Below are 57,671 nucleotides of genomic sequence, written 5' to 3'. Positions count from 1 at the left end.
ACGCGAACCCTCCCATGAATCTAAACAATCCTGACAATGCCATTGGAATGCTCGATTATTACAACCGAGTACAGTACGGAGATTGGCCCATATTTAAAGGACAAAATTACACCCAGGCACTTGATTTTGATGGCATGGCCAAAAACGAAGACGGGTCTTATAAGCAAAACAAAACTGGAGACGTTTATGAAAAAGATGAATCCACAAATTCTTATAGAAAAGTAGGGGAACGTTTTAATTACGTGTATTCTCCAGATCACATCTCCCTTATGCCTCGTATGTTTAACGACGATAAGGATGTAATGGCGAACTATATCTCCATGTACGGAGCGCCAGACTTTACTTTTAATTTCGACAATCCGGATTACGCGGATTCTCAAGAAGCCCATCAGATTTTTGACGAGCTAAGAGCCAAGTACGATAGTGGCGAAATCACCGTTGACGACTATCTTCAAATTAAGCCTTACAATCTAATTAATGTTCAAAGACCTTCGTTTGCCCAAAATCTTGATTATTTTGTCACCTTTCAAAATGGATTCTATTTTGTTCGGTATTTGATGTGGAATTTTGTGGGTCGTCAGAACGATCTCGAAGGCCATATGGAGAACAACCGAGGCAACTGGATTTCTGGTATCTCCTTTATTGACAATGCACTTTGGGGAAGCCAAGACCAAGTTCCTGCGAAATACAAAAACGAAAGTACAGTGGCATTTTATTTCTTGCCCCTGCTTCTAGGGCTACTAGGGATGTATTTTCAATTGAATAAAGACTTTGGTCGCTTTTATGCCATTCTTGCGCTTTTCATTTTAACAAGTGTGGGAATTATCTTCTATACCGGTGTGAAACCTTTTGAACCCAGAGAAAGGGACTACGCCATGGTTGGGTCTTTCTTTGCCTTTGCCATTTGGATTGGTCTGGGGGCAGGAGCGATTCTTTTTGAATTGCAAAAGAGAGTTAAATCCAAAACAGCCTTGCTCGTAGGGGGCGTAGTGTTGTTAGGCGTTCCGGCTATGATGGGATTCCAGAACTACGCATCTCACGACCGTAGCGGTCGTTCCGCGGCGTATGACTATGCCTATTCGACCCTAAAGAGCCTCCCGGACAATGGACTCCTGTTTGTTTATGGGGACAACGATACGTATCCTGTTTGGGCGATTCAAGAAACCGAACGCTTTAGAGACGATGTGAAAGTGGTTAATTTTACCTTGCTTTCGACTCCATGGAATATTGACCAAGTGAAGAGAAGAACCTACAACTCTATGCCAATTCCCTCTACTCTGACCCATGCGGAGTACCGCGAAGGGGTGAACGATCAAATCTATGTCATGCGCAAAGACATGTGGCAAGATTTACTGAGTGATCCCGGAGCCAGAGGACTTTCGAGCGCTGAGATGCAAGAGTTTCAGAAATTCAAAGACATGGACTCTATGCCTATTAAAGAGGCGCTTGCCTTTTTAAAACAGAAATCTCGGGGAAAAGAGGCGATCTTGAAACTTCTTTTTGGAGAAAGCAAATACGAAAGATTTAATATCCTTCCAGTTTCTAAATTGGTGATTCCAGTGAACAAACAAAATGTACTGAAAAGTGGGATTGTAAAGCCGCAGGATCAGGACAAAATCGTGAGTGAGATTACAATCGATTATACACGAACCAATTTGTTTAAAAACAATTTGATGATGCTGGATATCCTTGCCAATTTTGATTGGAAGCGTCCTATCAATTTCTCCACAGGAGGCGTATATGACAATGAGAACATCTTCTATTTAAATGAGTATTTGCAATACGACGGATTCTCGTATCGATTGGTTCCAATTCATACCCCTGCAAGTGGAACGGGAGAGATGGGTAGAGTAGACGGTGAGTCCCTTTATTCCATTGTGAAGAATTACCGTTGGGGGAACTTCAAAGATCTCTCCGTGCATTTTGATGAGACCTGTACGCAGAATATCATCAGCTACAGAAATTCGGTAGGTCGCGCCTCAGAAGCCTTGGTGAATTCGGGACAAAAAACCAAAGCGGTTGAACTTCTCGATTTGGCTTCCGCGGAAATTCCGGTTCAAAAGTATAACGATCCACGCTCTTTAAGTACGCTTGTTTACGGATACATTCTTGCGGGACAAGACCAAAAGGGACTTGCCTTAGCGCAGGATTTAATCAAAGGAATTTTTGAAGAATACGATTACTATATAAGTCTTTCTAAAGAAGAGCAGCGCTACGCAGGCCGATCTTTGCGAACCAAGCCCCTCGAGTACTCGATGGTGGTAGGCGCGGTAAGCGAAGGTTACGAAGCGAGAGGCGAGAGCAAAAAAGCGTACGACTATTTGGTAAAGGGTCTAACCCCAATCGATAAGCGTTATTCGACCCTTATGAAAGATTTAGAAGCTATGGGCAAACAAAAAGCGTATAGTGAGGCGGATAAGCTTCAGAATATTATCCCTTTCTACCATTACTTATTTGAGGCCTTTAAGCCCTACGATTCGACCTATGGTCCTGAAAAATTGAAACAAATAGAAACGCAGCTTATGCAAGTAACCCAGTAATAGGCGCTGCAAATTCAAGGATCTTACTTAGGAAGTTGCCCAATTTGAAATGTGTTTTCAATTGGGCAATTTCTATTTTAGGCTCCTTAGCGTCACTTTCCAAAATTAGCCTTATTTTTGCAGGGTATAAACTGTGATGCCTAATTTTAAAACTTTCTGATGAAGTCTCTAGTCCCATACTGCGCCTTTCTTCGAGCCATTAATGTGAACGGCTCAAGGATTAAAATGCAAGCGCTAGTTCAGGCTTTTGAAGCAGAGCACGTTTTGAATGTAAAAGCCGTTTTGGCCTCAGGGAACCTTTTATTTTTAAGTTCTCTGCCTAGAGAAGAGCTAAAGAGCTATTTGGAAAACCGCCTTAAAGAAAATTTTGATTTTCAAACCGAGGTGTTTCTCTACACAAAGGAGGAAATTGATTCTCTCCTGGAAAGCAATCCGCTGGAATCAAATGATCAGCTCCATACCTATATGGTTTTAAGTGAAGAAAGTGGAGAGTGGCTTATGGAGCAGGTGCAGGACCCGGCCTTGTTACAAGGGGAAACCCTTCAGGTATCTCGGAATCAATTGTATTGGCAGGTTCCTAAGAATTCAACCGTGGATTCAAAAGTTTCCAAAGGTCTTGCAAAGCGCGCTATAAAGACTCTGGTTACGACAAGGAATCGCAGTACAATAGAGAAGATAAGTAAACAATTAATGAAAATGGAGTCCTAAGATAGACGCTCCAAAAATGAAATAAACAGCCCTATGATTCAATTTTTAGATACGATCAAGCATAAAGATTCAAAAAACTTTTTTCTCATCGCAGGTCCTTGTGCCATCGAAGGAGAAGAGATGGCCTTTGAAATCGCAGAGAGAGTCTTAGAACTCAGTGATAAGTACAAAATCCCTTATATTTTTAAAGGGAGTTTCAAGAAAGCAAACCGGAGCCGTATCGATTCTTTTACAGGAATCGGTGACGAAAAAGCGCTTGAAATCATCAAAAAAGTAGGAGATCATTATAAGATTCCTACCACCACGGATATTCATGAAATTGACCATGCGAGCCTTGCTGCGAAGTATGTAGATGTTTTACAGATCCCGGCCTTTCTAGTTAGGCAAACGGATCTTGTCGTGGCGGCCGCCAAAACAGGAAAATGTGTCACGCTTAAAAAGGGTCAATTCTTATCTCCTGAGAGCATGAAGTTTGCTGTGGACAAAGTAAAAGAGTCTGGAAATGAAAAAATGGCAATTATTGAAAGAGGAAACTCTTTTGGGTATTCAGATTTGGTGGTGGATTTCCGTGGAATTCCCGTGATGCAAAACTACGCACCCGTGATTTTGGATGTGACGCATTCCCTTCAACAACCCAACCAAAGTTCAGGGGTCACAGGAGGACGTCCCGAACTCATTGAAACCATTGCCAAAGCAGGAATTGCGGTGGGAGCAGACGGAATCTTTATTGAAACACATAAAAATCCAAGCGTAGCCAAATCGGATGGAGCCAACATGCTTCAATTGGATTTACTCGATGGACTTTTAGAAAGACTTACAAGAGTGAGAGAAGCGATTCTTTAAGCTTCTTTTTAAAAACATAAAATGAATCCAGAGTTCTTGGCTTACAAGGACTCTGGATTTTTAGTTAAATTCACTTGGTAGAGATCGTGTCTTCGATCGGTTAATGTGCGCACGGCTCCGTTGTGATGCAGTTCTTTTAAAAGATTTAGATCCACATCCACAATCAAGGTCATTTCTGTATTGGCAGTTGCTTCTCCTTTAAGCGCGTTCGAAGGGAACTGGAAATCGGAAGGGGTAAACACGGCCGCTTTTCCGTATTGGATGTCCATGTTGTTTACCTTCGGTAAATTTCCAACGCATCCCGCGATGGCCACATAGCATTCGTTTTCAATCGCCCTAGCGGCCGCGCAGTGCCTTACGCGGGTGTAGGCATTTTGCGTATCGGTAAGGTAAGGGACAAAAAGGATTTTCATTCCCATATCGGCTAAAAGCCTTGGAAGTTCTGGGAACTCTACGTCGTAGCAGAGGGCAAGTCCAATCTTTCCACAATCGGTATCAAAGACCTTAATTTCGTTTCCGCCTTTCATCCCGTAGCACCTTTTTTCGTTGGGTGTGATGTGGATCTTTCTATACTCATCCACCTTCCCATCGCGATGAAGCAAATAGGATACATTGTAGATCTCACCGTTTTCTTCTAAGGGCATACTCCCCGCAATAATATTTACATTATAACTAATGGCAAACTCGGAAATTCGTTTTTTGATTTCTTCCGTGAGTTTGGCAAGTTCAAGCATACTTTCTCTTTCTGAGAGATGGTTGAAAGGAGCGAGCAGAGGGGTGTTGAAAAGTTCAGGAAACAGCACGAAATCCGATTTGTAATCGCCCATGACATTAACAAAGAATTCCACTTGTTCGTAGAACGCTTCAATGGTAGGGAAATGGCGCATTTGCCACTGGACAAGGCCCAGTCTTACCACGCTGTCTTGCATGGTGTTCGGCCTTTTGCTGTAATAGATATTGCTCCATTCTAATAGGACTGCATTGTCTTGCGAGGAACTGTCTCCAGGCAAGTAATTCTTAAGAATGCGGATCGGCTGAAAACTATTGGAGAGCTGAAAGGTAAGAACAGGATCGTAGATTTCTTTCTTACGAACCTTTTGTATGTACTGTCTTGGAGTGAGCTCCTTCATGTGCTCATGGTAGTTCGGAATTCTTCCTCCAATGACGATGGATTTTAAGTTTAAATTTTCACACAGTTCTTTTCTAGCATCGTATAACCTTCTTCCGAGTCGCAAGGATCGGTACTCGGGATCCACAAACATTTCAATTCCATATAGGACATTTCCTGAATTGTAATGCGTGTTGAAGGTAGAGTTGCCTGTGATTTCCGCATAGGTATGGTCATCGCCATAGAGCTCGTATTGCACTATAATCGAAAGGCTGGCAGCAGCTACTTTACCATTGACCGTCACGCAGAGCTGACCGTCAGGAAAGATGGAGGTTAATTTTTGAATGTTTCGCTTGTCCCAAACATCGTCCCGCATTTCAGGATAGGACTTTTTCATTACCTCTATTAAACTATCGTAATCGTCTACATTTAATCTTCGAATGTCAACTTGCATGGTGAATTATTTGGCTGAAATTTACAAAAAATATGCCGCCTATTCTCTACGAACAAGCGAAGTGGAAATTAAGACCCGTTCTTTAGAAAAGTAGGGCTTAGTGAGAAATCCTATTTTGCGAGAGCTTTAAGAATCGGTACACTAAGAGAACGGCCGAGACGGTGAGACCAAACCCAAGAGCGATCCACATACCCCATGCGCCCATGTTAAGAGTCACACATAAAAAGTATCCCAGGGGAATGGTAAGAATCCAGTAAGCGAAGAAGGTAAGATAGCTTGGGATTTTCACATCCTGTATCCCTCTTAAAATACCAAGTGCCGTGACTTGAACTCCATCGGAGAGTTGGAAGAGAGCCGCAATTATCATTAGCTTAGAGGCAAGTTGGATAACTTCGACATCTTCCTTCTTTGTGAAAAAGGTAGGCAGGATGTCTCGTCCAACCACAAAGAAAAGTCCACAAAGGAGCATGAAAAGGAAAGAGAGTTTGAGATTGTTGATTCCTACGGCGCGTAGCTCTACAAATTTTCTCTCCCCAAACTTACGTCCTACGAGGACTGTAGAGGCGACCGAAAACCCAATACAAAGGTTGAAGGTAAAGGAAGCCATGCTTAAGGCAATTTGGTGGGAAGCAATGTCTTTTGCACTCACCAGCCCGCAAATAAACGCAGCACCCGCAAAGGCGGTGATTTCGAAAAACATTTGAAAAGCGGTCGGAAGACCGATTTTAAGCATTTTTTGAAACATCGTGGTTTTAAGTTCACTTAACTTAATTCTAAAATCCTTGATATAGCGTTTGGTGGTAGAATGTTTTAAGAGAACATAATATAAGAACACCATCATGAAAATCCTTGCAATTAGCGTGGCTAGTGCTGAGCCTTTTACGCCCATCTCTGGGAAGAAAAACATACCCTTGATAAAGACATAGTTCAAAGCAATGTTGATCACATTCGCAATAATCGTGGCCTTGGTGACCCCAATGGTGTATCCGAGCCCTTCTGAAACTTCACGAAGGGTTTGAAAGGCCATAAAAGGAAGGATACTAAAGGCCATCACCGAAAGAAAAGAAATGGTGTCCGGAATAATTTCCGGCGGTTGGTTCATATGATGGAGAAGAGGCGTAAAGGCTAAAAGTAAAATCATTAGCGCAAGACCTACGAGCATATTTAAAACAAACCCATGGCGAAAAACAGAATTAATCCGTTCGTGTCTTCCTCGGCTATGCGCCTGAGAGACCAGGGGAGGAATGGCAAAGGAAATTCCTAGACCAAAAATGAAAATCGAAATAAATAAGGCATTCCCAAGGGATACGGAGGCTAGGGCATTGGCACCTAGTAGTTTCCCCACAATGATATTGTCAAATAACTGGACCGATACTTGACCTAATTGAGTAACCATGACCGGAAGGGCAAGGGTAAGGGTTTCTTTGGTGTAATTTCGATTTAAAAAAGCCATGTGGATTTTTTTTTGCAAAAATAAGGATTCTCTTAGTACTTCAGTACGTTAATTTTAGTTCTTATTCGGAATTTGTTTCTCTCCAAAAAAAAGAAGAGAGTCACTTAGCGTTTAAGTGACTCTCTTTTAAGTTTTGAAGGCGCTCGTTTACTTTCGTACAAAAGCACTCACGTCCTCAGCAGTCACAGGATTGTTTCCTAAAATGATTAAACGCTCAACGACGTTCCTCAGTTCCCTAATGTTTCCAGTCCACGAGAAGGCTTCTAGGGCTTTGATCGCTTTGGAATCGAACTGATGAATCGGAACCCCGTTTTCATCTCCGATTAATTTAGAGAAATGCTCCACAAGAAGTTGAATGTCTTCTTTTCTCTCGTCAAGGGGTGGAACATAAATTTCAATCACAGAGAGACGGTGGTAGAGGTCTTCTCTAAAGCGTCCGGCTTCAATTTCTTTTTGCATGTCTTTGTTGGTAGCAGCAAGCACACGCACATCGACTTTCACTTCCTTATCACTTCCTACGGGGGATACTTTGCTTTCTTGCAAAGCGCGAAGCACTTTTGCCTGGGCAATTAAACTCATGTCCCCAATTTCATCTAAGAAGATGGTTCCGTTATTGGCTAATTCAAATTTTCCTTGTTTGTCTTTGATGGCTCCTGTAAAGGATCCTTTCACGTGACCAAAAAGTTCGCTTTCAATTAATTCGGAAGGAATTGCGGCGCAATTCACTTCAATCATTGGGCCTCTGCTGCGTTCACTTTGCGCATGAATCGCATGAGCGACTAATTCTTTCCCTGCTCCGTTTGGACCTGTAATGAGTACGCGCGCATCCGAAGTTGCGACTTTGTCGATCATGTCTTGGATCTTTTTTAATCCTTGGCTCTGACCGATCATTTGGTATTTTTTGTTAACCTTTTTCTTTAAGGTTACATTTTCTTTCTGAAGGGTTTTGTTCTCTTTGAAGAGTTTCTCCTTGTCTAATGCGTTTTTTACGCTCGTGATAAGGCGATTGATATCAATCGGCTTTGAGATGAAATCGTATGCACCGTCCTTTAAGCAATCCACTGCGACGTCAATATCCGCATGTCCTGAAATCATTACGAATGTAGATTCCGGCTTTAGGATTAAAGCCTGCTTTAAAAGCTCTGTACCCGAGAGCTTAGGCATTTTGATGTCAGAAATTACTAACGCATAATCGTCTTTTTCGATCAATTTATAGCCTTCGAGACCATCTTGCGCAACGGAAATCTCGAAATTGGGTAATTCGTCCGAAAGTATATTTTGAAGTACGCCTGCGATGGCTTTTTCGTCTTCGACTATGAGGATTTTTTGCATAAAGGCAAATTTACATTTATAATTTGAGGATATAAAATTTTGAACGAAGTTCTTACAAAAACCTTTCCCTTTGAACCCTTCTTTCAAAAGGGTTTTTTAAAGCAGCTAAAGCGAATAATCTCTCGCACCAAACAGGGCAGACCCCACTCTTACTAGGGTAGCACCGCATTCGATGGCTAAGGGATAATCTCCACTCATGCCCATGGAAAGCGTATTAAACGGATAATAGAGACTGAGGCTATCGTAAAGATGCTTTAAGAATTGAAATTCTTGCTTCACTTGGTTTTGATCTTCGACAAAAGAGGCCATGCCCATTAAGCCTTTTATCTCCACAAATGGAAACTCTCCATTTTTCCACTGGGCTAAAAGTTCTTTGGTTTCATTGACCTCGAGACCGTATTTGGTATCCTCTTGGGCAATTTTCACTTGAAGCAAAACCTTTATTTTTCGGTCTATTTTTTCGGCCTGCTTGTTTATTTCTCGAAGTACTTTTTCAGAATCAACACTCTGAATGGTGTCTACGAAAGGCACGACGAATTTTACTTTGTTCGTTTGCAAGTGTCCGATCAAATGCCACTGAATGTCTGAGGGCAAAAGAGGCTGTTTTTCGACAAGTTCTTGAACTTTGTTTTCTGCAAAGATCCGTTGTCCTAAAGAGTAAAGCTCTTTAATAGGCTCAATCGGATGGGTTTTCGAGACTGCCGCAAGAGTCACACCCTCTGGGATATTGCGTTTTACATTTTGAAAATTAGCTTCAATAGACATAGTGAAAAGATTAAGAAAAAGGAATTGCTTTTGGGAAAGGGCAAAAGGCCCTTTGCAACAAAAGCAAAAATACAAAATTATTATCCAATTCCTAAAGATAGAAAACTTAGGAGTGGCACCGTTAATACTGTCATGCTCCTGCTCTTTGAGGTCCTTGTCTTTTTTATGGTTCTTGTCACTGTTTGTTTCAAAAAGCAGAAGTGGCGCTCCGTTTTTTATCGGCTTTGAATCGATCAAAGGCGATTTTCACAATTATTAACTATATTTTTAGCAGTTTCTAAGTCCTTTAGTATATTTCCGTTTCCAATCAAATTGGTCGATTGAACCGAAATGTATTTTTGGGCTTTTTCTTTATTTACATATCGAATGGCGGTATTAATCCGTGATAATTCAGATTTCGCTTTGTCGTGGCGAGACTTCGCTTGATCGATTAATTCCCTTCCTGCTTCACCGTCCGCTCTCTCATCAAATAGCGGACTGTTATCCTGAGAAGGTCTAGCACCAAATAAGTCTTCCTGATCCGCTTGGAAGGACGCATTGGTCTTTGCTGAAAAACGGTCTAGGTTAGCCTTTGCAGCAGTCACAGCGGCTTTACGTTCTTCTCTAGGTTGAGCCTAGATTGTAGTAAGTACTTCTTGAAAATGAATCATCCCTTCGATAGCATCCTTCTCTATATGGATGTGGTTTCTTCCGATCGACTGTTTTTCTTGCGGATCAATTCGATAGAGTGGAGTTCTGTTTCGAAGTTCTAAAAGAAGGCCTGCTGCAGGATAGACCTGTAGCGAAGTGCCAATGATAAGACAAATGTCCGCATTTTGAACGAGTCGTATAGCCTCATCCATAGCAGGAACTTCTTCCCCAAACCAAACAATGTGAGGGCGAAGTTGGGAGCCAAATTCATCCGTGTCCCCAAGCTTTAAATCCTCCACCCAAGGGTAGAGTGGTAAAAGGTTGTCGGATGAACGTACTTTCGAGAGTTCACCATGCAAATGCAGAACGCTTGTGGATCCAGCGCGCTCGTGCAAATCGTCCACATTCTGAGTGATAATCTGAACCTCAAAAAAAGATTCTAGTTCAAAAAGGATTTCATGTGCCCGATTGGGCTTTGCGTTCTTTAATTGCGAGCGCCGCATATTGTAAAAATCAAGAACTTTCTGAGGATCTCTTGCAAAGGCCTCTGGCGTTGCAATTTCTTCAATCCGAAAGTTCTCCCAAAGCCCGTCAGAGTCTCGGAAAGTTTGAAGTCCGCTTTGCTGCGAGATGCCGGCGCCGCTTAATACCACTAGTTTTTTCACAACTCGATTTCTCCTCTGTTTTTTAAACGCTCTGCAATAAATTCAATCTGAGTTTTCCCATGCCTAGTGGGTTTTCCCTCCTGGTCCACACCCACAAAAATAAGTTTTTCAATGGTAATAATGGTCTGGCGAGTCATCATGTTTCTCACCTCGCAATGAAGCGTAATGGAAGTGTTTCCAAATTCCGTGGCTTCAATACCGATTTCAATAATATCCCCTTGTTTTGCGGAACTAATGAAATTGATCTCTGAAATGTATTTTGTGACGCAGCGAGGTGTTTCAAGTTGGACAATGGCATAAAGTGCGGCCTCCTCGTCAATCCACTGCAAGAGTCTTCCCCCGAAAAGCGTATGGTTAGGGTTTAAATCCTCCGGTTTAATCCATTTTCTAGTGTGGTAATTCATAAGTACTTTTTCACAAATTTAAGCGGAATAATTTGAACTTCCCTAGGCTTTACAAGGCAAAAGAGAATTATTTAAAAAGAAGTCGAAGTTAGCTTTGGGTTTTAGTGTAGGCACTTCTCTAAACTTTCCTAAATTTGGAAAAAATTTAAAATGAAGTTTTCACCACTTATTGTTGGCACGATGCGTTGGAGTTCTTGGGGAGTTAGCCACCCCAAGCCAGAGATTCAAACTTTGATCGAGTCGTGTCTAGATTTAGGATTGTATACTTTTGATTCCGCAGATATTTATGGGGGATATACTTGGGAAGAGTCTTTTGGCAAGGCGCTAGGGGAAATGAATTTGCCCCGTGAATCGTATCAGCTTATTTCCAAAGGAGGCATTAAATACAAGGGTGGGGCAAGACCCTATGAAGTGAAAGCATACGATCTTTCCAAAGACTATCTTATCCAGTGTGTAGAGCAGAGCTTAAAGGATTTGAAAACAGAATATTTGGATTTGTTCTTACTGCACAGACCCTCTCCCTTAATGGATCCTGAGGAAGTTGCAGCGGCCTTTTCTCTTCTTCGATCTAGTGGAAAAGTTCTTAATTTTGGAGTGAGTAATTTCTCAACCTTAGAATTTGATTTCTTATCGAAATGCTTCCCCGAACTTTGTACCAACCAAATAGAAATTTCTCTTACCCAGAGCGATGCCTTCTTTGATGGGCGCATCCTTCAGCAGCAAGCCCTAGGGCTACAGCCTACAGCATGGAGTCCACTGGGAAGTTATTTTTCGAATGACGATGAAAAATCGCAGCGCATTCGTGCCGTACTTATTTCTCTATCGGAAAAATACGTGGCTAGTGAGGCTGAGCTCTTACTTAGTTTTCTGAGAAAATCTCCAGCCGGAATTATCCCAATTGTAGGTAGCTCCAAAGTCGAGTCTATTCAAAAGCTAGCCAGTTCGCTGAATCTAACGCTCAGCGACGAGGATTGGTTTATTCTTTTAGAAGCCTCTCGGGGAAGAAGAGTTTTGTAGTCTAAAACAAAAATCCGGCTCTACCTTTTGGATAGAGCCGGACTCAAAAAAAATCATGAAAACTATTTTAGTGAATTCTAAAATTTTGTTTAGCAATTATCTCATTTATTAACTCGTGTAAGTACTAGCAAATCCTATGACAAACTCGTAGGAATTAGGGCCTTAGGAGCTGATTTAACACAAAATTAAAACTAAGTGCCCTGATTTAACGCTAATTAACACTCGCCTTTAGTAGGAGGAAAGGCCTAATCGTTATGATAGGGTTTGCCTTTTTGAATTTGGTCCGCTCGGTAGAGCTGTTCGATTAAAAACAGTCTTACCATTTGATGCGTAAAAGTCATTTTGGAGAGAGCCATTTTTTCATTGGCTCTGTCGTATAGACCTGGGGAGAAGCCGTAGGCGCCTCCAATGACCAGATGAATTTTCTTCACAGAGCTGCCCATCCAATCGTCAAGTTTTGTAGCAAACTCTCGCGAGGTGTACTGTTTGCCTTTCTCGTCAAGCAAAACGACTAAATCGCCAGGTTCCATGTGCTCGAGAAGTAGCTTTTCTTCTTGTTTCTTTAAAAGTTCGACACTTAAATTCTTCGTGTTTTTTACATCGGGAATTTCAATAAATTCTGTATTCCAATGCCTTGGCAATCGTTTCAGATAATAGGCTATTAAAGCTTCAATTTCTTTTTCTTGTGTCTTTCCAATGGAGAGAATATTAATTCGCATTTCTTATCTTTGTCGCACAAATATACCCTTAATGAGCGTAAAAATTCCGAAATTCATCAGAAAAATCCAGGATTTCTTTGAAGGAATTCATATTCCTTTTCTAGGAGTGTCGCTCTACAAAATGTTTGAGATTTACATTGAGGGAATCTTTAAAAACCAAATTGGAAGGAAGTCTGCAGCCATTTCTTGGAACTTCGTATTTTCCTTATTTCCCTTCATTTTGTTTTTGCTGTCCATACTTCCTTATTTGCCTCACTACGACAAATTGCAATTTTACATTTTTGAGATTTTGATGCAAAAGATTTTCCCTGGGCGTATTGAAGGGGATGTGGTGACTTACATCGAACAGAACATTATTCCCAATACCTCGAGTATCAGTAACATAACGATTCTTTTAGCGCTTGTCTTTGCCACCAACGGCACCTTTGCCCTGATTGACGGGTTTAACGAACAGACCAAGGAAAAGTTGAGCGACGTAAAGGAGTTTCTATTGGCCTTTGCCATTACCATTGGGTTTATCAGTGTGATGTTACTAGCCATTTTCGGAATCTATTACTCCGAGGTCGTCTTAAAGCTTTTTACGCCCGAATATGCGATTTCGTGGTTTGTGCAAAACCTATCAGCAATTATTGGTCTTATTTCGTTTCCGCTATTTTACTTTGTTCTTTTGGCCCTTTTTTACTGGCTCGGCACTGTGAAATTGACAAGGTTTCGTCAGGCCATTCCCGGGGCCATTCTAACCACCATTCTTTTTATTCTGACTACATACCTTTTTGCTATTTATGCAAGAAATTTCGCACGTTACAATGTGCTGTATGGGTCGATCGGGACTATGATTTTACTTATGGTGTGGGTGAATGTGAATGTTTATTTGCTTTTGTTTGGAAACGAATTAAACTTAGCCATTCGCCGCATTCGCTTAGAGAAATTAGTCTCTGACGAACTCCTAAAAGAAGCAGAGAACTTTTCCCCTCAAAATGAGCCTGAACTGGAAGCTTCAAGTGAACACCAAATTGACCTTATTTCCGATTCCAAAGAGAGTGAGGGGGAAAAAGACCCGCAGGGTCCTCGATCTGCCACCTGATTTTGTAAAGTGCTGCAATCAGATCGGCCCTTATATCAAACAAATTGGTTAGGAACTCAAATTCTCTTTTATTGGCTCGGTCATAGAAAACCACTTTTCGAAGCCTTAATTTCGAGGCTTTCCCTACTTTTTTAACGTCAACCTCTATAATCTCATCTTTTAAGACTCCATTATGGATGTGTTCTCCTATGTCCAATTCTTCTATCTTTATGTAGGAAGCATTGTCCTTGATCCGTGTTACAAACCCTGTTTTACGTTCATTGAAATGCTCGAAAGCCTTGTAATCATTGTATCCTTTATCAAAAACATAAATGGTGTTTTCATCACATTTTAGTTTTTCCAAAAATTGGTGATCATGTTTTTTCGATTCGCTAAACCAAACCAGACTTGGAACCGTTTCATCCGCATTGACCACCGTATGAACCTTGATCCCGCCTTTTCTTTTTCCGTTTTTAGGATTCCTGCCAACACCTTCCAAAATATCCTTGAATAGGCTGATAGTGGTGCTATCGAAGATTTTGACCTGTTTATTAATCACATTCCTGAGCCGGCTGTCCGACAAAAATCCACCATATTGCTTGAACAGCTGATGATAAATATTTTCAAAGACTTGAACATCTCTTTTCTTGTTTGCATCTGAAAGCGTGCTTCCTTTTGGAATATGATTTAGTTGAAAGCCACTCGTTTTGCCTGATAGTCCAAGCATTGCTCCCGATATTTCCCTAAGTGATGTACACTTTGAAAAAGAACAAAAAAGCATACTTATCAGATGGTCTTTGGTCTTAAATCGCTTTGTGTAGCGGTCAGAATCACATTTTTACTTCTTTTTTGATGATGGAATCATCAATTAAAGAAATCAGCTGTCCGAAAACGGATTTTATTGAAAAATGATTACTTTTACCCATAGTAGTTGATAGTGTGAGAACTTCAAACTTACTAAAAATTGAGTAGCCATTTTTTTGGCTACTCTTTTATCGGACAACAATGTATATGAAAATAGATTGAAGGTTAATTAGCTAACGAATCCTTCTTTTTACAATATATCTTAATCAATGGAAAATCAGAATACAGAATATAAAGAAAGCTGGCGCGATGAATATATCAAATGGATTTGCGGGTTTGCGAATGCAAGTGGCGGACAAATGTTTATCGGTATTGATGATCAAGGTAATATTACTGGAATTTCAGATATAAAAAAACTAGCAGAAGATTTGCCTAATAAGGTGAAAGATATTTTAGGAGTCTTGATAGATGTGAATATTAAAAATGATTCCGCTAAAGAATATTTAGAAATTATCACAGATGCTTATCCTTATCCTGTTAATTATAAAGGTAAATATTATTACCGTAGTGGTGCCACAAATCAAGAATTGAAAGGTGGTGCACTGGATAAATTTTTATTGGGAAAACAAGGTCTGAAATGGGATGGAACTCCAGAACCCTATAGTAAGGAAGTCGATCTTTCTGATCTTGCATTCAAGCTGTTTAAAGATCGTGCTTCTGAAACACAACGCTTTGACGAAGATGTTCAGGGAGATTCACCGCATGAATTAATTGAAAAACTAAATCTTGTCGATATAAACGGATACTTAAAAAAAGCGGCTGTTTTACTTTTTCATCGGAAACCCGAAAAAATATTTACCGGCGCAACAATAAAGATTGGATTTTTCAATACTGATGATGATTTGGCTTATCAAGACGAAGTAAGAGGTTCTCTTTTTGAGCAAGTGGATAAAGTGATGGATTTGCTGATTACAAAATATCTGAAAGCACAGATCACTTATGAAGGTGTTCAGAGAAAAGAAACTTTACCAATTCCAGTAGGAGCGTTAAGAGAGGCTGTTCTAAATGCTATTGTCCATAAAGATTATTCCAGTGGTATCCCTATTCAAATCAGCGTTTACGATAACAAACTTATTATCTGGAATGAGGGTGAATTACCAGAAAATTGGACGGTGGCAAAACTGAAGGTAAAGCATCCTTCTCGACCCTACAATCCTGACATTGCTAATGCTTTTTTCAGAAGCGGACTTATCGAATCCTGGGGAAGAGGAACAATTAAAATTTTTAACGAAGCTAAAGCCGCCAAAATACCTGTCCCAATTTTTAGATATGAGGATAATGGATTCTATGTGATTTTTAATTACATAGAAGTAAGTGTGCAGCAACAAGTTCTGGATTTGATTAAGGAAGATCCGAAAATTACTATTGTTGAAATGGGAAATAATCTTAGCACTTCCGTTCGAACAATGAACCGTATTCTTAATGAATTAAAAGATGAAAATGTTATAAAAAGATCGGGTAGTAAAAAAGAAGGGTTTTGGGAAATATTGTAATTTTTGGCACATAAGTGGCACAAAAGAATTCTTGAAAGGTGTTTAATAATAGGCAATGTACACCATATGATTTTTATTTAGGATAAAATGTGACACTAAAATGGCACATAAGAAATATGATTTTATTGGTAGGTCATTCCATATCTCAAACCCTTGAAAATTTTTTCTTGTGGATTTTGTCTTTCTCCTCACAAGTCTCTGGCTTGTTTTGAGATATATAAATATTCTACGCCATCCGTTTTTTCTTGTCGGAAATTGACCCTAGAAGTATCACCTTCATCACGAACTTCTTTCCAAATTAAAGAACTAATATCTGACCAGCGTAATCCTGATAAACACGAAAAAAGAAAAGTTTTCTTCAATACTGGATATTATATTCTGCTTTGGCTAAGCGTTGTAACTCATCAAAAATCAGATATTCTCTTTGACTTTCAGCCTGTTCAAATGACTTTATCTTTGAAGCATAATTTACTGTTAATATTGCTTGAGCAGCTTATGATAAATATTTTCAAAGACCTGAACATCTCTTTTCTTGTTTGCATCTGAAAGCGTGCTTCTTTTTGGAATATGGCTTAGTTGAAATCCTGATGTTTTCCCCGATAAACCAAGCATTGCTCCCGATATTTCACGAAGTGACGTACACTTTGAAAAAGAACAAAAAAGCATACTTATCAAGTGATCCTTTGTTTTGAAACGCTTTGTGTAGCGGTCGGCATTGCAATTTTTCACTTCTTTTCTAATAAGCGAGTCATCGATTAATGAAATCAGCTGTCCGAAAACGGATTTTGTTGAAAAATGATTACTTTTACCCATAGTAGTTGATAGTGTGAGAACTTCAAACTTACTAAAAATTGAGTAGCCATTTTTTTGGCTACTCTTTTATCGGACAACAATGATTCAGTAGGTATAGTAGACGAAAAGCAAAAAGTCATTCTAAATCTCGGTTCAGAATGACTTTTTGTCTGTTGTTAGTATTAGACTAGCTACTTAGGCGGATTCGAGTTCTTTTTTGGCCCGCTTCTTTCCAACGGATTTTAAGATCATATACCCCGTTAACCCCGAAATTGCAGAGGCAATAAGGATTGCGAATTTTGCTTCTTGTTGAAGTTCAGGATGCCCTTTGAAAGAGAGTAGGGCGATGAAGATGGACATGGTGAATCCAATTCCTGCGAGAAGCCCCGTCCCAATCATTTGAGACCAGGTGCTTTTATCAGGAAGGCTACTGAGTTTAAGTTTTATAGCAATATAGGAGAAGAGATTGATTCCAACCACCTTACCTACAAAGAGTCCAAGGACAATTCCATAGCCAAAGTTGGTGAACAGTCCATCGACCATGCCGGATTCAAGTGCGATGTTCACATTGGCCAGTGCGAACAAAGGCATAATGATAAAACTAACCGGCAAATGAAGTTTTCCTTCCAGTTTTTCCAAAGGCGATATTTCCGTTTCTGAAGCGTTCGTAGGAATGGTAAAGGCTAAAATAACCCCTGCGATAGTCGCATGGATACCCGAATGGTGCATGCAGTACCATAAGAAGATTCCAGGGATCAGATAGAAGACATGTTTTTTTACTTTGAAGTAGTTTAATAAGACAAGCAAGATTGTGATTCCAAGGCAAATCAAAAGGTAATTTAGGTGCAGTTGTTCCGTGTAGAAAAGAGCAATCACGACGATAGCCCCTAGGTCATCTACAATAGCGAGTGCAGCTAAGAATATTTTGATAGAAGTCGGTACGCTTTTTCCAAGTAGGGAGATAATCGCTAAAGAGAAGGCAATGTCCGTGGCCATCGGAATGGCCCATCCGTTCTGCGTGTCTGTACCTGCATTAAAGAGAAGGTAAATGAATGCCGGAACAATCATACCCCCTAAGGCGGCCACAATAGGAAGGGAGGCATTTTTGAAACTGGATAATTCTCCTTCCACAATCTCACGCTTGATCTCTAGCCCCACCACGAGAAAGAATACAGCCATAAGTCCGTCGTTAATCCACATGCTGATGGAATAGGGGCCCAATTGATAGTTGAGTAGGTCTTCAAAGGCAGGGCCTAGCGAGGAATTCGCAATCATGAGCGAGAGGAAGACGCAAAAGAGAAGAAGGATTCCAGAGGATTGATTGTGCTGGAGAAAGTTTTTAAAATACTGGGTAATTTTCATGAATATTTATTAAGTTAAAGCCGCTTCACACGACTGATTCCGTTTATGTTTTTTAATTGCTTAAAGGTTTCTTCTAGCTGACTTCGGTTCCTTACCTCGAGATTAATGGTTCCTGTAAAGAGCCCATTATTGGAAGATATGGTCATGCTTTTCATGTCCATGGCCATGGAGTTACTAATGACCTGTGTAATGTCATTAATCATTCCTAGGCGGTCCAGACCTTCAATTTCAATTTTGACTCGGTTCTTGAAGCTTTCTTCATTGACCCATTTGGCGGGCATGACGCGGTAATCGTATTGGGCTCGTAGGTTAATGGCATTGGGACAATTGTCGCTGTGAACCTTGATGCCTTCAGAGATGGTGATAAAACCAAAAATTTTATCCCCTGGAATGACGTTGCAGCATTTGGCAAAGCTATAGTTGAGTTTCTCTTCGTCTTTTCCAAAGACAATCAAATCTAAATTGCTATTGCCATGCTCCTCGAATTCTTCGTTTTTGGTCGGAGATTTCCGGAAGCGATTGATTAAGTTGTTAAATACGTTTTTACTCTCGATGTACTTGCGTAAATCTCCTGTATCGAGAGTGCCTTCTTGAAAGCCAAGGAAAAGTTCCTGAGAAGTCTTTAAGTTGAAGTACTTCTGCATTTTGTTAATTTCCTCGTCGTTGAATGGAAGTTTAGCATGCCGAAGCTTGCGTTGTAGCATTTCTTTTCCCTCGGTAACGGCGCTGCTTTTTTGAGAATTTAAATACGCTTTGATTTTGCTTTTCGCTTTCGAGGTGACTACGAACTCTAACCAGTCCAGTTTTGGTTTCTGGTTTTGGGAGGAAAGAATATCCACCTGATCCCCGTTTTGAAGCACATGGGAGATCGGAACTAATTTTCCATTGATTTTTGCACCCAGGCATTTGGTTCCCAAATCCGAGTGAACGGAAAATGCAAAATCTAAGGCCGTGGAACCGACCGGTAAAATCTTAATTTCCCCTTTTGGAGTAAAGACGAAAACTTCTTTTGAATAAAGATTTAGTTTGATGTTGTCTAGAAGTTCGGTCGTACTTAAGTTTTGTTGCTGTTCAAGGACTTCTCTAATTTCACTGACCCAACGTTCAAAATTCTGATCGTCTGAATTGTTCTTAAAGCCTTCCTTGTAGCGGTAATGCGCAGCGACGCCTTTCTCCGCAATCTCATCCATGCGCTCGCTTCGAATTTGAACTTCAATCCATTTTTTGTCTGGCCCTAGAACGGTGAGGTGTAAACTTTCATACCCTGTGGAACGTGGCCTTGTAATCCAATCTCGCATTCGAAGGGGATTGCTGTGGTAGAGGTCTGTGACGATCGAGTAGATTTTCCAAGCGAGGAATTTTTCGTTTTTCGCATCGGATTTGTAAATAATCCGAATGGCGTAATTGTCAAAAACTTCTTCAAAGGGAACGCCCTGCTTGAGCATCTTTCTGTAGATGGAAGAGATGGCTTTTGCTCGTCCTTTGATTGTGAAATTGAGTCCTTCTTCGCCAAGACGCTCAGAGACTTCTTTTTTAAATTCTTCAACGTACTTTTCCCGGTTTTCCTTTGCGAGTTCCAGTTTTTCTGTGATTTCGTTATAAACCTCGGGATTGTTGTATTTGAGGGAAAGATCTTCTAATTCTCCTTTCAAATTATAGAACCCTAAACGGTGGGCTAGAGGCGCATAAATATAGACGGTTTCGGAGGCAATCTTTTTTTGTTTGTCCGGCGCCATGCTCTCTAAGGTTCGCATGTTGTGAAGGCGGTCCGCAATCTTAATAAGAATTACTCGAAAGTCCTGCGAGAGGGTTAAAAGTAATTTTCTATAGTTCTCTGATTGAATCGAGATGTTCTGATGGTTCATCACAGAGATTTTGGTCAGACCGTTTACGATGTCCGCAATTTTCTTTCCAAATCTCTTTTCTAAATCTTCATACGTGTAATCTGAATCTTCTACCACATCATGAAGCAGGGCGCACGCAATGGAGGTGGCCCCAAGTCCGATTTCGTTGGCAACAATCTTTGCCACCTCAATCGGATGGTAGATATAGGGTTCTCCCGATTTTCTACGTTGGTCTTTGTGGGCATCCAGTGCGAGATCAAATGCACGACGAATTAGCTTGTTCTGCTCCTCGTCAAGAGTTCGGTATGTATTGGAAATTAAGTCCTTATAGCGGGCCAGAATTTCTTTGTTTTCTTGTTCTAGGTCGTATATCATCTGCGCAGTTCTTTAACCCTACGAATGTAGAAAAAAAACAGTAGAACTCCAACAAAATAAAGAGACTAGAGCCTCATTCGTATGTGAACCAAAAGAGCAGGACTAAGGAATCGCATTCGCCTAGAAACCCAACAGAAATCTGAGAATAGAAAAAAGCAAAAGAAGCTGGGGACTAAAAGCAAAAAAGTCCACTTGCACGCAAGTGGACCGTATTGAAAAAATTTAATTTGATAAGAAAAACACTGTTATTTGGATCTTTAACGTATGTTCTTTTAAATCGTTGCAAAACTACGGCCAAAAATGGAAAGTTTTAACAGTTTCTAATAGAATTAACAAATAATTAATAATATTCGGTATCTATAATAATGAAATCGTAATTTTAGTCCTGATCCTTTACAAGAAGTCCTATGGAAAGTGTTATTCTCTCAACGAAAGACAATTTATAGGGCTAAAATTGTCTTTTTTAAAGCTGCAACAATTTGTAAACATCTATAAAGAAGCGTAGTTAGCAAGGGTTTTAAAGGGTTTTTCTAAGGTATTTTTTCTTCACTCCAAACCATAGAGCTTAAGTCTACACTTTTTCGTTCTTAATCTCTTCGACCACTTCTGGATTTAGAAGAGTAGAAATATCCCCAAAGTTGCTTTGTTCTCCCTCCGCGATTTTGCGCAAAATACGCCGCATAATCTTTCCGGATCTTGTTTTGGGAAGCGAGGAGACAAATTGTATTTTATCAAGCTTCGCAATCGGTCCGACCGTGTCTGAGATGAGCATGTTGATTTCTTTTTTGAGATTTTCTCGGTCTCGGGATTCACCACTTTCTTTTAGAGTCACGAAGGCGTAAAGTCCGCTGCCTTTGATCTCATGAGGATAGCCTGCGATGGCTGATTCTGCCACGGCGGGGTGTTGGTTAATGCTAGCCTCAATTGGAGCGGTTCCTAAATTATGTCCAGAGACAATAATCACGTCGTCCACTCGCCCTGTAATTCGGTAGTAGCCTGTTTCGTCCCTTAGGGCGCCATCTCCTGTGAAATACTTGCCCGGAAAGGCAGAAAAGTAAGTTTCTACATACCTTTTATGGTCTTTCCAAATGGTGCGCGCAATGCCGGGCCATGGAAAACGTATGCAAAGGTTTCCATCTACTTGGTTGCCTGTAATTTCATTTCTTTTCTCATCCATTAACACTGGCTGTATCCCAGGAAGAGGTAAGGTCGCATAGGTAGGTTTGGTGGGCGTAACAAAAGGAATAGGAGAGATCATGATTCCTCCCGTTTCCGTTTGCCACCACGTATCGACAATAGGGCATTTTTTGTTTCCTACATGGTCGTTGTACCAATGCCATGCCTCATCGTTAATCGGTTCTCCAACCGATCCAATCACACGCAGTGAGCTTAGGTCATGTTTTTCCACCCAGTCCGTGCTTTCCTTCGCTAGCGAACGAATGGCCGTAGGCGCCGTATAGAACTGAGTTACTTTATGCTTTTCAATGACTTCCCAGAAACGGTCTGGCTCAGGGTACGTAGGGACTCCTTCGAACAGTACTGTGGTGGCTCCACAAGAAAGGGGACCGTAGAGTATGTAGGAATGTCCAGTAATCCAACCGATATCCGCCGTACACCAATACACGTCATTTTCCTTGTAGTTGAACACATTTTTGAACGTGTATCCCGTGTAAACCATATAGCCCGCGGTCGTGTGAAGCATTCCTTTAGGTTTGCCGGTGGAACCGGAGGTGTATAAAATGAAGAGCGGATCCTCCGCATCCATAATTCTAGAAACAAAATCGCTAGAGGCCTCCGTGTACAGCGGCTCGAGCCATAAATCTCGTCCTTCTTTCATATTCACTTCTGTGCCGGTTCTTTTTACGACGAGCACTTTATGGACTCCCGGGGACTTTTCGAGCGCTTTGTCCACGATTCCTTTCAAATCAATGGATTTGGACCCTCGAAAACTGCCGTCGGAACAAACCAGTAGTTTCGCTTCGCAGTCGTTCATTCGCGAGGACAGTGCTGAATCCGAAAATCCTGCAAAAATAACGGAATGAACAGCACCCAGTCTCGCGCAGGCAAGCATGGTCACGGCAAGTTCAGGAATCATAGGAAGGTAAATGCAAACTCGGTCTCCTTTTTCGACCCCTTGCTCCTTTAGAACATTCGCCATTTTGCAGACCCGCTGATGCAGTTCCTTATAGGAAATATGCTGAGCTTCTTCGCTAGGGTCATTGGGTTCAAATAAAATCGCCGTTTTATCCCCTCTTTCTTGCAAGTGCCTATCAATGCAATTTTTCGTGATGTTTAATTTCGCATTTTTAAACCACTTGATTTTTGCTTTTTCCATGTCAAATTCAAGAACCTTGGTCCAACGCTGGTACCAAACAAAGCCTTCGTCTGCAACTTGATCCCAGAATTTTTTCGGATTTTTAATGGATTTCTTGTACTGTTTGAAATAATCGGGGAGATCGTCGATATAAAAATTCTTCATTTTATTATTTTAAAGTTTGAATACAATTTCATTTGATTTTTAAAATTACCATTATTTTTAGTTCGAGCGAAGTTTCAAATGGAAAATTTGATAAAAAAAGAGAAGTGGGAAAAGACCTTGGGGAGAAAATAGAGGGAGTTTCCTTTGGGCGGCATGGGTCATTGCCTAGAATCCTTAGAAGGAAATTTCCGAATCGGAAAAGATAGTTGTACTTTTGCTACTTGTCTAGACCCCTTTCTTATGGCTCAGATTTTTATTAAAAACATGGTATGCGATCGCTGCATCTTAGTGGTGCAAAGCGAACTGGATAAACTTGGGCTAAAAGCTAGGCAGGTAAAACTAGGCGAGGCCGAGCTAGAGAAAGACTTAAGCAAAGAGCAGAAGTTGGCTCTGGAGGCCTCTTTAAAGCCTTTAGGCTTTGAACTTATTGATGATAAAAAGAAGCAACTTGTAGAAAGCATTAAGACTCTTATAATAAAGCTAGTGCATAGGGAGCAAACGGAGTTAAAAACCAACTTGTCCAATCACTTAAGCGATCTGCTGCACCATGAGTATAGCTACCTTTCTAATTTGTTTTCTGAACTAGAGAAAACCACGATTGAAAAGTATTTTATTGCGCAAAAGATTGAAAGAGCAAAAGAGTTACTGGTCTACGATCAGCTAACCTTAAGTGAGATTGCAGATCAACTGAATTATTCGAGTGTCGCTTATTTAAGCAATCAATTTAAGAAAATCACAGGGCTCTCTCCCAGTGATTTTAAAAAGCAGACCACAAACCAAAGGAAATCACTTGATTCTCTTTAGGGCCTAAGCGCGCGGGACTGTGCATAGGAATTAGAGGGTTAAAACGCTTGTTTTTAAAAGATTTATGCCTTCCTATTTCAAAAATCTTACAATTCAATTCCACAAAACTACAACCTTTCCTAGCTAGGGAAGTCGCAACTTTGTAGTGTAATAAAAACCTAGAATAGAAATGGCAACGAATAAAGACTTAATTTATCTTCCCCTTGAAGACGTAGATAGTGAACACTGCGCTCTTATAGTGGACAAGGGACTCTCCCAAGTAAAAGGAGTGGAGAGTCATAAAGTGGAACTCAATAACCGCCGAGCGGTATTGACGACAGAAAATAACGAGGTGGTCATAAGAGCGGTGCAAGCGATCAAAGACCTAGGATACGGCGTGACTACGGTAAAGGCCACGGTTCCCGTCCTAGAGATGACCTGCGCTTCGTGCGCCAGCAGTGCGCAAAACATTATAAAAATGCAACCTGGAGTGGTGGATGCTTCCGTGAATTATGGCACCGGAAATTTGGTGTTAGAGTATTTGCCAGGCACGACCGATCTTCTAAAGCTTAAAAAAGCACTTCAAAACGGAGGATACGATCTTCTCATCGAAGAGGAATCCTCAGTAAATGAAACCTTAGAGAAGATTCAGGAGAAAAAGTACAAAACCCTGAAGCAAAAAACGCTTTGGGCGGTCCTCTTGTCTTTACCGGTGGTTTTCATTGGGATGTTTTATATGGACATGCCCTATGGAAACGAAATTATGTGGCTTTTTTCCACCCCGGTGGTTCTATGGCTCGGTAGAGATTTTTTTATCGGAGCTTGGAAACAATTAAAGCACAAATCCGCCAATATGGATACACTTGTGGCACTCAGTACAGGGATTGCCTACCTGTTTAGTGTATTCACTCTGCTCTTCCCTGAGTTTTGGACCAGTCGTGGGCTTGAGGCGCACGTCTATTTTGAAGCGGCTGCAGTTATTATAGCCTTTATCCTGCTTGGGAAGCTACTAGAGGAAAGAGCAAAAGGCAATACCTCTAGTGCAATTAAGAACCTGATGGGACTACAACCTAAATCTGTAATTGTGATTTCCCCAGACAAAACGCAGAGAGAAATACCGATTGAAGAGGTGCAAGTGGGCGATGAAATTTTAGTAAAGCCCGGAGAAAAAATTGCAGTGGATGGAATCGTGTCCGTAGGCAATTCCTATGTGGACGAAAGCATGCTCAGTGGAGAGCCTGTTCCGGTTCAAAAGAGTGAGAATGAATCGGTCTACGCAGGAACCATCAACCAAAAAGGAAGTTTTCAATTCAAAGCCCAAAAAGTAGGGAAAGATACGATGCTTGCTCATATTATTAAGACCGTACAAGATGCCCAGGGAAGCAAAGCTCCGGTGCAGAAGTTGGTTGACAAAATCGCAAGTGTCTTTGTGCCTGTGGTGATCGGGATTGCGCTTGTAACCTTTGGACTCTGGCTCGTACTCGGAGGAGAAAACGGTGTGGTACAAGGGCTGCTTGCGGCCATTACCGTACTTGTGATTGCCTGTCCTTGCGCACTTGGACTTGCCACTCCGACAGCCATTATGGTGGGCGTAGGAAAAGGTGCTGAAAATGGAATTTTAATTAAAGATGCACAAAGTCTTGAGCTTGCCAAAAAAGTGAATGCCATCATCCTTGACAAAACCGGAACCATTACCGAGGGGAGACCTCAGGTAACCGCCTCAGAGTGGCTTGAAGGGCAAAAGGACAAGAAAGCCGTTTTGCTTAGTCTTGAAAAGCAGTCTGAGCATCCGCTCGCGGACGCCGTAGTGAAGTATTTGCAGGGCTCTCCACAGATAGAAATCTCCAATTTTGAAAGTATTACTGGACAGGGTGCAAAAGCGCTTTATGAGAAGGAGAGTTATTTCGTGGGCAATTTAAAATTGCTTACTGATCATAAGATTGAAATAAGCCCAAGTTTAAAGCAGTATGCGCAGAATTGGGCTGAGCAGTCACAAAGCGTAATTTGGTTTGCAAATGAGCATCAGGCGCTTGCTGTGCTAGCCATTTCAGATAAAATCAAAGAAACCTCGGTGCAAGCCATCGAGCAAATAAATAAAATGGGCATCGAGCTCTACATGCTGACAGGAGATAACGAGGCAACGGCGAAGGCCATTGCAAAGCAAACCGGCATTGCAAACTACAAAGCTCAGGTGATGCCTCAGGACAAAGCGGACTTTGTGAAAAAACTCCAAAGCGAAGGGAAAATCGTGGCCATGGTCGGGGATGGAATTAATGACAGTACTGCTCTTGCCACGGCAGACGTAAGTATTGCCATGGGGAAAGGATCTGACATTGCAATGGATGTGGCTAAAATGACCATTATCTCTTCTGATCTACTCAAAATTCCTCAGGCGATAAAACTCTCTAAACAAACCGTGGCTACCATTAAGCAAAACTTATTCTGGGCGTTTATCTACAACTTAATTGGCATTCCAATTGCAGCAGGAATCTTGTATCCTATCAATGGTTTTCTTCTGAATCCAATGCTTGCTGGAGCGGCCATGGCGCTAAGTAGCGTAAGTGTCGTAAGCAATAGTTTGCGCCTAAAGTGGAAAAAGTAAATACCTGTAGAATTAAACAATAATAATTTTAAAATAATCAATAGAACAATGGAAAACAAAGAATTTAAATTTAAAACCACCTTAGATTGTGGAGGGTGCGTCTCTAAAGTGCAAGGCGATTTAGACTCTGCCTCTGGGATTGAAAAATGGAATGTAGATACCTCGAATCCAGACAAGATTCTTACAGTAGAATCGAGTGGGATTACTGAGAAGGAGGTGATGGATATTGTAAAAGCAAAAGGATTCGAAGTAGAATCGATTGCTTAAAAGATAAGGGCCTCCTCGGAGTGCATGTTTCCCATAACCGCCGAGGTTTTTTCAGACTCAATAGAGAGAAAAATAGAAAATAGTGTGGCGAAAAGAAAATTTATTGGGTCACAATTTTTTACTTTTCAAATTAATTTCTATCTTTGCACTCAATGTGTAAAACGCTACATTTTGATCGCAAATCAAGAGGCATGGATGCCTCAGGAAACATATTTTTTATAACGAACGAAGTCTTTTTGGCTTCGTTTTTTTTTGTAATTTTAAGGAGAAATTTTAATTCAAAATGATAAAACTATCAAAACTCAGCAAAGAATCCATTGAGAGGATCCTTGAAGACAGCTTAGCATTTGCTAAGGGAACGAAGATACGTGCAACACAGCCCATTTATGTGGCCAACTTGTTTTTTGAAAACAGCACTCGAACCGTCGTGAGTTTTGAAATGGCCGAGCGTAAACTAGGACTCGAAGTGATTCCGTTTGCGGTTCAATCCAGCTCACTGAATAAAGGAGAAACGCTATACGATACGGTGAAGACTCTAAAAGCTTTAGGGCTTGATTTGCTTGTGATCCGACATCCAGCCGATAATTATTACGAAGATTTAAAGTCCATTGAAATTGGGATTGTGAACGCAGGAGACGGAACCGGCCATCATCCAAGCCAAGGACTATTGGATTTGGTCACGATCAAACAAGAGTTTGGAAGTTTTGAAGGACTCACCGTAGGAATTGTTGGAGATGTAAAGCACTCTAGAGTGGCAAACTCAGATGCTGAAGCGCTTAGACGATTGGGAGCAAAGGTGCATTTTTCGGGACCGGAAGACTGGTTTGACCAAGGAGCCATGATGAACGGAACGTACCGAAATTTTGATCACTTAATTCCAGAAGTGGATGTCTTAATAATGCTGCGTATTCAACACGAGAGACATACGACGAAACATCCCATTTCAAATGCAGAGTACTTATCTAAATACGGACTTACCAAAGCCCGCATGGAGGCGATGAAACCAAATGCAATCGTGATGCACCCTGGACCTGTGAATAGAGGAGTGGAGATGGAAAGCGAACTCGTGGAAGGCGAAAAATCAAGAATTTTCAAACAAATTGAAAACGGAGTTTTTGCGCGCATGGCAATTTTAAAGCATGAGCTTGAATTGCAAGGATTTGAATTTGAAACGTACAGCTAAAAAAGCGGGAGGCAAAGCTTTTAGGAGAAGAGCGGACTAAAGCGATAGAAAGGAAAAATAATCATACAATAAAGAAAGTAAGTCTTGGCAAAGACGCGCTAAAAAAAGAGAATGAAAAAGAAATTAATATTAGAATCGGGCGAGGTTTTTCACGGCATTGGATTTGGTGCGGATTTATTGAGCGAGGGTGAAGTGGTGTTTAACACAGGAATGACGGGGTATCAGGAATTAATTTCCGATCCTTCGTATTGCGGTCAGATTGTGACCATGACGTATCCCCTGATTGGGAATTACGGAATCAACCGTGACGATTTTGAAAGCATTGAACCGGGAATCAAAGGCTTAGTGGTTAAAGAGCTTTGCGATTATCCTTCTAATTTTAGAAGTCAAATGTCGCTCGATGAGCTCTTAAAATCGAAAAACATTTCTGGAATCCAAGGCATTGACACCCGACAATTGACAAGACTCATCCGAGACAAAGGAACCGTAAAAGGACGAATTGCAAACTTTGATGCCAATGAAAGTGAGGTAGTAGCGGAATTAAAGTCACTTGAAATTGAAAAGAAATTAGTGGAGCAGGTTTCCACAAAAACCCCTTATGCGGCTCCAGGTAGAGGTTTTAGAGTTGTGGTCGTTGACTTTGGAGCGAAACTTGGCATCATTCGAGAACTCTCCCATAGAGACTGCGATATTATTGTAGTGAATCAAAACGCGTCCGCTTCTGAAATTTTAGCTTTGCATCCCGATGGGGTAATGCTAACCAATGGACCTGGCGATCCCCAGGACGTAGTGGGGGCGCAGGAGATGATTCAAGGACTCTTAGGCAAGGTGCCTATCTTTGGAATCTGTCTAGGGCATCAGCTCATTTCTTTAGCTTGTGGAGCCAAAACCTTTAAGCTGAAATTCGGACACAGAGGAGCAAACCATCCTGTACTGGATTTAGAACGAAACACCGTAGCAATTACTTCTCAAAACCACGGATACGCAGTGGATTCTGCGAGTTTGGAAGGAACCGGCCTTGTGGAAACGCACGTGGCCTTAAACGACCGAACAAACGAAGGAGTACGTCACACGGAATATCCTTGTTTCTCGGTACAGTATCACCCAGAGGCCAGTCCAGGTCCAGAAGATGCAAATTATTTATTTGATGAATTTATCAGCCTAATGGAGGCGTTTACAACGAAAAGAGCTTAAGACAAGAAAATGAAGAGAACGGATATAAAAACGATTTTAGTAATTGGCTCAGGTCCGATTATTATTGGACAAGCGGCAGAATTTGATTACGCAGGAACCCAGGCCTGTTTGGCCCTAAGGGAAGAGGGATACCGCGTAATTTTAATTAATTCCAATCCCGCTACGATTATGACCGATGTGGAAATTGCGGACAAAGTATACATTGAACCTATTTCCCTTCCTTTTGTAAGTCACATTATTCGCAAAGAAAGACCGGACGCCTTACTTCCTACCTTAGGAGGGCAAATTGGTCTGAATATGGCGATTGAATTAGAAAAATCAGGAATCTTAGAAGAGTGTGAAGTGGAGGTTCTTGGAACCAAACTTTCTGCCATCAACAAAGCAGAGGATAGAGATCTTTTCCGAGAATTAATGAACGAGTTAAACGAGCCGGTTCCAGAGAGTGACATTGTCACCACCGTAGAAGGAGCCATTTCGTTTGCAAATAAAATAGGGTATCCTGTAATTGTTCGTCCTGCCTTTACGATGGGAGGAACCGGGGGAGGAATTGCAGATACAGAAGCCCAATTAAAAGAAATCACAGAATTAGGACTTAAATATTCGCCAGTAACTCAATGTTTAATTGAGCGTTCGATTGCGGGATTTAAAGAAATTGAATACGAGGTGATGAGAGATGCAAACGACAATGCAATTGTGGTTTGTAACATGGAAAACATTGATCCTGTAGGAGTCCATACAGGCGATAGTATCGTAGTGGCTCCTTCACAAACGCTATCCGACAGAGAGTATCAACTGCTTCGAAATGCTTCTTTAAAAATCATTCGTGCCCTTGGCATCGAAGGAGGCTGTAACGTGCAATTGGCCTTAGATCCCCATTCCTTCAACTATTATATCATTGAGGTGAATCCGAGGGTATCGCGTTCTTCTGCTTTAGCCAGCAAAGCGACCGGGTATCCGATTGCGAAATTAGCAGCGAAGATTGCCGTGGGGTTAACCTTAGATGAAATGATGAACCCTGTCACTGGAAAAACCTATGCCTGTTTTGAACCTGCACTGGATTACGTGGTGACCAAAATTCCTAGGTTCCCATTTGATAAATTCGAAACGGCAGACCGTCGTCTCTCTACTCAAATGAAGGCTACAGGGGAGGTTATGGCAATCGGAAGAACCTTTGAAGAAAGTATTCAAAAAGCGATTCGTTCTCTTGAGACGGGTATTCGCCACTTAGGACTTAAGCAAAAACAAGCACAGGAGTTAACGCCGGAAGATATTGAAAGACGCATTCGAGTATGTGATGATGAAAGACTCTTTGTCATCGGTGAAGCGCTAAGACGTGGATACGACTGGATGCAAATTGTAGAATGGAGTAAAATTGATCCGTTCTTCATTTGGAAGCTAAAAAAATTAGTGGATTTTGAAAAGACCATTTCCAGCAGCAAAATGGATCTTGAGGTTTTAACCGATGCAAAAAAATTAGGGTTTTCGGATAAAAACATTGCGTTTCTCTGGGGAATCACCCAAAGAGAAGTTTTCGAGTTTAGAAAAAGAAGTGGACTTATGCCGGTCTACAAAATGGTGGATACTTGCGCAGCTGAATTTGAAAGCGAAACTCCGTATTTCTACGGAACCTACGAACAAGAAAACGAAAGTGTACGAAGCGGCAAAGAAAAAATCATTGTACTGGGTTCTGGACCTATCCGTATTGGGCAAGGAGTTGAGTTTGATTACGCGACCGTACACAGTGTATGGGCCATTAAGCAAATGGGGTACGAATCCATCATTATCAATAACAATCCGGAAACGGTTTCCACCGATTTTTCGATCTCAGACAAACTCTACTTTGAGCCTTTGACCGAAGAAGACGTGATGAATATTATTGAGCTAGAAAAACCCAAAGGGGTCATTGTTCAATTTGGTGGACAAACCGCCATCAACCTTGCGGACAAACTAGCAAGTCATGGCGTTCAGATTCTAGGAACCAGTTTAGAAGACTTAGACCGTTCTGAGAACCGGGATAAATTTGAAAAGGCACTGCAGGAAATGGGCATTCCGATGCCCAAAGGAAGAACCTCCTTTTCGAAAGAAGGAGCCATTGAAATCGCAGATTCGATTGGATATCCTGTTTTAGTGCGTCCAAGTTACGTTTTAGGTGGGCGCGCGATGGAAATTGTATACAACGAAACGGAACTAGCGCACTATATGGAAAATGCGGTAGAAGCCAGTCCTGAACATCCCGTTTTGGTCGATAAATACATGACCGGAAAAGAAGTTGAGGTAGACGCCATTTGCGACGGAGAAACGGTCGTGATTCCAGGAATTATGGAGCATATTGAGCGCGCAGGAGTTCACTCTGGGGATTCCATTGCGGTGTATCCTCCGCAGAATATCAACGAAAAGTGCATGGCACAATTGATTGATTACACTGAGCGTTTAGCGAAAGGTCTTGGCGTCATTGGATTAATGAATGTTCAGTACGTCTTATTTGAAGATCAGGTTTACGTCATCGAAGTAAATCCAAGATCGTCTCGAACCGTACCATTTTTGTCAAAAATCACAGAGGTACCTATGGCGAATTTAGCCACCAAAGTGATTCTTGGAGAGAGCTTAAAATCACTGGGCTACGAAAGTGGACTGATAGAGGCAAAAGAGGGAGTGTATGTAAAAGTTCCTGTCTTCTCCTTTTCTAAGTTAACCAAGGTTGATACTTCATTAGGCCCTGAAATGAAATCCACTGGGGAGGTCATGGGGAAAGACACGACTTTAGAAAAAGCACTTTACAAAGGCTTTATCGCAGCAGGTCGACGTGTTCCGCTTCACGGCGCGATTCTCTTTACAGTAGCTGACAAACACAAGGAAGAAGCGGCCGTTTTTGCACGTCGTTTCCACGAAGTAGGCTTTAGAATTTGGGCCACTCAGGGGACTGCAAAATACTTTCAGGAAGTCGGTATCCCGGTAAAAATAGGCTATAAAATTGGACAGGAAGATGTCAACCTAATTGACCTTATTCAAAAAGGAAAAGTTCAATACGTAGTGAATACGACCACGAAAGGAAAACAAGCCGAACGAGATGGATTCCAAATCCGCCGTATGAGTGTGGAGAATGGAGTGCCTTGTCTTACATCCATGGACACGGTAGAGGCAATACTCAAAGTGATTGAGAGTATGAGTTTCAAGATGCAACCTATGTAAAAAGTATCCTCATAATAAATAGCACATCCTTCGCATTCGCGAGGGATGTGTCGTTTAAAGGCAAAAGTATTTCAAACTGAACTAGAAATTAGGGTCATTGAAGACCGAATTTATAAAGTTCAGAAATTACGATCATATTTAGTTTTTGCCAATTTTGGATTAAGGGAATTATTTATTTCTTTCGGACAAGACACCTTCTATTTCTTCCAAGGAAAGATCTTTAGCTTTCAATAAAATCAAAAAATGATACAATAAATCTGCTGCTTCGTTTTTAAATAATTTCTCATTATCGTCTTTTGCTTCGATCACTAGTTCTACAGCTTCTTCACCCACTTTTTGAGCTACCTTATTCATACCTCTTTTGTATAATGTGTTGGTATAAGAAGTTTCTACGTTATTATCAATTCTTTTGTGAATAGTTTGTTCCAGTTCGTACAAAAAACCTTTTGAAGATCCTGAGTGGAAACAAGACGTATTGCCTGTATGACAAGTAGGTCCCATTGGATTTACCTTAATAAGTAAGGTATCCTTGTCACAATCCAAACTGATGGTTTCCACATCAAGAAAATTTCCGGAAGTTTCTCCTTTCGTCCATAAGCGGTTTTTACTTCGGCTGAAAAAGGTTACTTTTCGTTTTTCAACCGTTTGATTGTATGCTTCTTGATTCATAAAACCAAGCATCAATACTTCTAAGTTAATGGCATTTTGAATAATCACAGGGATCAGTCCGTTGCCTTTGCTAAAATCTATGTTCATAATTTGACAGGAATATTTTGTGAGTTTAAAAATTGTTTGAGTTCAGGAATAGAAATTTGTCCGTAATGAAAAACACTTGCGGCTAAAGCTCCTGTGACTTTTGTGTGGTTTAAAACATTAGCAAAATCTTCCATACATCCTGCTCCTCCTGAAGCGATAACGGGTACAGAAACGCTTTCGGAGATTTGTTTTGTAATGTTTAATGCAAAACCCGATTTTGTACCGTCATTGTTCATAGAAGTAAGCAGGATTTCTCCTGCTCCTAGTGTAACACCTTCTTGAGCCCATTGCACTGCATTCCATCCGGTTTCAATTTTCCCACCGCTTCGGAAAACATTCCATTTTCCATCAATAAATTTTGTATCGATAGCCAAAACCACACATTGATTTCCGAGTTCATTGGCAATTTCCGTGATAAGTTCAGGATTCAGTATCGCAGCCGAATTCACACTTATTTTATCGGCACCTGCATCAATAATCATTTTTGCATCTTCTATACTGTTAATACCTCCTCCAACGGTAAACGGAATGTTTATTTTCGAAGCTATGCGATTGACTAGCTTTACAAGTGTCTTACGCTTTTCCAATGTAGCCGTGATATCTAAAAACACCAGTTCGTCAGCCCCTTCTGCAACATACCGCCTAGCCAGTTCTATCGGGTCACCAGCATCCCGAATCGCTTCAAAGTTGATACCTTTTACGGTTCGGCCGCCTTTGATGTCCAAACAAGGAATGATTCTTTTCTTCAGCATAATTTGGATATTTCTTTTAATTGAATAGTTTGTTCATATATAGCTTTTCCTATAATCGCTCCTTCACAACCCATTTCTTTGAGTTGTATTAGGTCTTGAATTGTGGTAATGCCACCACTCGCAATAAGTTGTATTTTAGTTTCAGATAAAATTTCTTCGTACAATCCAGAAGCAGGACCGGAAAGCATCCCGTCTTTGTCAATATCCGTTACAATGCTATATTTTACCCCTTTCTCCGTATATTTTGTAATGAAGGACAAAACATCTAATTCGCTATATTTTAACCAGCCATTGATCGCTATTTTTCGATTTTTACAATCCGCTCCCAGGATGATTTTATCGGCCCCAAAGCGGCCTAGCCAGTCTATCATCCATTCAGGTTTTTGAACGGCAATACTTCCCACAGTAATTTGTTTAGCTCCTGCATTAAAAGCGGTTTCAACATCATTCAGAGATTTTATTCCACCACCGAAATCAATGTTCAGTTTGGTTTTTGCAGCCAGCAATTCCAAAGTTTTGTAATTGACAATCTGCCCAGATTTTGCTCCATTCAAATCGACCAGATGTAAATAGTTGATTCCAAAATCTTCAAACATTTTGGCCACTTCCAATGGATTTTCATTGTATATTTTTTTCTGATTGTAATCGCCTCTTGTCAGTCGAACACATTTACCGTCAATAATGTCTATAGCGAGAATAATTCTCATAATTCAAGAAAGTTTTTTAAGATTTGTAAGCCTGTTGAGGCCGATTTTTCGGGGTGAAATTGAGTAGCATAAAAATTATCCTTTTGTAAAGCAGCACTGAAGGGTAAAATATAGTGAGTTGTAGCCACTGTGTCTGAACATAATTCGGCATAAAAACGATGGACAAAATAGCAATCGTTTTCTGACGAGATATTTTTAAACAATTCTTTTTTTACAGCGGTGAAATTATTCCACCCCATATGAGGGACTCTATCTTCAGGAGGAAATTTTCGAACCTTTGTTTTGAAAATTCCCAATCCGTAGGTATTTCCTTCTTCTGAAAACTCGCACAACAATTGCATGCCCAGGCAAATTCCCAAAACGGGTTGTTTTAGATTTTTTATTCCTTCCTCTAAACCTTTTTCCCGTAAATATTTCATTGCAGAACCCGCTTCTCCAACGCCCGGGAAAATCACTTTTTCGGCGGATTGTAATAATACAATATTATCGGTTACAAGGGGTTTATAACCCAAACTTTTTATGGCGTTTTCTACTGAAGTGGTATTGCCTGCATTGTATCTTAAAATAGCGATCATAGGGTTCCTTTTGTGCTTGGGATGTTGTAATTTTCTGTTTTACTTACTGCCATTTTTATTGCTTTCGCAAAGGCTTTGAAAATGGATTCTATCTTGTGGTGTTCGTTGGTTCCCTCCGCTTTTATATTCAGATTGCAACGAGCCTGGTCACTGAACGATTTGAAAAAATGAAAAAACATTTCTGTGGGCAAATCTCCTATTTTTTCACGTTTGAATTCCGTCTCCCACACTAGCCAGGGACGACCACCAAAATCAAGTGCTACTTGAGCCAAACAATCATCCATAGGCAGTAAAAATCCGTAGCGTTCTATTGCTTTCTTATTCCCTAATGCCTGCAAAAATGCATCTCCCAAAGCAAGGGCTGTATCTTCTATTGTGTGGTGTTCGTCTATTTCCAAATCTCCTTTTACCTGTATATTCAAATCCAAATTACCGTGTTTGGAGAGCTGCTCCAACATATGGTCGAAAAAGGGCAATCCTGTTTGTATAGCGGATTTTCCTGTTCCGTCCAGATTTACTTCAACCGAAATGTCCGTTTCAGAAGTTTTGCGTTGAGTTTTTCCGGTTCGGGGTTGATTTTTTAAAAAATTATAAATTTTATTCCAATCGGTAGTCGTGAAGGTGGCATCTACCTCAGTATTTTTACTGACAAAGATGGACTGTGTTCCCAGATTTTCTGCAAGTTGCACATCGGTTTTTCTATCACCGATTACAAATGAATTTCTTAGGTCGTAGTTGCCGTAAATATACTTGCTAAGCATACCCGTTTGAGGTTTTCGGGTTGCCTTGTTTTCGTTTTCAAACGTAGCGTCAATATAGATTTCCTTAAAGGTGACACCCTCCTCTTTTAAAGTTTGAAGGATGAAATTCTGGACAGGGTAGAACGTTCTTTCGGGAAAAGAATCCGTTCCCAAACCGTCTTGATTACTCACCATTACTAGTTCGAAATCCAATTCCCGGGCTATTTTTGATAAACAACTAATAGCAAACGGTAAAAATTTCAATTTCTCAAAACTGTCAATCTGAAAATCTGCCGGCTCTTCGATGAGGGTGCCATCTCGGTCTATAAATAATACTTTTTTAGCCATTGCTGATTTGTTTTAAAGCGGTTATTAATTTTTGATTCTCCTCCTGGGCTCCAACCGTTATTCGAAGACAGTTTGGAATTGTGATATTTCTGTTTCGGGTAATTATTTGTTTTTTTATCAATTGAGTATACACGTCATTTGCATCGTTTACTTCAACCAATAGAAAATTGGCCTCGGAGGGATAAATTTTAGAGATGATTTTTATTCCTTGTAATTCCGTTAGAAGGTTAGATTTTGCTTTAAGAATTTCGCTTCTGTTTTTCTCGTATTCTTCCAATTTAGTCAACGCATCTAGCGCTATTTTCTGATTGATGGCACTGACATTGTATGGTGCTTTCACTTTATTGAAATAGGACAATACAGGTTCGTTCATATAAGCAATCCCAAGGCGGATTCCTGCCAGTCCCCATGCCTTGCTTAGTGTTTGGCTGATAATTAAATTAGGATATTGAGTCAATTTTTCCAGAAACGAAACTTGATCGCAAAAATCGATATAAGCTTCATCAAGGATGACAATTCCATTGAATTGTTGTAAAATAAATTCAATGTCCGTTGGATTGATGAGATTTCCTGTGGGGTTGTTAGGCGAGCAGATAAAAATTAATTTCAAATTTGGATCTGATAACCAAGGTTCAATCGTTTTTCTGTCTATCTGGAATTCTTCGTTCAAGGGAAGCTTGATGAGCTGCACCGCATTGATATTTGCCGAAACTTCATACATGCCATAAGTAGGTGTAAATGTCAAGGCTTTGTCCTGGTTGGGTTCGCAAAAAATACGCAAAGCAATATCAATTATTTCATCGCTTCCGTTTCCGATAAAGATTCGCTTGGACGGAATGTTTTTAATCTCTGACAATCGCTCTTTTAATGCTTTTTGGTAAGGATCTGGATAGCGGTTGTAAATGCCGAATGGATGTTCATTTGCATCCAGAAAAACGCCTTGCTTTTCGGAGTAATCCTCTCTCGCACTTGAATAGGGAGCAAGAGTACGGATGTTTTTTCTGATTAAATTTTCCATAGTCTACTTGTTTAATTTCTTAAGTCGGATGCTCACAGCGTTTTTATGTGCGGTTAATTGTTCTGCCTCTGCCATAATTTCTACGGTAGCCCCAATGTTTTGAAGACCTTTTGGGGTGATATTTTGAAACGTGATTTTCTTTATGAAGCTATCGTACGAAACACCGCTATAACTCTTGGCATATCCATTGGTTGGCAATGTGTGATTGGTTCCACTTGCATAATCTCCGGCACTTTCACAGGAGTAATTTCCAAGAAAAACGGACCCTGCATTTTGAATTTTATCACCATATTCTTCTGCGTTTTCAAGGGCCAAAATTAAATGTTCAGGAGCATAATTGTTGCTAAAATCGATACATTCCTCCACTGAATTGAACCATACGGAAAAGCTGTTTTCCAATGTTTTTCTTGCGAGATCAGCTCTTGATAAAGTACTCAATTGCTTTTCCAAAGCAAGATTTACTTGCTCGATAAGGGGTTTATAATTCGTTGCAAAAACTACCTGGCTGTCCGTTCCGTGTTCTGCCTGTGAAAGTAAATCTGCCGCAATAAATTCTGGGTCTGCATTTTCATCTGCAATAACCAAAACTTCACTGGGTCCTGCAGGCAAATCGATCGCAATGCCGTTCTTTTGAACAAGTTCTTTTGCTTTGGTTACATATTGGTTACCGGGTCCAAAAATTTTATCTACTTTAGGAATGCTCTCGGTTCCATAAGCCAAGGCAGCGATGGCCTGGGCACCGCCGATTTTATAAATTTGGTTAATACCCAAAAAGGAAGCGGTGTACAAAATGGCTGGATTAATCGTTCCCTTTTGATCACAAGGCGTACACAAAACAATGTTTTTGCAACCTGCAATTTGTGCAGGAATTGCCAACATCAGCAGGGTTGAAAATAGGGGAGCAGAACCGCCAGGTATATAAAGTCCTACATTTTCTATAGCCACGTTTTTTCTCCAGCAAGTCACACCTTCCATGGTTTCCACAGGTATTTCTGCAACTTTCTGAGAAGCGTGAAATTTGTAGATGTTGTTATAGGCAATAGAAATCGCCTGTTTCAGTTCGTTTGAAACCTGAGAGTTTGCTTGCTCGATTTCGGAGGAACTTATTTTAAGATTGCCTAAGTTGAATTTATCGAATTCTAAGGTAAATTCCCGAAGGGCAGCATCGCCCATGGTCCGTACTTTGTCAATGATATTGGCTACGGTGTCATCTAAGTTTCTCTTTTCAATCAAAGGTCTTTTGGCTAAATTTTGCCATGTAGATCTTGAGGGATTATTCAAGTATTTCATTATGTTTTTTTTTGAGTTCGTTTACACAATCATTTTTTCGATAGGAATGACGAGAATTCCTTCAGCTCCGGCTTCTTTTAATTCGTCTATGATCTCCCAGAATTTGTCTTCTCTGATAACAGAATGTAAGCTGCTCCAACCTTCCCTTGCCAGGGGTAGAATGGTCGGGCTGTTCATTCCTGGAAGAATTGTTTTGATTTTTTCCAGTTTAGAATCGAGGGTATTCAATAAAATGTATTTGTTTTCTTTGGCTTTCTGAACGGACTGGATTCGGAACAACAGTTTTTCTAAAATCTGTTTTTTGGATTCTTCTAAATTAGGATTTGCCACCAAAACCGCCTGACTTACCAGGACTTTCTCTACTTCTTTTAACCCATTCGAAAGCAGGGTGCTACCGCTGCTTACAATATCGCAGATACCGTCTGCTAAACCGATTCCCGGTGCAATTTCCACACTTCCTGATATAACTTCTATCGTTACTTCGATATTCTGTTTCTGAAAGTATTCCAATAAAATATTGGGATAGGAGGTTGCGATGCGTTTGTTTCTGAAAAATTCCAAGCTGTCGTATTGTGTTTCTTTAGGAACTGCCAGACTCAAGCGGCAGGAAGAAAAACCAAGCTTTTCAACGAGATTGATAATCTTTTTACTTTCAACCAGAACATTTTCTCCTATGATGCCTATATCAGCAACTTGTTGTTCGACGTATTGGGGAATGTCATCATCTCTTAAAAACAAAATTTCAATTGGAAAATTAGTAGCTTCCGTGATTAGTTTTCCACCGCCATTTGGAAATTTAATTCCGCATTGTTGCAGTAGATCGATTGATTTTTCGTTAAGTCTGCCACTTTTTTGAATGGCAATTCTAAGTTTACTCATTTTTCACTAGTATTAAATGTTTGAGTAAATCTTAAATGGGGGATGACCTGTAAAAAAGAAAAATCCCGTTTGATTTACTCAAACGGGATTAGATTTAGATATTTTGAATTTACAGCATATCATTCTCAGCTCGCTTGAGTGCAAGGATGAAAATGATGATGTAATTGATTAAACATTCTTTGTGTTTTAAATTAGGGGGCGAAGATAAATATTTTTTTGTTATTCAAACAATTATTTTTTTTGTTTTCTAATAAAACTATAAAATTCACTACCTTTAAATCCTAAATCAATTCTATGAAAAAGATTCTTATAACCAGCTTTCTTTGCGGTTTTTTATTTTCTCAGGCGCAGTACACGCTTCCAGCGCAAAGCCCTAGGCAGAAAATTGAACAACAATTTTCTCTAACCAGTATTTCTGTAGACTATGGTCGTCCGGCGGTGAAAGACCGGGTGGTTTTTGGAGACTTAGTTCCTTATGATGCTGTATGGCGCGCGGGAGCGAATTCCTCGACAAAAATTACCTTTGGTGAAAAAGTGAACTTTGGTGGCGTGGATGTCCCTGCGGGAACGTATGGTCTTTACATTGAGCCCTCCAAATCGCAGTGGCGAGTCATCTTAAATAAGGACTCTCAAAGTTGGGGAACCCAATACAACAAAGAGCTTGATCTTTACAGTGTAAAAGTTCCTAAGGTGGACTTAGCTCAGAAAGTGGAGTGGTTTACCATTTCGATTGAGCCTGTGGATACAACGCATGCAAATCTAACCTTTGCATGGGATAAATCTTCCGCTACGGTACCCGTCAGTGTACAAAACGCGGATAAGACAAAAGCCATTGTAGAGAAGCTCGGGGAGATTAGATCGATTGAGCGTGCAAAATAAGGTAAGGGTATAGGTAAGACGAGCATCGCAAAAAAAATAGTTGCTTAATTTTCGGTTGCACCTGTAGGCTCAGCCTTTTACCTTTGTGACTAGTTAATCGCAAATGTCAATGAAAAACTTAAGTTCTCAAATCATGTACCAGGCCAGTTTGGACAAAAATTCAGATTTTGAAGGGGTATTTTGGATGGGTGTGAAGACCACAGGAATCTTCTGTCGCCCCACATGCAGCGCCCGAAAACCTAAAGCCGAAAACGTGGAGTTTTTTCAAAACACAAAGGATGCAATTTTAAAAGGATACCGCCCCTGCAAAGTTTGTAAGCCCCTAGAGAATCCAGATGAAACTCCCCAGTACATTCAACAAATTTTGAAGGAACTAAGGGAAAACCCTGCCTTAAAATTTAAAGATTACGATTTGGTAAAACGGGGGATTGACCCCTCTACGATGCGAAGATGGTTTCAGAAGAACCACGGAATGACCTTTCAGGCATTTCAAAGAATGTTTCGTTTGAATACGGCTTTCAAAAAATTGCAACAAGGAGAAAATGTGATGGAAACAGCTTATGATAGTGGTTTTGAAAGTTTAAGTGGATTTAGTGAAAGTTTCAAAAATATTTTCGGGGTTTCTCCGAAAAATTCAAAAGCGCAAAGAATTATTGATTTAAAAAGAATCGAAACCCCGATAGGAACCATGTATGCAGCGGCAACCGAAGAGGGCATTTGTATGCTCGAATTTACCGATCGAAGAATGCTGGAAACTGAATTTAAAGATTTAGCAAAATCCCTCAATGCCACCATTATTCAAGGGGATAATCCCCATTTTGATACCTTAGAAAAAGAACTTTCAGAATATTTTGAAGGAATTCGTAAAGAATTTACCGTTCCACTTTCCCCTGTAGGAACCGACTTTCAGAAAAGTGTTTGGGAAATTTTAATGAAGATCCCTTACGGTGAAACATGGAATTATCGCAAACAATCGGAAGTTTTGGGCGATGTAAAGAAAGTCCGCGCCGTGGCCAATGCAAATGGCATGAATAAAATTTCCATTTTAATACCTTGCCATCGCGTTATCGGAAGTGATGGGACTTTAACGGGGTATGGGGGTGGAATTTGGCGCAAACAAAAATTACTCGAGTTGGAAAAATCAATTCTTTTTTAATCTCCTTGAACTCCCTTTATTTCTAATAAAGATAAATCCTCCTTCTCATGACTCCCAATCTACAACCTACTTTAGAGACCGAAAACTACCAACTAGTTCCTCTTGCCCAATCCGATTTTGAGGCCTTGTATGCAAGTGCAAAGGATCCCGAAACCTGGAGTCAACATCCCAATCCGGACCGCTACAAACGAGAGGTTTTTCTGAATTTCTTTCAAGGTGCTCTCCAAAGTGGAGGCGCCTTTAAGGTGGTTCGAAAAAAGGATGGTGTGGTACTAGGTTCTACGCGGTTTTACGATTACAATCCACTGAGTAGCGAGATCTTAATTGGATATACCTTTTACAATCCCAAGTATTGGGGACAAGGGGTAAATCGCGAAGTAAAGGAGGCTATGCTCAACTATATTTTTGATTACATAGACACCGTCGTGTTTCACGTAGGGCGAGAAAATGAGAGATCCAAACGGGCAATGGAAAAATTGGGAGCCCTAAAGCGTCGAGAGTTGGAAGTAGCGTACCACGGAGAGTCGCCCAAAATCAATATAGAGTATGAAATCTCTAAATCCAGTTGGACAAAGCGCAAAAGCGAAAGCTGATTTGCGCTTCTCTCTTTTGAGTAAAACGGTCTAAAGTCTTTTTAATGCTAAAAAATTTGTTCATTCCTTGGATAGTTTTTATATTTAGAACCATAGAATTGAAAAATTATGGCAAAAAAAGAATCAAAATTTTCGATTGATAAATCACTAGAACGTTTAGGGATTTCCAAAGAAAATAATGGAGTGAATATGGGGGGCAAATCCTTTGCGAAAGGCGATGTGATTGAAAGCTATTCCCCGGCAGATGGTAAACTGATCGCAAAGATTAAAACCGGTAGCCTTAGCGATTTTGAGAAAGTAATTTCCAAGGCGAAAGAAGCCTTCAAAGAATTTTCCCGTATCCCAGCTCCCAAAAGAGGAGAGCTAATCCGCCAATTTGGAGAAAAGCTTCGTGAAAACAAACAAGATTTGGGTAAACTCGTGTCTTACGAGATGGGGAAATCCCTCCAAGAAGGTCTAGGAGAAGTGCAAGAGATGATTGACATCTGTGATTTTGCCCTAGGGCTTTCTCGTCAACTTTACGGATACACGATGCATTCTGAAAGACCCTCTCACCGTATGTACGAACAGTACCATCCGTTAGGGATTGTAGGGGTGATTTCCGCTTTTAATTTCCCAGTAGCGGTATGGAGTTGGAATACAGCGCTTGCCTTAGTCTGTGGAAACGTGGTGGTTTGGAAGCCGTCCGAAAAAGTAGGACTTTGTGCTTTGGCCTGTCAGAACCTATTAAACGAAGTTTTAAAAGAAAACAAAATGCCACAGGGCGTTTGTAGTGTTATTGTAGCGGACCATACTGTGGGCGCAGCGCTCGTAGAAGAAACAAGCATTCCACTTGTGTCCTTTACGGGATCTACCAAAGTAGGAAGAGAAGTAGGGGTAAAGGTTCAACAAAGGTTTGGGAAGTCCATCTTAGAATTAGGTGGGAACAATGCCATCATTATTTCAGAGCATGCCGACATCGACATGTCCGTGATTGGAGCGGTGTTTGGAGCTGTAGGAACTGCAGGACAGCGCTGTACCTCTACCCGAAGACTCATTATTCATGAGAGCCTATACGACCAAGTGAAAGAGCGACTTGTAAAAGCCTACGCCCAACTTAAGATTGGAAACCCTTTGGATGTAAACAACCACGTAGGACCGCTTATTGATCTTTCCGCAGTGAAAAATTACCAGAGCTCCATCAAAAAATGCGAGGAGCAAGGTGGAAAATTCATTGTAAAAGGAGGCGTGTTAAAAGGAAAAGAATACGCTTCAGGATGCTACGTAAAACCATGTGTTGCGGAAGTCGAAAACCATTTTGAAATCGTACAGCACGAAACGTTTGCTCCGATATTGTACCTAATCAAATATAAGACGTTAGAAGAGGCCATTGAACTGCAAAATAGCGTTCCTCAAGGTCTATCCTCAGCCATCATGACTCAAAATCTTCGCGAAGCGGAACTTTTCCTTTCTGCTCAAGGTTCGGATTGTGGGATTGCGAACGTAAACATTGGAACCTCAGGTGCTGAAATTGGCGGTGCCTTTGGTGGAGAAAAAGAAACGGGAGGAGGTCGCGAGAGTGGCTCCGATGTGTGGAAATACTACATGAGAAGACAAACCAATACAATCAACTACGGTCTGGATCTACCTTTGGCCCAGGGCATCACGTTCGATTTATAAATTCAAATCCTAATTAAGCACCAAATACAAATTTATTATGCATACAGAAATTCACCAAGATTCCATCGCCCCTAAAGACGTACAAAGCGTACTAGCCAGACACTTACTTGTGGACGGTTTTGATTTTGTAATGGATATTGAAAAATCCCATGGATCGTGGATTCATGACAGTCTTTCGGGTGAGGATTACTTGGATATGTTTTCGATGTTTGCTTCTGCATCCATCGGATACAACCATCCTTATCTTTTAGAGCATGTGGGTTGGCTTGGAAAAATGGCCGTGAATAAGCCTACCTTGGCAGACGTATACAGTGTAGAATACGCTGAGTTTATGGAAGTCTTTGAAAGAGTCGTAGTTCCAAAGGAACTTCAATACGCTTTTTTCGTCTCGGGTGGAACGCTGGCCGTGGAAAATGCGATGAAAGCAGCCTTTGACTGGAAGACAAGACTCAATATGGAGAAGGGACAGGATTTAGAGGCAGATATCTGCATCCATTTCCGTCAAGCTTTTCATGGAAGAAGTGGATATACTCTAAGTCTTACCAATACGTCCGACCCAAGGAAACATCAGTATTTCCCTAAATTCGATTGGCCAAGGATTTTAAATCCTCATTTGAGTTTTCCAATCACTGAGGAAAACTTACAAGAGACCATCAAAAATGAACAGCTTGCCATTTTGAACATTGAGGAAGCCATTTTAGCAAGTCCCGGTCGTGTTGCCTGCATTATCATAGAACCCATCCAAGCGGAAGGGGGAGATCATCATTTCCGAGATGAGTTCTTTCAAGCGCTACGCAAAATTTGTGATGAGCACGAAATTTTGCTCATTTTTGACGAAGTACAAACGGGCATTGGCATGACAGGGAAAATGTGGGCATTTGAGCATTTTTCCGTGAGACCCGATCTTATTGCCTTTGGAAAGAAAACCCAAGTTTGTGGCGTTCTCGCGAACAAAGAGAAGATGGACCGTATCCCAAACAATGTATTTAGAGAAAGTTCAAGAATCAATTCTACGTTTGGAGGAAACTTCATTGATATGATGCGACTCAAACTTATTCTGGAAGTGATTGAAAAGGATAACCTAGTGGAAAATTCACGTTTGGTAGGGGAGAGCCTGTTGAAAGGACTCGAAAATCTTGCTCATAAATACCCAGAGCAGGTTTCAAACCCTAGAGGTCGTGGACTCATGTGCGCGATTGATTTGAAAGATCCTGAAACCAGAGACCGCTTCCGTGTTAAGCTTTACGAAGAAAAAGTAATACTACTCGCTTGTGGAGAGCAGTCGCTTCGTTTCAGACCGCATTTAACGGTATCGAAGGAGGAGATTCAAATGGCAATTGACAAAATGGATCAGATTTTAGCCGCAGGATTTTAAGAACCTCGTTAAATTTTATTAAAAACTTGAGTACCGCACAAAATTGTGCGGTATTTTTTGTGAATCCACGGGACTCTTTTAATAATAATGTCTACTTTTGATACTTTGATTTTTTAAATCCCTCTTAAAACTATGAAAAAACGAATCCTATCCAGCTTGGCACTGCTACTGGCCGTGCACACTTGGGCGCAAGTAGGCTACTGGCCAAACGACACGAAAGGCAAGGACAAAAGTCTTTATGCCTTGAAGAACATTACCCTTTACCAAGATTCAAAAACAGTGATCCCTGAGGCTGTTTTGGTCTTTCAAGAAGGAAAAGTCGTGGCCTCAGGCAAAGCCTCCATTCCTAAAGGAGCGGTTGTTATTGATGGCAAGGGCGCTTTTGTGTATCCCTCTTTTATCGATCCCTACGCGAGTGTAGGAGTGGAGAAAAAACAAAGAAAGCAGTACGATCCAGGTAGCAGCTACCTTCCTACCGATGCGACGTCTGCCGCCTATAACGATGCGGTGAAAGCCGACACGAGAGCGGTAGAGACCTTTACAAACCAATCCAAGGACTTTAATGCGTACTTAAGCCAAGGGTTTGGATCGGTTCTTAGTTTTAATGAGGACGGGCTGGTTCGTGGATCCGCCGTTTTGATTGGACTAGGAGAAGGGACCAGTGCTGAGAAAATAATTAAAAGCGATGCCGCTTTAATGCTCTCCTTTTCAAAAGGGAGTTCCAGACAGGCGTATCCTTCCTCTCTTGTAGGTTCCATTGCTTTACTTCGTCAATTGTACTTAGATGCAAAATGGTATGAGACCTCTAAAGATTCAAAAGCTCTAAACGCAAATCTAGAAGCCTTTAATCAACTAAAAGACCTTCCTACCATTATAGAAACCTCAGAAAAATGGGACGTTCTTAGAGCGGACAAAATTGGAGATGAAACAAGTCGTCAGTTTGTGTTTTTAGGTTCGGGGAACGAATACCAACGCGCAAAAGAAATTAAAGCCACTGGCGGTACTCTTATCTTACCCCTGAATTATCCAAAACCTTACCAAATAAAAGATGCGCTGGATGTCGAAGTTCTTGATGTAGCAGCCCTTAAACATTGGGAGCTCGCTCCATACAATGCAGTCTATCTTGCGAAAGAAAATGTTCCTATTGCCTTTACAATGAACGGTCTTTCAGACAAAAGCAAGTTTTTAACCGAACTTAGAGCTTTGCATGAAAAAGGAATGAGCAAAGAGCAGTTGTTAGAATCGCTAACAAAGGTTCCTGCAAAGCTTTTAAAGGAGGAGAGACTAGGGAGCCTAAAAGCAGGCTCACTTGCGAATTTCTTTGTAAGCTCCGGAGACCTGTTTGAAAAAGAAACGGAGATTTATGACAATTATGTGATGGGAACCCGCTACCAAGTTACCCAGCGTCCAACGCAGGACATTCGAGGAACCTATAAGTTAACCTTGAATGGACAGACTTACGATTTAAAAGTAAAAGGGAAGTTGACAAGTCCACAAGCTGAAATCTCCCAAGGAACCAAGAAAGGCAAAGTGAAACTTGCTTTTGCAGAGTATAAACTGGCGATGGAACTTAAACTTCCAAACGATTCCCTAGAGAACTATCGTTTAATGTACGAGCTGGATCGATACAAAAATGCAAGCGGTCGCGCTTTAAATAAAAACGGACAGCCCGTACAGTATTCTCTTGTACAAACTCAAGGATATTCACCGGAGCCTCAGAAGCCCAAATCTCCTTTAGACCAGAAAGTCGGAGAGATATGGTATCCGTTCTCTGCATTTGGATCTCCCGAGCTTCCAAAGGCTGAAGATTACTTAATTCAAGGAGCCACGGTCTGGACCAACACAGAGAAAGGCATTGTTGAGAATTACGATGTGAAAGTATCCAAAGGAAAAATTGTAGCCGTAGGACAAGGACTTTCAGCAGGGGGAGCCAAAGTGATTTCAGGAAAATCCATGCACCTTACAAGCGGTATTATTGATGAGCATACCCACGTGGGAATTGCTCGCGGTGTGAACGAAGGGGGAACCAACAATTCTGCGGAAGTAAGAATGAGCGATGCCATCAATCCGGATGATGTGAACTTATACCGCCAACTCTCAGGAGGAGTAACCATTGCTCAGCAGCTTCACGGAAGTGCAAACCCTGTGGGAGGGCAGTCTTCACTTATTAAATTTAGATGGGGAGAGGATCCAACTGACATGCAGTACGAAGGAGCCAAGCCATTTATCAAGTTTGCCTTAGGGGAAAACGTGAAGCAGGCTAACTGGGGAGGAAATCCGAATCGATTTCCTCAAAGTAGAGCCGGTGTAGAGCAGGCCTTTGATTTCTGGTTCACCCGTGCAAAAGAATACGGCGAGGAAAAAAGAACAAACAAAAATTACCGTAAAGATCTTCGATTGGAATCCATGTTAGAGATCTTAAACAAGGAGCGTTTTATCACCTCGCACTCGTATGTGCAAAGTGAAATTAATATGCTGATGGAGGTAGCGAATCGTTTTAATTTTAGAGTGCAAACCTTTACCCATATCTTAGAAGGGTATAAGGTCGCAGACCTTATGAAAGCGCACGGAGCCAATGCTTCCACCTTCTCCGATTGGTGGGCTTATAAAGAAGAAGTGAGAGACGCGATTCCGCAAAATGCGGCCCTATTACTAGAGGCGGGCGTAAACACAGCTATTAATTCGGACGATGCAGAAATGGCTCGCCGACTCAATCAAGAGGCTGCTAAATCCGTTAAATACGGAGGGGTATCTCAAGAAGCTGCCTGGAAAATGGTTACTTTAAACCCAGCGAAGATGCTTATGATCGACGATCGAGTAGGTTCTGTAGCGGTGGGGAAAGATGCGGATTTAGTCCTTTGGACAGCCAATCCTTTAAGTATCTATGCCACTGTGGACAAAACCTTCGTAGATGGAACTTTGTATTTTGATGGCCAAACCCAAGCCTTGAAAGACCAAAAAGTGAGAAACGAAAAAAATAGAATTGTGCAAAAGATGCTTTTCTCAGACGATCAAAAGTCTGGCAATACGAAAGCGGTGAGTAAAACGGAGCCAGTTCTTTATCACTGCGACACCTTGGAGGAGCATTTGCTATCGGAAACTCATTCTCATTAATTAATACAGAACCTATGAACTCATCAAAACGTACTCTATATAGTTTATTTGCCTTTTTCATTAGCGTAAGTAGCTTTGCGCAAAGGCCAAAACCTGCTCCTGCGCAAAATGCGCCCATCGCCATTACGGGGGCAACCTTGCATACAGCCACCGGGCAAGTGCTTCCCAGCACGACCCTTGTGTTTGACAAGGGAATCATTACCTCCATTGGAGGCGCAGTTCCACAAGGAGCACAAGTCATTGAAGCCAGTGGAAAGCATGTCTATCCCGGGTTTATCCTTGTGAACAATTCCTTAGGACTCGTGGAAATATCGGCCACAAAAGCCACCGTGGATTTTAGAGAGTCCAACGGTCTTGTGCCGGAAGTAAGAACTTTAATTGCCTTTAATACGGACAGTCACGTAATCCCGACGGTGCGTAGCAACGGAGTTCTTCTTGCTCAGCCTGTAATGGAAAGAGGACTTCTTTCGGGAACTTCTTCGATTATGCAGCTAGACGGGTGGAACTGGCAAGATGCGGTGGTCAGCGAGGACAATGTGCTTCACATGAACTGGCCGACCATTTATCGACTAAGTGACGCGAAAAGAAGCAAGCAGCTAAACGATCGAAGAGAAGAAGATCTCTTAGAGCTTAAGAGTCTTTTCCAACGTGCAAAATCCTACGACAAGAACTCGGGGTATAAAGAATTTAAATTGCAAAGTATAGCGCCTCTTTTTACAGGGGAGAAGATTCTCTTTGCGGCCGTAAGCGGTCCAAACGAAGCGCTAGAATTAATTAAATTTACAAAAGATTACGGGGTGAAAAAGACTGTGCTGATTGGAGATTCCTCTCTCGAATCGGTCCTTGATGAAATCAAGGCTAGTGGCTATCCACTCATTGTCACCAATCCTCACTCTTTGCCTACGAATGCCTCATCTTCCCCTAGGCTTCCTTATCAGTTCGCGAAAATGGTGTCTGATAAAGGAATTTTGCACGGACTGGATTACAGTGCACGAAAAGATTTCTCGGATTCCAGAAACCTTCCTTTTCTTGCAGGAACCACTGCGGCCTATGGGTTAGATAAGGAAAAGGCTTTGCAGAGTATTACCTTAAACTTAGCGAAGATGCTCGGTATTGACAAAACGCACGGGAGTTTGGAAGTGGGGAAAAGTGCAACGTTATTTATTTCGGAAGGAGATGCACTTGATCAACTTACCAATCAGGTAACTCGCGGCTTTATTGATGGACGAGATATAGAACTCAGAAACCATCAAACCACCCTTTATGAGCGGTACCAGGAAAAAATAGAAGGAAATAAAAGCGGAAAATGAAACCGGTAAGGAAAACCATCTTTTAACAATTTTAATGTTAAGTTTTGGTAAACCTGTTAAATTAAAGCTAAATTTTTCGTATATTTAGACTCTATTAAATGAATTACTATGGAAAGAAAGACAAGAGTTTCGGTATTTGAGAGTGCAATTCAGCAAGAAATTCAACTCGTGAAATCGAAATTAGACGAAGCCGGAATAGAGAATGCAGTGGAAAATGCATACATGACCTTTACGACCACACCGACAGCGAATACGCTTAGTGTGAAGGTAAATTTGAATAAAGAGCAAGAAGCCTTTGCTATTATTGACCAGTGGCTCCTAGAGTCGAAGGCCACTCAGAATTAACCAAATTGTTTTCATATATTGAATTTTAATTTTATTGAAACCGTGATCCCTGGGCATCACGGTTTTTTTGATCTCAGAGAGCTTCTTTTCTCTACGTCAAAAATAAAGTAGCTTTGCTAAGAGAATTCCAAAATGAAAGAGAGTATGAAAATTGACAGTCCTGAACTTACCTTTAGAAAAGCCACAAAGGAGGAAATTCCCCAAGCGTGGTCCATTATTAAATCGGGAATTGAACTGCGCAAAAGCCAAGGTTCAAGACAGTGGCAAGACGGCTATCCCAATGAGGATTCGATTGGAACGGATATTGAAAAGGGGGAGGGTTTTTTTATTGTGAGCGGGAAGGAGATTGTAGCCTATTGTGCTATGATTGAAAACTACGAACCTGCCTACGAGGAGATTGAAGGGGAGTGGCTAACAAAGGGAGAGTTCCTTGTGGTGCATAGAATGGGCGTGAGTCCAAGTGCAAGTGGAAAAGGATACGGAAAAATGCTTCTGCTTTTTGCGCAGAATTATGCCTTGCAGCGTGGGATTCCATCCATTAAAGTGGATACGAATTTTGATAATTTGGCTATGCTAAGAATTATGGACTCCCTTGGATATACCTACTGCGGGGAGGTCTTTTTTCGAGGATCTTCTCGAAGAGCCTACGAAAAAGTACTCTCTACAGAGGAATCTACTCAAAAATAAGAAGACAAGAATCTCACGAATAAAAGGGCAATGGACGAAAAAGAAAAATGCAAACGAGGTCTTCTGTACGATGCAAACGACCTTACCTTAGTGGAGGAAAGAATGCAGTGCAAAGTGATTCTTCAAGAACTAGAGCAGCTCTCCCCAAGGGAAACCCTTAAGAGGAGAGAGGCACTATCTTCTCTTTTAGGTTCGACAAAGGAAAATTTTATCCTGGAGTCGGGATTTAAGTGTGATTATGGGTATAACATCCATGTAGGAGAAAATTTTTTCGCCAACTTTAATCTGGTGATTCTTGACGAGGCTAGCGTGGAATTTGGGGATAATGTACTCATTGGACCCAACTGCTCCTTTTATACCGCTCTGCATCCGCTCGAGTACGAAAGCCGAAACTTAGGAGTGGAAACGGCAAAACCCATTAAAGTGGGAAATAATGTGTGGCTGGGTGGAAATGTAGTGGTGTTGCCTGGCGTTACGATTGGTGAGAATTGTGTGATTGGAGCTGGAAGTGTTGTTTCGCGTTCGATTGAATCCGGAATGCTAGCTTTTGGAAATCCCTGCAAAGCGGTCCGCAAGATTAAACAAAATCCAAAGGGGAAATAGAGTCTTTGGCTCTTTTCACGAGTAAAAATGGGGAGGCAAAATAAAATAGGTTTCTACGGGGAAGTGGCCACAAACGGAGAGGGCTGTTTCTAGCGTATTGGTTTATAGTACTTATTTATTTTTTCGATAATCCCTATTGGTTCGGTTTTTTACGAACCAAAATTTGTACCTTTGCTCACGTAAATTTGTACCTCCTATGCGCAGTCGTATTGCAATAGATGCCTCCCTGTTTGAGGATTTTGCTTCGTTCTATGGCGAGTTTTTTCACTTGCCTCCTTTGGCGGCGAAAATTCAGGCGTTTTTAATCTTTGATTTTGAGCGTCAGGGGGTCACTTTCGAAGAATTAGTAGAGGCTTTTTCGGCAAGCAAAAGCTCCATCTCAACCAATTTGCATCTGTTACTAGAAATCGGACTTATCAAGGAATTACCGAAGGAATGTCGAAAACGTTTTTTCAGTATCAACAATGAATTTATCCGCCTTCGTTTTGAAGAACTTTTAGAGCGCTTAAAATCAGAGCGATCGCTTTTTGAAAGGCTTATGGTATTTCGAGGGTCGAAGGGGGAATATTCCAACGAAAAATACGAAATTTACAGCAAGCTTATTGATAATAGTATCGCAAATATAGAAAACTCACTAAGACAATTATACAATGAATAAACGAATCGTTTTATTACTAGTAGCCTCTTTCGCGTTAGGGGCTTGTAAGAAAAAAGAAACTCAGGCTCCAAGTCAGACCAAAGCGGTTAGCAGCGTGAAAGCTCAAACACGAAGCGTGACCGGATACACTTCCTTTCCGGCTAGTATTCAAGGCCGTGTGAACAACGAAGTGCGTGCGAAAATCCAAGGATACATTACGCAAGTACTTGTGGACGAAGGTCAGTTTGTAAGCAAAGGACAACCCCTTTTTCGTTTGGAAACCAATACCCTTAATCAGTCCGCTTCGGCGGCAAGAGCAGGGATTGGAGCTGCAGATGCGAGTGTAAAAGCAGCCCAAAGTGCCGTCAATGCAGCGCAAGTCGAGGTGAATAAAATTAAACCGCTAGTGGATAAGAACATTATCTCTAGTGTTCAACTTCAAACCGCTCAAGCAAATTTAGCGGGTGCCCAAGCGCAGCTTTCGCAAGCGATTGCAGCCAAAGCGCAGGCCAGTGCAAACTTCCAAGGCGTTCAAGCGAATATCGATTATTCTGTGATCCGTTCTCCTATTTCAGGGGTTGTGGGTAAATTAAATCAACGGACTGGTAGTCTTGTGGGGCCTTCCGACCAGCAACCGATTACCACGGTTTCGGATACGAGCGAACTGTATGCCTATTTCTCGATGAATGAAACGGAGTATTTGAATTTCTTAAAGAATTCTTACGGTTCCACCATGTCAGAAAAATTGAAAAATATGCCCGCTGTAGAACTACAGATGGCAAACGGTGATATTTATTCTCATAAAGGAGTGATTAAAGCGGTTACAGGGCAAATTGACCCAAGCACAGGAACCATTCAATTTAGAGTGTCGCTTCCAAATCCAGAAAAAATGTTAAGCAATGGGAACACAGGAACCATTCGTCTTCCTAAAACCTATTCAAACGTTCTTGTCGTTCCTGAAACGGCGACGTACGAACAACAAGGACTTGTTTATGTGTACAAAATTGTAAAAGATACGGCGACTAGCGCGGTCATTCAAGTGACGGATCGTGTAGACAACCTTGCCATTGTGGAAGGAGGGTTGAAAGAAGGGGAAACCGTTGTTGCCGAGGGTGTGGGGAGCTTAAGAACAGGAACTCCTGTGAAAGCAAAACCTATCCAATTGGATGACTTACTGAAAGCCATCAAAATCCAATTTAACAATTAAAAAGTGCCACGTGAACTCGGCTATTTGGATATCAAACGAAGCACAAATAGCCAAAATCCAAGATAAAAATGATAAAACGATTTATAGATAGACCCGTACTCTCGACCGTAATTTCGATTATGATCGTGATCCTAGGTATTCTGGGGCTCATGGCACTGCCTGTAACCCAGTATCCAGACATTGCCCCACCGACCGTAAGAATCTCCGCAAACTATACGGGAGCGAACGCGCAAACGGTTATGAATTCGGTTGTAATTCCGATCGAAGAGCAGGTCAACGGGGTAGAAGGGATGGATTATATTAATTCCACAGCCCAAAACAATGGATCCGCATCGATTCAGATCTTTTTCAAACAAGGAGTAGATCCCGATATTGCGGCCGTAAACGTTCAAAACAAGGTACAGCGTGCCATGCCTTTACTTCCCTCGGAAGTAACCCGCTCTGGGGTAATTACGCAGAAGCAGCAAACCAGTGCACTTATGTTCCTAACGTTCTATACGAGCAATCCGGATTTAGACGAGACCTGGCTCCAAAACTATTTAAACATTAATGTCGTTCCGGGACTAAAACGGGTCAACGGTGTTGGGGATGCGATGGTATTTGGAGGCAAGACTTATTCCATGAGAGTTTGGCTTGATCCTTCCAAAATGGCGGCGTACGGCATTGAACCTACAGAGATTTCTACAGCGATTAACGAGCAATCTCGAGAAGCTGCCGCAGGATCCATCGGGGAGAATGACGGAAATTCCTTTGAATATGTAATTACCTACAAAGGGAAATTTGACGAGGCTTCGGAGTATGAGAATATTGTCATCCGCTCCCTAGGGAATGGGCAGTTTTTACATTTAAAAGATGTGGCAAAAGTAGAACTTGCCGCTTTGTCTTATTCTGGAATTGGAGAAAGTAATGGAAATCGTTCCATCAGTATGGGGATCTTCCAAACACCGGGCTCCAATGCACAGGCCATTATTGAAGACATAAATGTCTTTTTGAAGCAACAACAAGATTCGTTTCCAGAGGGAATCGGGTACAACATTAACTTTGATACCAACGAATTCCTAGAAGCGTCCATTTCAAAAGTAGTGACCACCCTAATTGAAGCCTTCCTACTGGTATTCCTAGTGGTGTATATTTTCCTTCAAGATTTCCGTTCCACTTTGATTCCCGCCATTGCGGTTCCGGTGTCGATTGTGGGAACGTTCTTCTTTTTAAATTTACTAGGCTATTCCCTTAACCTCTTGACTCTCTTTGCCCTGGTTCTCGCCATTGGGATTGTAGTCGACGACGCCATTGTCGTCGTAGAAGCCGTCCATGCGAAATTAGAACAAGGGATCACTGATGCAAAAAGGGCCACGGTGGAGGCCATGGACGAGATTACAGGGGCGATTATTTCCATTACTCTTGTAATGGCAGCCGTTTTTATTCCTGTAACTTTCTTAGAAGGCCCCACAGGAGTCTTTTACCAACAGTTTGGGATTACCCTAATTATTGCGATTTTAATTTCGGCGGTAAATGCCCTAACTTTAAGTCCAATGCTTTGTGCGCTACTACTTAAGCCAAACGCACATCACCACAAAGAATACACAGAATTAAATATCCGAGATAAATTCTTCTATAAATTTAACGTAGGATTCAAATCCATCACCGATCGTTATGGTCGTTCGTTCCTCTTTTTAATTCGCCACAAGTGGGTGACTTTAATTATTTTTGGACTCGGAGGACTTACCTTCTGGTGGGCTAATTCAACGATGCCTTCAGGTTTCATTCCAAGTGAAGACCGAGGAATTATCTTTGCGGACATTCAGCTTCCTCAAGGAGCCTCTATGGAAAGAACCTATTCGATTTTGCAAGACCTTCAGAAGGAAGCTCGAAAAATCGACGGGGTACAAAACGTGACCTTTAGTTCCTCGCGTGGTTTCATGTCAGGACAAGGATCAAACGTAGGGCAGGCCTTTATTAAATTAAAGCCTTTTAAAGAAAGAACTTCGGATGCCACAAGTGTACAAGGAATTACAGGACAATTGTTTGGACTGGCTCAAAAGTATCCAGATGCTAAAATGATTTTCTTTTCTCCTCCAAGTGTCCCTGGATTTGGTCAGAGTGAAGGGTTTAACTTTGAGCTTTTGGATCGTTCAGGCGGAGAGTTATCCAGCTTAAGTACTGCAGCTCAGGATTTCATAGCAGAGCTAATGAAGAGACCAGAAATTCAGTTTGCTTCCACTTCCTTTAATACCAACTACCCTCAATACGAGATGATCATTGACATCCCTAGAGCAAAAGATGTAGGCGTTTCAGTCAACAGCATTTTGAGTGCGATGCAAGGCTATGTAGGAGGAATTTACGCTTCGGATTTCACGAAATACGGAAAGCAGTTTAGAGTCATGATCCAGGCCCTGCCAGAGGATAGAGCAAGTGCTCAAGACTTAAGCAAACTCTACGTGAAAACTGCAAGTGGACAAATGACACCGCTATCTCAATTTGTAACCCTTGAGCGTACCTTTGGACCTCAATCGATTGAACGTTACAACCTCTTTACTTCGGTAGGAATTAGTGGGTCCAACGCACCGGGGTATTCCACAGGGGATGCCATTGCGGCTGTGCAGGAAGTGCAAGCTCAACATTTATCCACGGATTATGATGTTGAATTTACAGGACTCTCCAAGGAAGAAATGAAAGCAGGATCTCAAACGTATGTAGTGTTTCTATTAAGCTTCCTATTTGTGTACTTTATTCTAGCGGCTCAATACGAGAGTTTCATTCTTCCGTTTGCTGTGATCGTGTCCCTTCCTTTAGGAGTCATCGGGGCGTACTTTGGTCAGAGCATTATGGGACTTGAAAACAACATCTATTTCCAGATTGCCATTATCATGCTTATTGGACTCTTAGCGAAGAACGCCATTTTGATTGTGGAATTTGCGGTCCAGCGTAGACATAAGGGTGAGAGTATTGCTATGTCCGCAATCAACGCGGCTAAAGCCAGACTTAGACCGATTCTAATGACCTCCTTTGCCTTCATCTTCGGGATGCTTCCCCTGGTGTTTGCAAGTGGAATTGGGATGGTTGGAAACCGATCGATTGGAACCGGTGCAGCGGCAGGGCTACTGATTGGAACCTTTGTAGGTCTTTTGGTTATTCCCGTGCTTTATGTCATCTTCCAATGGCTTCAGGAAAAAGTAGTACCTCTTAAAAAAGAAGCGATTAATTTGAACGAATAAGGGAGAAAAACCTTAAAAATAAATTAGAAAGACAATGAATATTTATAAACAAGCAAAATCGGTTATTCTTCCCCTAGCTCTAGGAGTGCTGCTTACTTCGTGCGCAACTGCCACCAAGTATGAAACGCCTCCTCAGGTGGTAGAACAGACCCTTTATAGGACAGATCAACTGCCTCAAGATTCACTTAGCTTTGGCGATGTATCTTGGCGTGAGATCTTTACGGATCCTATTTTGCAAGGGCATATTCAAAAAGCCTTAGACAACAATATCGATGTGCGTATTGCACTTCAAAATATTGTGTCCGCAGAAGCTTATTTAAAGCAAAGCAAAGCTGCCTATCTGCCGACCATAAACATTGGACCGAACTATACGTTCAACACCCAATCGTTAAATACTCAGTCCGGTCAAATGCTTTCTGAGCGTACGCACAATTCTCAGTGGGACCTAATGGGCGCCTTAAATTGGGAGATTGATATTTGGGGGAAAATGGCCTCCGAGCAGCGCGCACAAATGGCTTCCTATCTAGGAACCGTTTCCGCTCACCAATCCATCAAAAGCGATTTGGTTGCTGCCGTAGCCGCCTCTTATTTTCAGTTACTCACCTTTGATGAGCAAAAGAGAATTATTAACGAGACGATTTTACTTAGACAGAAGAACCTAGAAACTACCCAAGCACTTAAAGATGCGGGGTCACTTACGGAAGTAGCAGTGCAGCAAAGTGAAGCTTTGGTGCATAATGCGGAGTCTCTTTTAATCAACATTGATATCCAGATTGAACTTCTGGAAAACACAATGAGTCTTTTGCTTGCAGAACCTTCTGCAGCGATCACTAGAAGTACGCTTGAGAATCAGAACTTGCCTATCGCACTTGATCTTGGGTATCCAAGTCAACTGCTTAGCAACCGTCCCGACGTAAGAATGGCAGAACTTAATTTGGTGCAAGCCTTTGAGCTTTCAAAAGCGGCCAAAGCGCAGTTTTACCCACGTCTTACAATCACAGGAAGTGGGGGACTGCAATCCAAAGACATAGACAATCTCTTTAGTGCAAATTCTCTTTTTGCTAATGTGGTAGGAGGTCTATTGCAACCTGTCTTAAACAAAAGACAGATTAGAACGCAATACGAAGTGAGTTTAGCCAACAAAGAAATTGCGTATTTAAACTTTAGACGTTCAGTCTTAACGGCAGGGAAAGAAGTTTCGGATGCTATTAAAATGTACTCTTCTCAAGATTCATTTATTTCCTTAAAGCAAAAGGAATTAGATGCATACCGTAAAAGTGTCGAGTTTTCACAAGAACTTGTAAATTATGGGATGGCCAATTACTTAGAAGTAATTAATGCCTCAGTCAATCAACTCAATGCAGAGCTTAATATTTCGAATGCCCGATATGCAAAAATGCAGTCCGGTATCGAGCTTTATAGAGCTTTAGGAGGAGGTTGGAAGTAAACCCAAAAGTAAATAAAACAAAGCGCAGGGAAATTTTGATCCCTGCGCTTTGCTATTTTTAAAATATTACCTATTATTGCACTCTGAATTCAGATTGATCTGATTTAGAATGGGGGATTGGCGCAGTTGGCTAGCGCGTTTGACTGGCAGTCAAAAGGTCACGGGTTCGAATCCCGTATTCTCCACGTAAACCCTCTTAAACTCCCGTGTTTAAGAGGGTTTTTTTTGAGGTGCCAATCAAGAATCCTTCG

At 41.3% G+C, this 57,671-nt stretch carries 47 protein-coding genes and 1 tRNA gene (1 of these 48 cut by a window edge); 27 read left to right on the top strand and 21 right to left on the bottom strand.

Annotation, left to right across the window (positions count from 1 at the left end; translation table 11 throughout):
• The 3 genes from AC3IRX_RS02075 to kdsA all read left to right on the top strand — a co-directional run.
• Nucleotides 1-2,540, top strand: partial view of a glycosyltransferase family 117 protein gene (locus AC3IRX_RS02075; protein WP_489210838.1) — the 3' portion only. 943 nt of this gene lie to the left of the window's left edge; the window shows 2,540 of its 3,483 coding nt (coding positions 944-3,483); its start codon lies off the left edge, out of view; it ends in the stop codon at nt 2,538-2,540.
• A 159-nt stretch (nt 2,541-2,699) separates the two neighbouring features.
• Nucleotides 2,700-3,248 (top strand): DUF1697 domain-containing protein, encoded by a 549-nt coding sequence (locus AC3IRX_RS02070; RefSeq protein WP_489210837.1) that lies wholly within the window; start codon nt 2,700-2,702, stop codon nt 3,246-3,248.
• Between the two features lie 33 nt (nt 3,249-3,281).
• Nucleotides 3,282-4,091: a 3-deoxy-8-phosphooctulonate synthase gene (gene kdsA / locus AC3IRX_RS02065; RefSeq protein ID WP_489210836.1), complete on the top strand. Its 810-nt coding sequence runs from the start codon at nt 3,282-3,284 to the stop codon at nt 4,089-4,091.
• A 41-nt stretch (nt 4,092-4,132) separates the two neighbouring features.
• On the opposite strand, the gene AC3IRX_RS02060 is transcribed toward kdsA, so the two are convergent.
• The 7 genes from AC3IRX_RS02060 to AC3IRX_RS02030 all read right to left on the bottom strand — a co-directional run bounded on the left by AC3IRX_RS02060 (nt 4,133) and on the right by AC3IRX_RS02030 (nt 10,902).
• Complete coding sequence (locus AC3IRX_RS02060) at nt 4,133-5,653, bottom strand: carbon-nitrogen hydrolase family protein (protein WP_489210835.1); 1,521 nt, start codon at nt 5,651-5,653, stop codon at nt 4,133-4,135.
• 97 nt (nt 5,654-5,750) lie between these two features.
• Nucleotides 5,751-7,124, bottom strand: a complete 1,374-nt coding sequence (locus AC3IRX_RS02055) for an MATE family efflux transporter (protein ID WP_459112421.1) — start codon at nt 7,122-7,124, stop codon at nt 5,751-5,753.
• A 129-nt stretch (nt 7,125-7,253) separates the two neighbouring features.
• Nucleotides 7,254-8,438 carry a sigma-54-dependent transcriptional regulator gene (locus tag AC3IRX_RS02050; RefSeq protein WP_459112422.1) on the bottom strand — a complete coding sequence of 395 codons (1,185 nt, stop codon included), beginning with the start codon at nt 8,436-8,438 and terminating at the stop codon, nt 7,254-7,256.
• 105 nt (nt 8,439-8,543) lie between these two features.
• The gene (locus AC3IRX_RS02045) at nt 8,544-9,203 is read right to left on the bottom strand and encodes a YggS family pyridoxal phosphate-dependent enzyme (RefSeq protein ID WP_459112423.1); all 660 of its coding nucleotides are present in this window, start codon (nt 9,201-9,203) and stop codon (nt 8,544-8,546) included.
• Nucleotides 9,204-9,436: 233 nt separating this feature from the next.
• The gene (locus tag AC3IRX_RS02040) at nt 9,437-9,787 is read right to left on the bottom strand and encodes a hypothetical protein (RefSeq protein WP_489210834.1); all 351 of its coding nucleotides are present in this window, start codon (nt 9,785-9,787) and stop codon (nt 9,437-9,439) included.
• 30 nt (nt 9,788-9,817) lie between these two features.
• Nucleotides 9,818-10,498 carry an SIR2 family NAD-dependent protein deacylase gene (locus AC3IRX_RS02035; protein ID WP_489210833.1) on the bottom strand — a complete coding sequence of 227 codons (681 nt, stop codon included), beginning with the start codon at nt 10,496-10,498 and terminating at the stop codon, nt 9,818-9,820.
• Nucleotides 10,495-10,902: an acyl-CoA thioesterase gene (locus AC3IRX_RS02030; RefSeq protein ID WP_459083908.1), complete on the bottom strand. Its 408-nt coding sequence runs from the start codon at nt 10,900-10,902 to the stop codon at nt 10,495-10,497. The genes AC3IRX_RS02035 and AC3IRX_RS02030 overlap by 4 nt, the downstream gene beginning before the upstream one ends.
• A gap of 150 nt (nt 10,903-11,052) precedes the next feature.
• On the opposite strand from AC3IRX_RS02030, the gene AC3IRX_RS02025 reads away from it, so the two are divergent.
• The gene (locus AC3IRX_RS02025) at nt 11,053-11,919 is read left to right on the top strand and encodes an aldo/keto reductase (protein ID WP_489210832.1); all 867 of its coding nucleotides are present in this window, start codon (nt 11,053-11,055) and stop codon (nt 11,917-11,919) included.
• Nucleotides 11,920-12,164: 245 nt separating this feature from the next.
• Here AC3IRX_RS02025 and AC3IRX_RS02020 read toward each other — a convergent pair whose 3' ends face one another.
• A complete protein-coding gene (locus AC3IRX_RS02020; protein ID WP_489210831.1) occupies nt 12,165-12,638 on the bottom strand; it encodes a 23S rRNA (pseudouridine(1915)-N(3))-methyltransferase RlmH in 474 nt (157 codons plus the stop codon).
• A 31-nt stretch (nt 12,639-12,669) separates the two neighbouring features.
• Here AC3IRX_RS02020 and AC3IRX_RS02015 point away from each other — a divergent pair, with 31 nt between their 5' ends.
• Nucleotides 12,670-13,722 (top strand): YihY/virulence factor BrkB family protein, encoded by a 1,053-nt coding sequence (locus tag AC3IRX_RS02015; RefSeq protein WP_489210830.1) that lies wholly within the window; start codon nt 12,670-12,672, stop codon nt 13,720-13,722.
• Here AC3IRX_RS02015 and AC3IRX_RS02010 read toward each other — a convergent pair.
• Nucleotides 13,658-14,488, bottom strand: coding sequence for an IS4 family transposase (locus AC3IRX_RS02010; protein ID WP_489211499.1), 831 nt, complete (start codon nt 14,486-14,488; stop codon nt 13,658-13,660). The genes AC3IRX_RS02015 and AC3IRX_RS02010 overlap by 65 nt on opposite strands.
• 286 nt (nt 14,489-14,774) lie before the next feature.
• On the opposite strand from AC3IRX_RS02010, the gene AC3IRX_RS02005 reads away from it, so the two are divergent.
• Nucleotides 14,775-16,058: an ATP-binding protein gene (locus tag AC3IRX_RS02005; protein ID WP_489210829.1), complete on the top strand. Its 1,284-nt coding sequence runs from the start codon at nt 14,775-14,777 to the stop codon at nt 16,056-16,058.
• Nucleotides 16,059-16,532: 474 nt separating this feature from the next.
• Here the strand turns inward: AC3IRX_RS02005 and AC3IRX_RS02000 are convergent, their stop codons facing one another.
• The 4 genes from AC3IRX_RS02000 to acs all read right to left on the bottom strand — a co-directional run bounded on the left by AC3IRX_RS02000 (nt 16,533) and on the right by acs (nt 22,910).
• Nucleotides 16,533-16,871 carry a DUF4372 domain-containing protein gene (locus tag AC3IRX_RS02000; protein ID WP_489210828.1) on the bottom strand — a complete coding sequence of 113 codons (339 nt, stop codon included), beginning with the start codon at nt 16,869-16,871 and terminating at the stop codon, nt 16,533-16,535.
• A 174-nt stretch (nt 16,872-17,045) separates the two neighbouring features.
• Complete coding sequence (gene nhaA, locus AC3IRX_RS01995; protein ID WP_459112428.1) at nt 17,046-18,212, bottom strand: Na+/H+ antiporter NhaA; 1,167 nt, start codon at nt 18,210-18,212, stop codon at nt 17,046-17,048.
• A gap of 14 nt (nt 18,213-18,226) precedes the next feature.
• Complete coding sequence (locus AC3IRX_RS01990) at nt 18,227-20,431, bottom strand: RelA/SpoT family protein (protein WP_459112429.1); 2,205 nt, start codon at nt 20,429-20,431, stop codon at nt 18,227-18,229.
• Nucleotides 20,432-21,002: 571 nt separating this feature from the next.
• Nucleotides 21,003-22,910 carry an acetate--CoA ligase gene (gene acs / locus AC3IRX_RS01985; protein WP_489210827.1) on the bottom strand — a complete coding sequence of 636 codons (1,908 nt, stop codon included), beginning with the start codon at nt 22,908-22,910 and terminating at the stop codon, nt 21,003-21,005.
• Between the two features lie 240 nt (nt 22,911-23,150).
• On the opposite strand from acs, the gene AC3IRX_RS01980 reads away from it, so the two are divergent.
• The 6 genes from AC3IRX_RS01980 (at nt 23,151) to carB (ending at nt 32,128) form a co-directional block, all read left to right on the top strand.
• Nucleotides 23,151-23,714 carry a helix-turn-helix domain-containing protein gene (locus AC3IRX_RS01980; protein WP_459112431.1) on the top strand — a complete coding sequence of 188 codons (564 nt, stop codon included), beginning with the start codon at nt 23,151-23,153 and terminating at the stop codon, nt 23,712-23,714.
• Between the two features lie 169 nt (nt 23,715-23,883).
• Nucleotides 23,884-26,295: a heavy metal translocating P-type ATPase gene (locus AC3IRX_RS01975; protein ID WP_489210826.1), complete on the top strand. Its 2,412-nt coding sequence runs from the start codon at nt 23,884-23,886 to the stop codon at nt 26,293-26,295.
• A 48-nt stretch (nt 26,296-26,343) separates the two neighbouring features.
• Complete coding sequence (locus AC3IRX_RS01970; protein ID WP_489210825.1) at nt 26,344-26,562, top strand: heavy-metal-associated domain-containing protein; 219 nt, start codon at nt 26,344-26,346, stop codon at nt 26,560-26,562.
• A 283-nt stretch (nt 26,563-26,845) separates the two neighbouring features.
• Nucleotides 26,846-27,745 (top strand): aspartate carbamoyltransferase catalytic subunit, encoded by a 900-nt coding sequence (locus tag AC3IRX_RS01965; protein ID WP_489210824.1) that lies wholly within the window; start codon nt 26,846-26,848, stop codon nt 27,743-27,745.
• A gap of 111 nt (nt 27,746-27,856) precedes the next feature.
• Nucleotides 27,857-28,939 (top strand): glutamine-hydrolyzing carbamoyl-phosphate synthase small subunit, encoded by a 1,083-nt coding sequence (gene carA, locus AC3IRX_RS01960; protein WP_489210823.1) that lies wholly within the window; start codon nt 27,857-27,859, stop codon nt 28,937-28,939.
• A gap of 9 nt (nt 28,940-28,948) precedes the next feature.
• A complete protein-coding gene (gene carB / locus AC3IRX_RS01955) occupies nt 28,949-32,128 on the top strand; it encodes a carbamoyl-phosphate synthase large subunit (protein WP_489210822.1) in 3,180 nt (1,059 codons plus the stop codon).
• A gap of 168 nt (nt 32,129-32,296) precedes the next feature.
• Here the strand turns inward: carB and hisIE are convergent, their stop codons facing one another.
• The 8 genes from hisIE to hisG are packed head-to-tail and all read right to left on the bottom strand — an operon-like array spanning nt 32,297 to nt 39,193.
• Entirely contained in the window at nt 32,297-32,884 is a 588-nt protein-coding gene (hisIE, locus tag AC3IRX_RS01950) for a bifunctional phosphoribosyl-AMP cyclohydrolase/phosphoribosyl-ATP diphosphatase HisIE (protein ID WP_489210821.1), read from the bottom strand.
• A complete protein-coding gene (hisF, locus tag AC3IRX_RS01945; protein WP_489210820.1) occupies nt 32,881-33,636 on the bottom strand; it encodes an imidazole glycerol phosphate synthase subunit HisF in 756 nt (251 codons plus the stop codon). The genes hisIE and hisF overlap by 4 nt, the downstream gene beginning before the upstream one ends.
• Nucleotides 33,630-34,343 carry a 1-(5-phosphoribosyl)-5-[(5-phosphoribosylamino)methylideneamino]imidazole-4-carboxamide isomerase gene (hisA, locus tag AC3IRX_RS01940; protein WP_489210819.1) on the bottom strand — a complete coding sequence of 238 codons (714 nt, stop codon included), beginning with the start codon at nt 34,341-34,343 and terminating at the stop codon, nt 33,630-33,632. The genes hisF and hisA overlap by 7 nt, the downstream gene beginning before the upstream one ends.
• Complete coding sequence (hisH, locus tag AC3IRX_RS01935) at nt 34,340-34,918, bottom strand: imidazole glycerol phosphate synthase subunit HisH (RefSeq protein ID WP_489210818.1); 579 nt, start codon at nt 34,916-34,918, stop codon at nt 34,340-34,342. The genes hisA and hisH overlap by 4 nt, the downstream gene beginning before the upstream one ends.
• Nucleotides 34,915-36,006, bottom strand: coding sequence for a bifunctional histidinol-phosphatase/imidazoleglycerol-phosphate dehydratase HisB (gene hisB, locus AC3IRX_RS01930; RefSeq protein WP_489210817.1), 1,092 nt, complete (start codon nt 36,004-36,006; stop codon nt 34,915-34,917). The genes hisH and hisB overlap by 4 nt, the downstream gene beginning before the upstream one ends.
• The gene (gene hisC / locus AC3IRX_RS01925) at nt 35,999-37,024 is read right to left on the bottom strand and encodes a histidinol-phosphate transaminase (protein WP_489210816.1); all 1,026 of its coding nucleotides are present in this window, start codon (nt 37,022-37,024) and stop codon (nt 35,999-36,001) included. Before hisC ends, hisB begins: the two co-directional genes overlap by 8 nt.
• Before the next feature lie 3 nt (nt 37,025-37,027).
• On the bottom strand, nt 37,028-38,314 hold the full coding sequence (gene hisD / locus AC3IRX_RS01920) for a histidinol dehydrogenase (RefSeq protein ID WP_489210815.1): 1,287 nt from the start codon (nt 38,312-38,314) through the stop codon (nt 37,028-37,030).
• 21 nt (nt 38,315-38,335) lie between these two features.
• Nucleotides 38,336-39,193, bottom strand: a complete 858-nt coding sequence (gene hisG / locus AC3IRX_RS01915; protein ID WP_489210814.1) for an ATP phosphoribosyltransferase — start codon at nt 39,191-39,193, stop codon at nt 38,336-38,338.
• A gap of 294 nt (nt 39,194-39,487) precedes the next feature.
• Here hisG and AC3IRX_RS01910 point away from each other — a divergent pair, with 294 nt between their 5' ends.
• The 15 genes from AC3IRX_RS01910 to AC3IRX_RS01840 all read left to right on the top strand — a co-directional run bounded on the left by AC3IRX_RS01910 (nt 39,488) and on the right by AC3IRX_RS01840 (nt 57,605).
• Nucleotides 39,488-40,072, top strand: coding sequence for a DUF2911 domain-containing protein (locus tag AC3IRX_RS01910; protein ID WP_459112442.1), 585 nt, complete (start codon nt 39,488-39,490; stop codon nt 40,070-40,072).
• A 109-nt stretch (nt 40,073-40,181) separates the two neighbouring features.
• On the top strand, nt 40,182-41,228 hold the full coding sequence (locus AC3IRX_RS01905) for a bifunctional transcriptional activator/DNA repair enzyme AdaA (protein WP_489210813.1): 1,047 nt from the start codon (nt 40,182-40,184) through the stop codon (nt 41,226-41,228).
• 47 nt (nt 41,229-41,275) lie between these two features.
• A complete protein-coding gene (locus AC3IRX_RS01900) occupies nt 41,276-41,821 on the top strand; it encodes a GNAT family N-acetyltransferase (RefSeq protein WP_489210812.1) in 546 nt (181 codons plus the stop codon).
• A gap of 108 nt (nt 41,822-41,929) precedes the next feature.
• Complete coding sequence (gene amaB / locus AC3IRX_RS01895) at nt 41,930-43,480, top strand: L-piperidine-6-carboxylate dehydrogenase (protein WP_489210811.1); 1,551 nt, start codon at nt 41,930-41,932, stop codon at nt 43,478-43,480.
• A gap of 37 nt (nt 43,481-43,517) precedes the next feature.
• Nucleotides 43,518-44,855, top strand: coding sequence for an L-lysine 6-transaminase (gene lat, locus AC3IRX_RS01890; RefSeq protein WP_489210810.1), 1,338 nt, complete (start codon nt 43,518-43,520; stop codon nt 44,853-44,855).
• 132 nt (nt 44,856-44,987) lie between these two features.
• Nucleotides 44,988-47,969, top strand: a complete 2,982-nt coding sequence (locus AC3IRX_RS01885) for an amidohydrolase family protein (RefSeq protein WP_489210809.1) — start codon at nt 44,988-44,990, stop codon at nt 47,967-47,969.
• Between the two features lie 14 nt (nt 47,970-47,983).
• Complete coding sequence (locus AC3IRX_RS01880) at nt 47,984-49,279, top strand: amidohydrolase family protein (protein WP_489210808.1); 1,296 nt, start codon at nt 47,984-47,986, stop codon at nt 49,277-49,279.
• Between the two features lie 108 nt (nt 49,280-49,387).
• Nucleotides 49,388-49,624 carry a DUF2007 domain-containing protein gene (locus AC3IRX_RS01875; RefSeq protein ID WP_489210807.1) on the top strand — a complete coding sequence of 79 codons (237 nt, stop codon included), beginning with the start codon at nt 49,388-49,390 and terminating at the stop codon, nt 49,622-49,624.
• A 144-nt stretch (nt 49,625-49,768) separates the two neighbouring features.
• On the top strand, nt 49,769-50,311 hold the full coding sequence (locus AC3IRX_RS01870) for a GNAT family N-acetyltransferase (protein ID WP_489210806.1): 543 nt from the start codon (nt 49,769-49,771) through the stop codon (nt 50,309-50,311).
• 30 nt (nt 50,312-50,341) lie between these two features.
• Nucleotides 50,342-50,914, top strand: a complete 573-nt coding sequence (locus AC3IRX_RS01865; protein ID WP_489210805.1) for a sugar O-acetyltransferase — start codon at nt 50,342-50,344, stop codon at nt 50,912-50,914.
• Between the two features lie 196 nt (nt 50,915-51,110).
• The gene (locus AC3IRX_RS01860; RefSeq protein ID WP_489210804.1) at nt 51,111-51,572 is read left to right on the top strand and encodes a transcriptional regulator; all 462 of its coding nucleotides are present in this window, start codon (nt 51,111-51,113) and stop codon (nt 51,570-51,572) included.
• The gene (locus tag AC3IRX_RS01855) at nt 51,565-52,758 is read left to right on the top strand and encodes an efflux RND transporter periplasmic adaptor subunit (RefSeq protein ID WP_489210803.1); all 1,194 of its coding nucleotides are present in this window, start codon (nt 51,565-51,567) and stop codon (nt 52,756-52,758) included. The genes AC3IRX_RS01860 and AC3IRX_RS01855 overlap by 8 nt, the downstream gene beginning before the upstream one ends.
• A gap of 68 nt (nt 52,759-52,826) precedes the next feature.
• Nucleotides 52,827-55,973, top strand: coding sequence for an efflux RND transporter permease subunit (locus AC3IRX_RS01850; RefSeq protein WP_489210802.1), 3,147 nt, complete (start codon nt 52,827-52,829; stop codon nt 55,971-55,973).
• 34 nt (nt 55,974-56,007) lie between these two features.
• On the top strand, nt 56,008-57,420 hold the full coding sequence (locus tag AC3IRX_RS01845) for a TolC family protein (RefSeq protein WP_489210801.1): 1,413 nt from the start codon (nt 56,008-56,010) through the stop codon (nt 57,418-57,420).
• 111 nt (nt 57,421-57,531) lie between these two features.
• A tRNA-Ala gene (locus tag AC3IRX_RS01840) sits at nt 57,532-57,605 on the top strand.
• Nucleotides 57,606-57,671 lie beyond the last annotated feature (66 nt).

This window comes from Epilithonimonas sp. KH_059 (assembly GCF_057838485.1).
This window is presented reverse-complemented; position numbering and strand designations above follow the sequence as displayed.

Excerpts from the sequence above, each read along its gene's own strand:
- AC3IRX_RS02070 (WP_489210837.1), top strand. The coding sequence starts at position 2,700 with ATGAAGTCTCTAGTCCCATACTGCGCCTTTCTTCGAGCCATTAATGTG.
- kdsA (WP_489210836.1), top strand. The coding sequence starts at position 3,282 with ATGATTCAATTTTTAGATACGATCAAGCATAAAGATTCAAAAAACTTT.
- AC3IRX_RS02060 (WP_489210835.1), bottom strand. The coding sequence starts at position 5,653 with ATGCAAGTTGACATTCGAAGATTAAATGTAGACGATTACGATAGTTTA.
- AC3IRX_RS02050 (WP_459112422.1), bottom strand. The coding sequence starts at position 8,438 with ATGCAAAAAATCCTCATAGTCGAAGACGAAAAAGCCATCGCAGGCGTA.
- AC3IRX_RS02045 (WP_459112423.1), bottom strand. The coding sequence starts at position 9,203 with ATGTCTATTGAAGCTAATTTTCAAAATGTAAAACGCAATATCCCAGAG.
- AC3IRX_RS02030 (WP_459083908.1), bottom strand. The coding sequence starts at position 10,902 with ATGAATTACCACACTAGAAAATGGATTAAACCGGAGGATTTAAACCCT.
- AC3IRX_RS02025 (WP_489210832.1), top strand. The coding sequence starts at position 11,053 with ATGAAGTTTTCACCACTTATTGTTGGCACGATGCGTTGGAGTTCTTGG.
- AC3IRX_RS02020 (WP_489210831.1), bottom strand. The coding sequence starts at position 12,638 with ATGCGAATTAATATTCTCTCCATTGGAAAGACACAAGAAAAAGAAATT.
- AC3IRX_RS02015 (WP_489210830.1), top strand. The coding sequence starts at position 12,670 with ATGAGCGTAAAAATTCCGAAATTCATCAGAAAAATCCAGGATTTCTTT.
- AC3IRX_RS02005 (WP_489210829.1), top strand. The coding sequence starts at position 14,775 with ATGGAAAATCAGAATACAGAATATAAAGAAAGCTGGCGCGATGAATAT.
- AC3IRX_RS02000 (WP_489210828.1), bottom strand. The coding sequence starts at position 16,871 with ATGGGTAAAAGTAATCATTTTTCAACAAAATCCGTTTTCGGACAGCTG.
- nhaA (WP_459112428.1), bottom strand. The coding sequence starts at position 18,212 with ATGAAAATTACCCAGTATTTTAAAAACTTTCTCCAGCACAATCAATCC.
- AC3IRX_RS01990 (WP_459112429.1), bottom strand. The coding sequence starts at position 20,431 with ATGATATACGACCTAGAACAAGAAAACAAAGAAATTCTGGCCCGCTAT.
- acs (WP_489210827.1), bottom strand. The coding sequence starts at position 22,910 with ATGAAGAATTTTTATATCGACGATCTCCCCGATTATTTCAAACAGTAC.
- AC3IRX_RS01980 (WP_459112431.1), top strand. The coding sequence starts at position 23,151 with ATGGCTCAGATTTTTATTAAAAACATGGTATGCGATCGCTGCATCTTA.
- AC3IRX_RS01975 (WP_489210826.1), top strand. The coding sequence starts at position 23,884 with ATGGCAACGAATAAAGACTTAATTTATCTTCCCCTTGAAGACGTAGAT.
- AC3IRX_RS01970 (WP_489210825.1), top strand. The coding sequence starts at position 26,344 with ATGGAAAACAAAGAATTTAAATTTAAAACCACCTTAGATTGTGGAGGG.
- AC3IRX_RS01965 (WP_489210824.1), top strand. The coding sequence starts at position 26,846 with ATGATAAAACTATCAAAACTCAGCAAAGAATCCATTGAGAGGATCCTT.
- carA (WP_489210823.1), top strand. The coding sequence starts at position 27,857 with ATGAAAAAGAAATTAATATTAGAATCGGGCGAGGTTTTTCACGGCATT.
- carB (WP_489210822.1), top strand. The coding sequence starts at position 28,949 with ATGAAGAGAACGGATATAAAAACGATTTTAGTAATTGGCTCAGGTCCG.
- hisIE (WP_489210821.1), bottom strand. The coding sequence starts at position 32,884 with ATGAACATAGATTTTAGCAAAGGCAACGGACTGATCCCTGTGATTATT.
- hisF (WP_489210820.1), bottom strand. The coding sequence starts at position 33,636 with ATGCTGAAGAAAAGAATCATTCCTTGTTTGGACATCAAAGGCGGCCGA.
- hisA (WP_489210819.1), bottom strand. The coding sequence starts at position 34,343 with ATGAGAATTATTCTCGCTATAGACATTATTGACGGTAAATGTGTTCGA.
- hisH (WP_489210818.1), bottom strand. The coding sequence starts at position 34,918 with ATGATCGCTATTTTAAGATACAATGCAGGCAATACCACTTCAGTAGAA.
- hisB (WP_489210817.1), bottom strand. The coding sequence starts at position 36,006 with ATGGCTAAAAAAGTATTATTTATAGACCGAGATGGCACCCTCATCGAA.
- hisC (WP_489210816.1), bottom strand. The coding sequence starts at position 37,024 with ATGGAAAATTTAATCAGAAAAAACATCCGTACTCTTGCTCCCTATTCA.
- hisD (WP_489210815.1), bottom strand. The coding sequence starts at position 38,314 with ATGAAATACTTGAATAATCCCTCAAGATCTACATGGCAAAATTTAGCC.
- hisG (WP_489210814.1), bottom strand. The coding sequence starts at position 39,193 with ATGAGTAAACTTAGAATTGCCATTCAAAAAAGTGGCAGACTTAACGAA.
- AC3IRX_RS01910 (WP_459112442.1), top strand. The coding sequence starts at position 39,488 with ATGAAAAAGATTCTTATAACCAGCTTTCTTTGCGGTTTTTTATTTTCT.
- AC3IRX_RS01905 (WP_489210813.1), top strand. The coding sequence starts at position 40,182 with ATGAAAAACTTAAGTTCTCAAATCATGTACCAGGCCAGTTTGGACAAA.
- AC3IRX_RS01900 (WP_489210812.1), top strand. The coding sequence starts at position 41,276 with ATGACTCCCAATCTACAACCTACTTTAGAGACCGAAAACTACCAACTA.
- amaB (WP_489210811.1), top strand. The coding sequence starts at position 41,930 with ATGGCAAAAAAAGAATCAAAATTTTCGATTGATAAATCACTAGAACGT.
- lat (WP_489210810.1), top strand. The coding sequence starts at position 43,518 with ATGCATACAGAAATTCACCAAGATTCCATCGCCCCTAAAGACGTACAA.
- AC3IRX_RS01885 (WP_489210809.1), top strand. The coding sequence starts at position 44,988 with ATGAAAAAACGAATCCTATCCAGCTTGGCACTGCTACTGGCCGTGCAC.
- AC3IRX_RS01880 (WP_489210808.1), top strand. The coding sequence starts at position 47,984 with ATGAACTCATCAAAACGTACTCTATATAGTTTATTTGCCTTTTTCATT.
- AC3IRX_RS01875 (WP_489210807.1), top strand. The coding sequence starts at position 49,388 with ATGGAAAGAAAGACAAGAGTTTCGGTATTTGAGAGTGCAATTCAGCAA.
- AC3IRX_RS01870 (WP_489210806.1), top strand. The coding sequence starts at position 49,769 with ATGAAAATTGACAGTCCTGAACTTACCTTTAGAAAAGCCACAAAGGAG.
- AC3IRX_RS01865 (WP_489210805.1), top strand. The coding sequence starts at position 50,342 with ATGGACGAAAAAGAAAAATGCAAACGAGGTCTTCTGTACGATGCAAAC.
- AC3IRX_RS01860 (WP_489210804.1), top strand. The coding sequence starts at position 51,111 with ATGCGCAGTCGTATTGCAATAGATGCCTCCCTGTTTGAGGATTTTGCT.
- AC3IRX_RS01855 (WP_489210803.1), top strand. The coding sequence starts at position 51,565 with ATGAATAAACGAATCGTTTTATTACTAGTAGCCTCTTTCGCGTTAGGG.
- AC3IRX_RS01850 (WP_489210802.1), top strand. The coding sequence starts at position 52,827 with ATGATAAAACGATTTATAGATAGACCCGTACTCTCGACCGTAATTTCG.
- AC3IRX_RS01845 (WP_489210801.1), top strand. The coding sequence starts at position 56,008 with ATGAATATTTATAAACAAGCAAAATCGGTTATTCTTCCCCTAGCTCTA.